44 protein-coding genes and 1 pseudogene (2 of these 45 running past the window's edge) are annotated in these 57671 nt (G+C 72.4%); 23 read left to right on the top strand and 22 right to left on the bottom strand.

The window, feature by feature from the left end:
* Both OO54_RS25625 and OO54_RS25630 read left to right on the top strand, forming a co-directional pair.
* Positions 1-325, top strand: the 3' end of a protein-coding gene (locus OO54_RS25625) for a DUF2470 domain-containing protein (protein ID WP_033206971.1). It extends 380 nt beyond the left edge of the window; 325 of the gene's 705 nt are visible here — the last part of the coding sequence; its start codon lies off the left edge, out of view; its stop codon occupies positions 323-325.
* A 136-nt stretch (positions 326-461) separates the two neighbouring features.
* The gene (locus OO54_RS25630) at positions 462-2732 is read left to right on the top strand and encodes an MMPL family transporter (protein ID WP_033206973.1); all 2271 of its coding nucleotides are present in this window, start codon (positions 462-464) and stop codon (positions 2730-2732) included.
* Positions 2733-2734: 2 nt separating this feature from the next.
* Here OO54_RS25630 and OO54_RS41685 read toward each other — a convergent pair.
* Positions 2735-3456 (bottom strand): annotated as a pseudogene (locus OO54_RS41685) (LLM class flavin-dependent oxidoreductase).
* A gap of 131 nt (positions 3457-3587) precedes the next feature.
* Between OO54_RS41685 and OO54_RS25640 the strand changes: the two are divergent.
* The 3 genes from OO54_RS25640 to OO54_RS25650 are packed head-to-tail and all read left to right on the top strand — an operon-like array spanning position 3588 to position 5844.
* A complete protein-coding gene (locus OO54_RS25640; RefSeq protein ID WP_033206975.1) occupies positions 3588-4088 on the top strand; it encodes an HD domain-containing protein in 501 nt (166 codons plus the stop codon).
* Positions 4089-4138: 50 nt separating this feature from the next.
* Positions 4139-4783 carry an RNA polymerase sigma factor gene (locus OO54_RS25645; protein WP_033206976.1) on the top strand — a complete coding sequence of 215 codons (645 nt, stop codon included), beginning with the start codon at positions 4139-4141 and terminating at the stop codon, positions 4781-4783.
* Positions 4780-5844, top strand: a complete 1065-nt coding sequence (locus OO54_RS25650) for a CU044_5270 family protein (protein ID WP_033206978.1) — start codon at positions 4780-4782, stop codon at positions 5842-5844. The genes OO54_RS25645 and OO54_RS25650 overlap by 4 nt, the downstream gene beginning before the upstream one ends.
* A 4-nt stretch (positions 5845-5848) precedes the next feature.
* Here the strand turns inward: OO54_RS25650 and OO54_RS25655 are convergent, their stop codons facing one another.
* Positions 5849-6778: a glycerophosphodiester phosphodiesterase gene (locus OO54_RS25655; protein ID WP_234439525.1), complete on the bottom strand. Its 930-nt coding sequence runs from the start codon at positions 6776-6778 to the stop codon at positions 5849-5851.
* Between the two features lie 263 nt (positions 6779-7041).
* Here OO54_RS25655 and OO54_RS25660 point away from each other — a divergent pair, with 263 nt between their 5' ends.
* Complete coding sequence (locus OO54_RS25660) at positions 7042-7752, top strand: IclR family transcriptional regulator (RefSeq protein WP_234439526.1); 711 nt, start codon at positions 7042-7044, stop codon at positions 7750-7752.
* Positions 7753-7930: 178 nt separating this feature from the next.
* Positions 7931-8401 carry a hypothetical protein gene (locus OO54_RS25665; protein ID WP_234439527.1) on the top strand — a complete coding sequence of 157 codons (471 nt, stop codon included), beginning with the start codon at positions 7931-7933 and terminating at the stop codon, positions 8399-8401.
* Between the two features lie 66 nt (positions 8402-8467).
* On the opposite strand, the gene OO54_RS25670 is transcribed toward OO54_RS25665, so the two are convergent.
* The 4 genes from OO54_RS25670 to OO54_RS25685 all read right to left on the bottom strand — a co-directional run bounded on the left by OO54_RS25670 (position 8468) and on the right by OO54_RS25685 (position 13345).
* A complete protein-coding gene (locus OO54_RS25670) occupies positions 8468-9910 on the bottom strand; it encodes a GH1 family beta-glucosidase (protein WP_033206984.1) in 1443 nt (480 codons plus the stop codon).
* A 70-nt stretch (positions 9911-9980) separates the two neighbouring features.
* Positions 9981-10892: a carbohydrate ABC transporter permease gene (locus tag OO54_RS25675; RefSeq protein WP_033206986.1), complete on the bottom strand. Its 912-nt coding sequence runs from the start codon at positions 10890-10892 to the stop codon at positions 9981-9983.
* A gap of 4 nt (positions 10893-10896) precedes the next feature.
* Positions 10897-11901, bottom strand: a complete 1005-nt coding sequence (locus OO54_RS25680; protein ID WP_033206988.1) for a carbohydrate ABC transporter permease — start codon at positions 11899-11901, stop codon at positions 10897-10899.
* 91 nt (positions 11902-11992) lie between these two features.
* Positions 11993-13345 carry an ABC transporter substrate-binding protein gene (locus tag OO54_RS25685; protein ID WP_033206990.1) on the bottom strand — a complete coding sequence of 451 codons (1353 nt, stop codon included), beginning with the start codon at positions 13343-13345 and terminating at the stop codon, positions 11993-11995.
* 357 nt (positions 13346-13702) lie between these two features.
* On the opposite strand from OO54_RS25685, the gene OO54_RS25690 reads away from it, so the two are divergent.
* Positions 13703-14734, top strand: a complete 1032-nt coding sequence (locus OO54_RS25690) for a LacI family DNA-binding transcriptional regulator (RefSeq protein ID WP_033206992.1) — start codon at positions 13703-13705, stop codon at positions 14732-14734.
* 117 nt (positions 14735-14851) lie between these two features.
* Here the strand turns inward: OO54_RS25690 and OO54_RS25695 are convergent, their stop codons facing one another.
* Positions 14852-16606 (bottom strand): glycoside hydrolase family 6 protein, encoded by a 1755-nt coding sequence (locus tag OO54_RS25695; RefSeq protein WP_033206994.1) that lies wholly within the window; start codon positions 16604-16606, stop codon positions 14852-14854.
* A 17-nt stretch (positions 16607-16623) separates the two neighbouring features.
* Entirely contained in the window at positions 16624-18162 is a 1539-nt protein-coding gene (locus OO54_RS25700; RefSeq protein WP_209440903.1) for a cellulase family glycosylhydrolase, read from the bottom strand.
* A 274-nt stretch (positions 18163-18436) separates the two neighbouring features.
* Between OO54_RS25700 and OO54_RS25705 the strand changes: the two genes are divergently transcribed.
* Positions 18437-21346 carry a glycoside hydrolase family 48 protein gene (locus OO54_RS25705; protein ID WP_033206997.1) on the top strand — a complete coding sequence of 970 codons (2910 nt, stop codon included), beginning with the start codon at positions 18437-18439 and terminating at the stop codon, positions 21344-21346.
* A 60-nt stretch (positions 21347-21406) separates the two neighbouring features.
* On the opposite strand, the gene OO54_RS25710 is transcribed toward OO54_RS25705, so the two are convergent.
* Complete coding sequence (locus tag OO54_RS25710; RefSeq protein ID WP_033206999.1) at positions 21407-22492, bottom strand: WD40/YVTN/BNR-like repeat-containing protein; 1086 nt, start codon at positions 22490-22492, stop codon at positions 21407-21409.
* A gap of 293 nt (positions 22493-22785) precedes the next feature.
* On the opposite strand from OO54_RS25710, the gene arfA reads away from it, so the two are divergent.
* From arfA to OO54_RS25745, 7 genes are all read left to right on the top strand, one after another.
* On the top strand, positions 22786-24309 hold the full coding sequence (gene arfA, locus OO54_RS25715) for an arabinosylfuranosidase ArfA (protein ID WP_033207001.1): 1524 nt from the start codon (positions 22786-22788) through the stop codon (positions 24307-24309).
* A gap of 160 nt (positions 24310-24469) precedes the next feature.
* The gene (locus OO54_RS25720) at positions 24470-25753 is read left to right on the top strand and encodes an ABC transporter substrate-binding protein (protein WP_106970101.1); all 1284 of its coding nucleotides are present in this window, start codon (positions 24470-24472) and stop codon (positions 25751-25753) included.
* Complete coding sequence (locus OO54_RS25725; RefSeq protein WP_033207004.1) at positions 25753-26763, top strand: carbohydrate ABC transporter permease; 1011 nt, start codon at positions 25753-25755, stop codon at positions 26761-26763. The genes OO54_RS25720 and OO54_RS25725 overlap by 1 nt, the downstream gene beginning before the upstream one ends.
* Entirely contained in the window at positions 26760-27656 is an 897-nt protein-coding gene (locus OO54_RS25730) for a carbohydrate ABC transporter permease (RefSeq protein ID WP_033207006.1), read from the top strand. The genes OO54_RS25725 and OO54_RS25730 overlap by 4 nt, the downstream gene beginning before the upstream one ends.
* Positions 27653-28429 (top strand): serine/threonine-protein kinase, encoded by a 777-nt coding sequence (locus OO54_RS25735; RefSeq protein ID WP_063738327.1) that lies wholly within the window; start codon positions 27653-27655, stop codon positions 28427-28429. Before OO54_RS25730 ends, OO54_RS25735 begins: the two co-directional genes overlap by 4 nt.
* Positions 28430-28835: 406 nt before the next feature.
* The gene (locus OO54_RS25740; RefSeq protein WP_033207008.1) at positions 28836-31568 is read left to right on the top strand and encodes an exo-rhamnogalacturonan lyase family protein; all 2733 of its coding nucleotides are present in this window, start codon (positions 28836-28838) and stop codon (positions 31566-31568) included.
* 35 nt (positions 31569-31603) lie between these two features.
* The gene (locus tag OO54_RS25745; protein WP_033207010.1) at positions 31604-32653 is read left to right on the top strand and encodes a rhamnogalacturonan acetylesterase; all 1050 of its coding nucleotides are present in this window, start codon (positions 31604-31606) and stop codon (positions 32651-32653) included.
* Between the two features lie 13 nt (positions 32654-32666).
* Here OO54_RS25745 and OO54_RS25750 read toward each other — a convergent pair whose 3' ends face one another.
* Complete coding sequence (locus OO54_RS25750; protein ID WP_033207012.1) at positions 32667-35558, bottom strand: glycoside hydrolase family 2 TIM barrel-domain containing protein; 2892 nt, start codon at positions 35556-35558, stop codon at positions 32667-32669.
* Positions 35559-35789: 231 nt separating this feature from the next.
* Between OO54_RS25750 and OO54_RS25755 the strand changes: the two genes are divergently transcribed.
* From OO54_RS25755 to OO54_RS25780, 6 genes are all read left to right on the top strand, one after another.
* Complete coding sequence (locus OO54_RS25755) at positions 35790-36854, top strand: LacI family DNA-binding transcriptional regulator (protein WP_033207013.1); 1065 nt, start codon at positions 35790-35792, stop codon at positions 36852-36854.
* Positions 36835-37374, top strand: a complete 540-nt coding sequence (locus OO54_RS25760) for a SigE family RNA polymerase sigma factor (protein ID WP_033207015.1) — start codon at positions 36835-36837, stop codon at positions 37372-37374. Before OO54_RS25755 ends, OO54_RS25760 begins: the two co-directional genes overlap by 20 nt.
* Positions 37374-38045 (top strand): hypothetical protein, encoded by a 672-nt coding sequence (locus OO54_RS25765; protein ID WP_033207017.1) that lies wholly within the window; start codon positions 37374-37376, stop codon positions 38043-38045. Before OO54_RS25760 ends, OO54_RS25765 begins: the two co-directional genes overlap by 1 nt.
* 150 nt (positions 38046-38195) lie before the next feature.
* Positions 38196-38798 carry a hypothetical protein gene (locus OO54_RS25770; protein ID WP_033207021.1) on the top strand — a complete coding sequence of 201 codons (603 nt, stop codon included), beginning with the start codon at positions 38196-38198 and terminating at the stop codon, positions 38796-38798.
* 95 nt (positions 38799-38893) lie between these two features.
* Positions 38894-40573 carry a rhamnogalacturonan lyase B N-terminal domain-containing protein gene (locus OO54_RS25775; protein WP_033207022.1) on the top strand — a complete coding sequence of 560 codons (1680 nt, stop codon included), beginning with the start codon at positions 38894-38896 and terminating at the stop codon, positions 40571-40573.
* A 101-nt stretch (positions 40574-40674) separates the two neighbouring features.
* Complete coding sequence (locus OO54_RS25780; protein WP_033207024.1) at positions 40675-42249, top strand: carboxylesterase/lipase family protein; 1575 nt, start codon at positions 40675-40677, stop codon at positions 42247-42249.
* A gap of 54 nt (positions 42250-42303) precedes the next feature.
* Here OO54_RS25780 and OO54_RS25785 read toward each other — a convergent pair whose 3' ends face one another.
* The 12 genes from OO54_RS25785 to OO54_RS25840 form a co-directional block, all read right to left on the bottom strand.
* Positions 42304-43443, bottom strand: a complete 1140-nt coding sequence (locus tag OO54_RS25785; RefSeq protein ID WP_033207026.1) for a pectinesterase family protein — start codon at positions 43441-43443, stop codon at positions 42304-42306.
* A gap of 25 nt (positions 43444-43468) precedes the next feature.
* Positions 43469-44764 carry a pectate lyase family protein gene (locus OO54_RS25790; protein ID WP_033207028.1) on the bottom strand — a complete coding sequence of 432 codons (1296 nt, stop codon included), beginning with the start codon at positions 44762-44764 and terminating at the stop codon, positions 43469-43471.
* A 2-nt stretch (positions 44765-44766) separates the two neighbouring features.
* A complete protein-coding gene (locus tag OO54_RS25795; RefSeq protein ID WP_033207029.1) occupies positions 44767-45567 on the bottom strand; it encodes a rhamnogalacturonan acetylesterase in 801 nt (266 codons plus the stop codon).
* Positions 45564-46904 carry an ABC transporter substrate-binding protein gene (locus OO54_RS25800; protein ID WP_033207031.1) on the bottom strand — a complete coding sequence of 447 codons (1341 nt, stop codon included), beginning with the start codon at positions 46902-46904 and terminating at the stop codon, positions 45564-45566. Before OO54_RS25800 ends, OO54_RS25795 begins: the two co-directional genes overlap by 4 nt.
* Before the next feature lie 74 nt (positions 46905-46978).
* Positions 46979-48571, bottom strand: a complete 1593-nt coding sequence (locus tag OO54_RS25805) for a glycoside hydrolase family 43 protein (RefSeq protein WP_234439243.1) — start codon at positions 48569-48571, stop codon at positions 46979-46981.
* A complete protein-coding gene (locus tag OO54_RS25810) occupies positions 48568-49413 on the bottom strand; it encodes a DUF6807 domain-containing protein (RefSeq protein WP_033207033.1) in 846 nt (281 codons plus the stop codon). Before OO54_RS25810 ends, OO54_RS25805 begins: the two co-directional genes overlap by 4 nt.
* Positions 49410-50573, bottom strand: a complete 1164-nt coding sequence (locus tag OO54_RS25815) for a Gfo/Idh/MocA family protein (protein WP_033207091.1) — start codon at positions 50571-50573, stop codon at positions 49410-49412. The genes OO54_RS25810 and OO54_RS25815 overlap by 4 nt, the downstream gene beginning before the upstream one ends.
* A gap of 26 nt (positions 50574-50599) precedes the next feature.
* Complete coding sequence (locus OO54_RS25820) at positions 50600-51523, bottom strand: carbohydrate ABC transporter permease (RefSeq protein ID WP_033207035.1); 924 nt, start codon at positions 51521-51523, stop codon at positions 50600-50602.
* Positions 51520-52458 carry a carbohydrate ABC transporter permease gene (locus OO54_RS25825; protein WP_033207037.1) on the bottom strand — a complete coding sequence of 313 codons (939 nt, stop codon included), beginning with the start codon at positions 52456-52458 and terminating at the stop codon, positions 51520-51522. Before OO54_RS25825 ends, OO54_RS25820 begins: the two co-directional genes overlap by 4 nt.
* 183 nt (positions 52459-52641) lie before the next feature.
* Positions 52642-54531 carry an L-arabinonate dehydratase gene (araD, locus tag OO54_RS25830; RefSeq protein WP_033207039.1) on the bottom strand — a complete coding sequence of 630 codons (1890 nt, stop codon included), beginning with the start codon at positions 54529-54531 and terminating at the stop codon, positions 52642-52644.
* Complete coding sequence (locus OO54_RS25835) at positions 54528-55430, bottom strand: dihydrodipicolinate synthase family protein (RefSeq protein WP_033207041.1); 903 nt, start codon at positions 55428-55430, stop codon at positions 54528-54530. The genes araD and OO54_RS25835 overlap by 4 nt, the downstream gene beginning before the upstream one ends.
* 299 nt (positions 55431-55729) lie before the next feature.
* Complete coding sequence (locus OO54_RS25840; RefSeq protein ID WP_033207042.1) at positions 55730-56359, bottom strand: GntR family transcriptional regulator; 630 nt, start codon at positions 56357-56359, stop codon at positions 55730-55732.
* A gap of 229 nt (positions 56360-56588) precedes the next feature.
* Here OO54_RS25840 and yicI point away from each other — a divergent pair, with 229 nt between their 5' ends.
* Positions 56589-57671, top strand: the 5' end (the start) of a protein-coding gene (yicI, locus tag OO54_RS25845) for an alpha-xylosidase (RefSeq protein ID WP_033207044.1). It continues 1167 nt past the right edge of the window; only the first 1083 of its 2250 coding nucleotides appear in the window; it begins with the start codon at positions 56589-56591; the stop codon falls past the right edge of the window.

A 57671-nucleotide genomic window follows, 5' to 3' on the forward strand; every position in this document is an offset into this window, starting at 1 on the left:
CGACGAACTCCAGGAGACCGAACCCGACCCGATGGCCGGCTGCGAGGCCGCCATGCTGACCCACCTCGTCGACGGCCACGCCGCCCTCGTCCCCCTGCTGCTGCGCCTCGTCCGGCCCCGCCCCGACCGCGACCTCGTCCGCGCCCTGCCCCTCGCCCTCGACCGGTACGGCCTCACCCTGCGCCTCGAACACCGCACCGGCCACCAGGACGTCCGGCTGCCGTTCCCCAGCCCCGTCACCGACATCGACCAGGCCGGCCCCCGCATGCACGCCCTCCTCGCCGCGGCACGCCGCTCCTCCCACACCCACCACCTGCTGACCTGAGCCGCCTGCCGCGGCGCCAGGCCCCGCTCCGGCCGAGATGCCGGAGCGTGGCGGCAGGCGAACAATGGACGGAGTAGCGCGCACGACGTAGGTACCGGATCGGCTCGGGGATCTCCTCTACGAACACGGCCACGCCATGAACGCAGGAAGTCCGGCCACGAGCCGGCCCGCACCGTCCAAAGGTGTCCTCTACCGCCTCGGACACTGGTGCGCCCGTCATTTCCTCGTCGTCATCGCCCTGTGGCTGGCGGCCGTCGCAGGACTCCAGATCACCGACCGGGCCGTCGGCGGCCAGTTCTCCGACAACTTCGCGCTCCCCGGAGTGCAGTCGGCCGAAGGGCTCGACGTCCTCCAGGCACACGACCCGGCCGCCGGCGGATACGGCGCCCAGGTCGTCCTGAACCGGCCGGCGGGCCCGCTCACCGACGAGGCGTCGACCGTCAACTCCGCCGTCGCCGCCCTGGCGAAGCTCCCCGACGTCCTCAGCGCCCAGAACCCGCTGCCGCCGCCGGGCACCACGCCGCCCGCACCCCCGAGCGGGACCCCCAACACCGGCCCGCTCTCCACCGACGGCAAGACCGCCTACATCACCATGCGCTTCAGCGTGACGCCCTCCACCCTCGGGACCGAGTACCTGAACGGCGTCGACGCCGCCGTGCAGCCGCTCAGGGACGCCGGAATCACCGTCGAGTACGGCGGCCCGCTCGGCGAACTCGCCCGCCCCACGGCCGACGACCGCACCAGCGAGGCGATCGGCTTCGCCGTCGCGATCGTCGTCCTCCTCATCGGCTTCGGCAGCGTCATCGGCGCGGTCATGCCCCTGGTCACCGCGCTCCTCGGCGCGATCTGCGGGCTCGCCCTGCTCGGCCTCGCCGCCGCCGCCTTCACCTTCGGCACCGTCTCACCCACCCTGGCCACCATGATCGGCCTGGGCGTCGGCATCGACTACGCGCTGTTCCTCATCACCCGCCACCGCCAGAACCTCATGAACGGCCACGATCCCGCCGACTCCGCCGGCCTCGCCGCCACCACCAGCGGCCGCGCCGTCCTCGTCTCCGGGTGCACCGTCGTCATCGCCCTGTCCGGCCTGTGGGTCTCCGGCGTCACCTTCATCGGCAAACTCGGCCTGGCGGCCGCCTTCACGGTCGTCACCGCGGTCATCGCCGCCCTCACCCTCGTCCCCGCCATGCTCGGACTCGTCGGCAAGCGCATCGACCGCTACCACGTGCGCAAGCCCGTCGCGGAGACCGACGCCGAGCCCGGCACTCCCGCGCACGGCACCTGGCACCGGTACGCGCAGCGCGTGCAGAAGCGCCCCTGGTGGTTCCTCACCGGCGGCGTCATCACCCTCCTGATCCTGGCCTTCCCCCTGCTGTTCATCCAGCTCGGCCACATCGGCGACGGCGCCGACCCCAAGTCGTTCACCGACCGCAGGGCGTACGACCTCATCTCCACGGCCTTCGGACCGGGCGCGAACGGGCCACTGACCGTCGTCGTCGACCAGACGGCCGTGCCGTCCGCCGACCGGGCGGCCCTCGCCTCCAAACTCCAGACGGCGCTGACGGGCGTCCCGGACGCCGCCTCCATCACCCCGCTGCAGACCACCCCGGACGGCGACGTGCTCATCGGCACCGCCTACTCCGTCGCCTCCCCGCAGGACGAGAAGACCACCCAGCTGACCGACCACCTCGTCGACGACGTCCTGCCCCAGGCCGTCGCCGGCACCGACGCGAAGACCTACGTCACCGGCACCACGGCCGCCCAGGTCGACTTCCTCGACATCGTCTCCAGCCGCCTGCCGCTGATCATCGCCGTCGTCGTGGCCCTCGCCTTCCTCGTCATCCTCATCGTCTTCCGCGGCCTTCTGGTCGCGGTCAAGGCGGCCGTGCTCAACGTGCTCTCCATCGCCGCCTCGTACGGCGTGGTCGTCGCCGTCTTCCAATGGGGCTGGGGAGGACCCGCGCTCGGCGTCTCCGGCAAGGTGCCCATCGAGAGCTACGTCCCCATGATGATGTTCGCCATCGTCTTCGGACTCAGCATGGACTACGAGATCTTCCTGCTCTCCCGCGTCCGCGAGGCCTGGCTGCGCACCGGGGACCCCGAGGCCTCGGTGGCCCACGCCCTGGAGATCACCGCCAGGGTCATCACCTGCGCCGCGCTCATCATGGTCAGCGTCTTCGCGGCCTTCATCGTCTCCGACAACATCGTCGTCAAGATGCTCGGCCTCGGCCTCGCGGCCAGCGTCCTCATCGACGCCACCGTGGTCCGCCTCCTCCTCGTCCCCGCCGTCATGACCCTCCTCGGCAAACACGCCTGGTGGATCCCGGGCTGGCTGGACCGGATCCTCCCGCACCTCGACACCGAGGGCGAAGGCGAACCGGAACCGGTCGCGGCCGCGAAGCGCTGAACTCAGCCCCGCGCCAGCTCGCCCAGCAGCTTCCAGGTGCGGCGCCGGTCCTCCTCGCCGTTCAGCTCCGTCGCGGTGAACACCACCTCCGTCGCCCCCGCCTCGCGGTAGCGCCGCACCTCCTCGGCGACGGTCTCCTCGTCACCGATCACGGCGAGTCCGGCGGCCCGCGAGGCACCGGAGAGCTCGATCGCCCGGCGGTACGACGGAATCCCCTCGTACAGCGCGAGCGCCTCGTGCGCCTTCTCCCGTACGGCTTCGGCGTCGGCCGTGACCACGCCCGGGACGAGGGCCACGATCCGGGGCGCGGGCCGGCCGGCCGCGGTGGCCGCGGCGGTCACGGCCGGCACGACGTGCTCGGCGAGCGCACGCGGCCCCGCCAGGAACGGCAGGACGCCGTCGGCCAGTTCACCACTGACCCGCAGTGCCTGCGGCCCCATGGCCGCGCCGTCTGCGCCTGACTGGAGACGAGCAGCGGATGGCGGCCGAAGACCGGGATGGCGGAGGTGCCCACCTGGAGCCCCGGCACCTCGCGCCCCACGATCGCGGCCGGCGAGGGAGAGCCGCAGCCGAAGGTCTGGCCGAACCACCCCGAACGCAGTCCGGCGTCGCGCGCCTCCCGTGCGAGCCGCACCGTGTCGTCGATCGTGCGCTGGACGGTGGTCGAACCGAGCGTTACTCCGAGAGTCGTGCACCCGGCAACCCGCGCACCGCCGAAGGCCATTCCCGCTCCCGTGTGAAAAGTGTGCTGCACGCCCGCCGAGGCAAGGCGCGGCGTCGGGCACGGGTCCGGGCACGGGATCGGGCAAGGGGGGAGGCGCAGGGCCGCCGCCGCACGCCCGCGATGATGGGGGGATGAAGACTCTCGCCGAGGTGGACGCGCTCGCCGACCGGGCGCACGCCGGACAGACCGACAAGATCGGCGTCCCGTACGTCGCGCACGTGAGGGCGGTCGCCGCCGGCCTGGAGGCGTTCGGCCCGCAGCTGGTCATGGCGGGGCTGCTGCACGACGTCGTCGAGGACACCGAGTGGTCGACGGAGCAGCTCCGTGCCGCGGGAATCCCCGACCGGGTCGTCGCCATCGTCGACGCCGTCACCAACCGGCCGGGCACGCCGTACGAGGAGAAGATCCGCCGCATCACGGAGGACCCCGACGCCACGCTCGTGAAGATCGCCGACAACGCCCACAACAGCCGTGCGGACCGGGCGGCATCGCTTCCGCCCGGACAGCGGGATCGGCTCGCCGCCAAGTACCGTGAGGCGCGGCGGGTGTTGTGGGCGGCGGCCGACCCCGAGGACATCGCGACGATCCTCCGCGTCGTCAACCCCGAGCTCCTGGAAGAGATCGCCCCCTGATGTGACCGGCGTCACGGGAACCCGCTCCCGGGGCCGGACAGTCGAGAGACGTGAACACAGACCTGCGCGCACGCATCAGGGACGGAGACCCCTCGGCCTTCGCCGAACTCTTCGACTCCTACTCCCGAAGCGTCTACAACCACGCCTTCCGGCTCACCGGCGACTGGTCGGTCGCCGAGGACGTCATGGCGGCGACCTTCCTGGAGGCCTGGCGGCTCCGGGGGAAGGTGGACCCCGAAGGGGGGTCCGTCCGGCCCTGGCTGCTCGGCGTCGCCACCAACGTCGCCCGCAACCACTGCCGGGGCAACCGCCGCTACCGGGCCGCCGCCGCCGCGTACGCCGCGGCCGGACCGCCCGAGGCCTCGGTGCCCGACCACGCCTCCGAGGTCGCGGGCCGGCTCGACGACCGCCGCCGCATCGCGGCCACCCTGCGCGCGCTCGGGACGCTGCGCCGCACCGAGCGCGAGGTCCTCGTGCTCTGCCTCTGGGAGGGCCTCGCCTACACCGAGGTCGCCGAGGCCCTCGGCGTACCCGTCGGCACCGTCCGCTCCCGGCTCTCCCGCGCCCGCACCAAGCTCCGTACCGGGGCCGAGAAAGAACTCGCCCGCGAAAAACGGGAACCCGCACCCCGCCCCCGACAGACAACAGGTGATCGCGTGAACGCGGTCCGGCCCGCGCAGGAAGGAATCCGATGAACCCCGAACCGAACCAGCCCCGAACGGCGAACCGGCAGGAGAGCGGAGACCTTCCGGCGATCGAGGAGCACGACCTTCCTCCGGGCCGCCACCAGTTCCACAAGGAGCGCCTGATGAACCGGATCCACGAAGACCGCATCGCCACCGCCGCCCGCCCCGCGCGCAACCCGTTCCTGCGGAAGGCGATCCTCCTCCCGGCCGCCACCGCCCTCGCCGGCGCGCTCGCCGTCGGCGCCCTCGTCGTCCTGCCCGGCGGCGCCAACGGCACCGACGACCGCGCCACCGGCCCCGTCCTCACCACCACGATCGGCACCGTGAACGAGCACGGCGCGCCCGGGCTCCTCGACCGGATCTCGCTCGCCGCCGCCGAGGTGGACGCCCCCAAGGGCCGCGCCGGCCAGTACATCTACATCGAGACCCGGGCCGCGGGCACGCACGTGAAGACCGTCGGCGACAAGAGCACCCTGGTCAGTCAGCCGCTGCACACCCGGCAGACCTGGCGGTCCCCGGACGGCCTCAAGGGCTGGCTGATCGAGCCCGGCAACACCGGACCCGAGGGCATCACCCTCGAAGGCCTCGACGAGCAGGGCAACATCCCGGAGCCGCACCTCGGCGCGCCCTCGCACGACTACCTCGCCGCACTCCCCACCGACCCCGACGCACTGCTGCGGAAGATCTACAAGGAGACCGAGGGGCAGGGCAACGGCAAGGACCAGCAGGCCTTCACCACCATCGGCGACCTGCTCGTCGAGAGCTGGCCCTCCCCGGAGCTGACGGCCGCGCTCTACAAGGCCGCCGCGAAGATCCCCGGCGTCGTGACGGTCGACAGCGCCACCGACGCGGCCGGCCGCAAGGGCGTCGCGGTCGCGCGGCTCAGCGAGGTCGGCGGACAGCGCACCGAATGGATCTTCGACAGCAAGACGTACGCCTTCCTCGGAGAGCGCACGGTCCAGGTGAAGGGCGACGCCGGCGAGGGTGGCCTCATCAAGCCCGGGACCGTCGTCCACACCGCCGCCGTCATGACCCGGGCCTTCGTCGACGACGTCAAGGTCACCCCGTAACGGCTCAGTTCGACCGGCCCGAGATCCAACCGCCCAGCTCGGTCGGGCGGTTGGTGATGATCCCGTCCACCCCGAGCGCGTCGAGCTCCTTCCAGCGGGCCGCGCGGTCGACCGTCCAGACGTTCACCGCCACGCCGGCCGAGTGCAGTTCGGAGACGACCTGCGGGCGGGTGGCGAGCGCCGCGTCCGAGACGTTGTACGCGGAGAGGTCCAGCTGCTCGGCCAGCGCGACCGGGTCCGCGTCCAGGGTGACCCGCAGCAGGCCGAGCGGCAGGTCGGGCGCGAGCTCGTGCGCGTGCTCGAGCGACGGGATGTCGAAGCTCTGCACGAAGACCCGGTCGCTCATGTCCTGCTCCCGGATGTCCCGCACGATACGGGCGACCTCGGCACGGGTGTGCGCGCCCTTGATCTCCAGGAGCAGGTTCCCGCCGCGCTCGCGCAGGTCCGCCAGCTGGGCGGCGAGCGTCGGGACGCGGACACCCGCGTACGCGGGCGCGAACCAGGACCCGGCGTCGAGGGCGTCCAGCTGGGCGGCGGTCAGGGCGCGGACCCGGCCCGTGCCGTCGGTCGTCCGGTCGACGGTCGTGTCGTGGAGGATGTACGGCACTCCGTCCTTGCTCGGCTGGACGTCGTTCTCGATCCACTTCGCCCCGCCCCGGCGGGCCACCTCGTCCGAGACCAGGGTGTTCTCGGGAGCGGCGGACGGCGCGCCCCGGTGGGCGATCACGGTCGGCGGCGCCCCCGCCGCGCGGAGCCAGGGGGTCGAGCCGTTCGCGTGGTCCGCCGCCGCCACTGCCGGGCGGGGTGCGGACCGCGAGGGCGGCGCGGCGACCACGAACGCGGTGCCGACGGCGGCCACGCCGAGCACCGCCGTGGCGAGGGCGGCGTTCCTGCGGCGCCGCGACCGGGGGGCGGACGGATGAGCGTCTCTCATGAGCGGACACCCTACGCGGCCGGACATCCCCTCCCGGCGCAGGCCCGCGGGACTCCGCGCGGTGGCGCGCGGCAGGCCCGCCGGAGTCCCGCCGCAGCGCCCGCGACACGACGCGCCGCACGAGCCCTTCGTCGATTCGTCCGGGTCTGCGGCATGGTGGGAGGCGGGCCCGGAGCCGTGCCATCGGGGGACCACGGCTGGGGCGTGAGAGTCGGGGGAGACTCATGGACACCGGTACGGGACGTGGGCCGGAAGGCGGCGCGGTGACCATCGGGACCGGCCGGGAGGCCGGGCGCGGGCAGGCGCCGGAGCGCGGCCGTGGCGTCCTCGAAGGGGCGTTCGCGCTGCTCGACGCGTTGCGCCGGAGCGGCGACGAGGCCGGAGTGACCGAGCTGGCGCTCGCCTGCGGCGTACCGAAGGGCAGCGTGCACCGACTGCTCGACCAGCTCGTCGGGGTCGGCGCCGTCGAGCGCAGGGGCAACCGCTACCGCGTCGGCCCGCAGCTCTACCGCCTCGGCCAGGCCTGGGAGCCGCACCCCGGCCTGGTGCCCGCCGCCCGACTGCCGCTCCAGCGGCTCCGGGGCGTCACGGGCGCCAGCGTGGTCCTCGCCGTGATGCGCGAGGAGATGGCCATCACGGTGAGCTCGGTGCCGGGGGACCTGGAGCCGCTGCTGCCGGTACGGGACGGCATCGCCTTCCGCCTCGACACCGCCGCCGGGAAGGCCCTGCGCGGCCCCCTCCGGGGCGGGGCGGTCCTGGACCGGGAGGACGTGATGGACGGGGTGTGCTGCGCCTCGCTGCCGGTCCGCGCCCCCGACGGGCGCACCGTCGCCGCCCTCGCCGGCATGGTCCCGGCCGGCCGGCGGCTCGACGCGCTCGCCCAGGCCGTCGCCGAGGCCGGCGCCGCCATCACCCGCGCGCTCGCCCGCGGCGGCCAGCGAAGACCGGTTCCGACGACCGCCCTCGTGCTCTGAGCACCCCTCGGGAAGACGGATTCGCGTCCCCGTTCCGTCCAGCGGAACGCGCGTAGAACCGGACCGGGCCGAACGGGCACAGTAAGTGTCGTGCCGGGGGGAAACGGCACACCGGCCCCGCCGAGGACGGCGGACCGGAGCCACGTCACATGAGTGACCCGATGTGTGGGGGGACCACATGCGCAAGAACCGAATCGTCCGACTGGCCGCCACCGCCCTGCTCGGACTCGGCACCGTCGGCGCCTTCGCCGGCACCGCGCACGCCGAGCCGATCGACTACGTGAAGATCGAGCTCTTCGAGCTGCACTGCCAGCAGAACAGCGAGGGCGACCACGACGAGGCCTACCTCAAGATCACCGACGCCAACGGCAACGCCGTCAAGGTCTGGCCCGGCAGCGGCATCAGCTACCAGACGATGGGCTCCGGCTACGTCCGCTCCATGGCCGACGGCAACGGCAACGCGGCCCTCATCCTCGGCAAGGAGCAGGCCCGGACCCTGACCCTCTGGGACAAGGACACCTTCGGCGGCGACGACAAGCTGGGCTCCACGCTCGTCACCGGCAGCGAGGTCGGCGCCGAGACCCAGTGGCGCACCGTCGAGGGCTCCGGCGGCGTCTACGTCATCGGCTACCGGGTCATCGACATCTGATCAGCCGTCACTCCATGAGGAAGGGCCGTACCGGGCGACCGGTACGGCCCTTCCCCCGCAGGGGGATCAGCCGCCGTCGGGCGCGAGCAGCTCACCCGACCGCGCGACCCGCGCGTACCACCGCGCGCTCGACTTCGGCGTGCGCTCCAGCGTGTCGTAGTCGACCCGCACCGCACCGAACCGCTTCGCGTAGCCGTAGGCCCACTCGAAGTTGTCGAGCAGCGACCACAGGAAGTAGCCGCGCACGTCCACCCCGTCGGTCATCGCCCGGTGCACGGCCTCCAGGTGCGCGTGCACGTAGGCGGCCCGCTCCGGGTCGTGGACCGTGCCGTCCTCGCCGACGACGTCCTCGTACGCCGCCCCGTTCTCGCTGATCACCAGCGGGAGTTCGGGGTACGCGGCGGAGACCCGGGTCAGCAGGTCGTACAGGGCGCCGGGGTCGACCGCCCAGCCCATCGCCGTCGGCTCGCCCGGCGCCCGGTGGAAGGCCACCGAGTCCGCGCCCGGCCACGGTGAGTACGCGCTGTTGCCGTGACCGTCGTCCTGTGGCTTCTCCGCGCCCTCCGGGACGTGCGAGACGACCGTCGGCGTGTAGTAGTTGATCGCGAGCAGGTCCAGCGGCTGCTTCGCCGTGGCGGCGTCGCCGTCCCGGACGAAGGACCAGTCCGTCAGCTGCGCGGTGTCGGCGAGCAGGTCCTCCGGGTAGGCGCCCTCCAGCATCGGGCCCAGCCACACGCGGTTGCCGACGGCGTCGATGCGGCGGGCCGCGTCGAGGTCCTTGGCGGAGCCGGTCAGCGGCCGCACCTCGTGCAGGTTGAGCGAGACCGCGATCTGCCGGTCCGCCGGCAGCGAGGCCCGCAGCGCCTGGACCGCGAGGCCGTGACCGAGGTTGAGGTGGTGGGCGGCGCGCAGCGAGGCCACCGCGTCGGTGCGGCCCGGGGCGTGGACCCCGGAGCCGTACCCCAGGAAGGCGCTGCACCAGGGCTCGTTGAGCGTGGTCCACCGCCGGACCCGGTCGCCGAGGGCGTCGGCGACGATCCCGGCGTACTCGGCGAACCGCTCTGCGGTCGCGCGCTCGGGCCAGCCGCCCGCGTCCTCCAACTCCTGCGGCAGGTCCCAGTGGTAGAGCGTCAGGGCCGGCTCGATCCCGGCGCCGAGCAGCTCGTCGACGAGCGCCCGGTAGAAGTCCAGGCCCTTCTGGACGGCCGGCCCCCGCCCGGTCGGCTGTACCCGGGACCAGGAGACGGAGAACCGGTAGGCGTTCAGGCCGAGTTCGGACATGATGCCGACGTCTTCGCGGAACCGGTGGTAGTGGTCCACGGCCACGTCACCGGTGTGGCCCTCGAAGACCTTGCCCGGGGTGTGCGAGAAGGTGTCCCAGATGGACGGGGTACGGCCGTCCGCCGCCGCCGCTCCCTCGATCTGGTACGCGGCGGTGGCCGCGCCCCAGAGGAAGTCGGGCGGGAACGAACGGGTGGCGGTGAGCGGCCGGGTTTCGGACGCGGTCATAGGAGAGCGCTCCCAACGCGGGTACGGGGTGGTTACGTGCGGAAATCGGGTTACGGGCCCGGCGGGGCGGTCAGCTCTTGACGGCGCCCGCCGTGATGCCGCCCACGATGTGCTTGCCCAGGAAGGCGAAGACGAGCAGCAGCGGCACGGTGGATATCAGCGCGCCGGTCAGCACGACGGCGTGGTCCACGGTGTGGTTGCCCGCGCCGAGCCCGGCGAGCGCCACCTGAAGGGTGGGGCTGCCGTCCGGGGTGAGGGCGATGAACGGCCAGAAGAAGTCGTTCCAGGACTGGACGAAGACCAGCATGCCGAGCACCGCCATCGCCGGCCGGGCGATCGGGAACACCACGTGCCAGATGACCCGCAGGCTGTGCGCCCCGTCCATCCGGGCCGCCTCCACCAGCTCCATCGGCAGCGCCTCCACGAGGAACTGGCGCATGAAGAAGACGCCGAAGGCCGCCACCAGCGAGGGCAGGACGACCGACTGGAGCTGGTCGAACCAGCCGAGGTCCGTGATGATCTGGTACAGCGGGATGACGCTGAGCTGCGGCGGGATCGTCATGGTGGCGACCACGAGGGAGAGCAGCATCCCTCGGCCCCGGAACGGCAGCTTGGCGAACGCGAAGCCGGCGAGCGTGGAGAACAGCACGGTGGACAGGGCCACCAGGCTCGCCACGATCGTGGTGTTGATCAGCGCCTCGCCCATGTCGACCTGGTTCCAGGCGAAGCTCAGGTTGTCCAGGAGACGGTTCCCGGGCAGCAGCGGGGCAGGCGCCTCGACGACCCGCTCGCCCGTGTGGGACGCGGCGACCACGTTCCAGTACAGCGGGAAGAGCGAGACGAACGCGGCCACGGCGAGCAGCACGTACGTCAGCGGTCCCGCGTGGTGCTGACGGCCGGCCGACTGGCGGAAGCGGCGCGGCGGCCGGGCCGGGGCCGGAGCCGGGGCCTCGATGGGCGAGGTGTCGAGTGTGCGGGCCATGAGGTCAGCCCCCCAGCTTCTTGCGGTTGGAGCGGGACACGAGCGCCTGGACGCCGCCGATCAGGAGCAGGAGCAGCAGCATGACCCAGGCGATCGCGGAGGCCTGGCCCAGCGCGCCGGTCACCCACCCCTTCTCGTACATCAGCAGGCTCAGCGTCTGGAACTGGTTGCCGCTGCCGCCGCTGATGCCGACGCTGCCGCCGAAGAGCATCGGTTCGCCGAAGAGCTGGGTGGCGCCGATGGTGGAGACGATGATCGTGAAGAGGATCGTCGGCCGGATGGAGGGGATGGTGACGCTGACGAACTGCCGCCAGCGCGACGCGCCGTCCAGCGAGGCCGCCTCGTACAGGTCCTGGGGCACGGCCTGCATGGCGGCCAGGTAGATCAGCGCGTTGTAGCCCGTCCAGCGCCAGGTGACGATCACCGAGATCGCGATCTGCGCCGGCCACTTGGACGACTCCCAGTTCACCGGGTCGACGCCGAACCAGCCCAGGAGGCCGTTGATCATGCCGTAGTCGGTGTTGAACAGCTGGGCGAAGACCAGGGTCGCCGCCGCGATCGAGGTGGCGTACGGGGCGAGGATCGCGACCCGGAAGAAGCCCCGGCCGCGCAGCTTGTAGTTGAGCAGGTGCGCCAGGCCCAGGGCCATGAGCAGCTGCGGAACGGTCGATATCACCCCGATGGTGAAGGTGTTGAGGAGCGCGTTCCAGAAGAACTCGCTGGTCGCGAGGTCGGTGTAGTTCTCCAGGCCCTTCCACGTCGGGTCGCCGCCGAGCTCGACCCGGTTGAGCGAGAGCCAGCCCGTGTAGAGCAGCGGGAAGAGGCCGAAGGCGGCGAAGGTGAGGAAGAAGGGGGCGACGAAGACGTACGGGATCGCCTTGAGGTCCCAGCGGTAGAGCGTGCTGCGCCAGCCGCCCCCGGAGGAACGGTGGCCGCGGGGGCCGGTGGAGGAGGGCGGTGCGGCGGGCGGCGGGGAGCCGTCGTGCCTCGCCCGAACGGAGGTGGCCACGGGGGCGTCCTTCCAGGTCGATGCGTGCGGTGGTGCGGACGGTGCCGGCCCGCCGCCCGGCAGGCGGCGGCGGGCCGGCGGACGGTCCCCGCTACTGGTCGATCTTGTCGTCGACCAGCTTCTTGACGTTCTCCCAGGCCTTGGCCGGGTCGGTGCCGCGCTGCTCGATGTCGAGGATGCCGTTGTCGGTGAGGAAGGTCTTCACCTGGCCGTCGTAGCGGCTGATGACGGCGGGGGTGATGCCGGCCGCCGCGCTGGAGAAGATCTTGCCGACCGGGGTGTCGCCGAAGTACGGCAGCTTGGCGTCCTGGACCGCCGAGGAGGCGAGGGTGTCCTTGGACGAGGGGATGTTGCCGTTGACCGCGAACACCTTGGCGTGCTGCTCGGGGGCGGTCAGCCAGGCCGCGAGCTCGGCGGCCTCCTTGGTGTGCTTGCCGGCCTTGGGCACGGCGAGGAAGGAACCGCCCCAGTTGCCGGCGACGGGCGGCGTGGCGATGTCCCACTTGCCCTGGTTGGCGGGGCCGGCCTGGTCCTTGATGATGCCGGTCATCCAGCTCGGGCAGGCGACGGTGGCGAACTTGGAGTTCTTGAAGGCCGCGTTCCAGGTGCCCTTCTCGTCGAACTGGCGGAGCTTGGCGGTGAGGCCGCCCTGGGCCGCCTTGACGGCGGTGTCCCAGGCCTTCTTCACGCCGGGGCTGTTCTCCCAGTCGAGTTCGCCGCTGGTGTTGGCGTACTGCACCGGGTCGCTGGAGACGACGGCGTTGAAGAGTCCGCTCGCGGAGTCGTGGAAGGCGGTGCCGGCGGGCGCGGCGGCCTTGTACTTCTCACCGGTCTCGATGAACTTGGCCCAGTCGCCGGCCCACAGCTTGGCGACCTCCTCACGGGCGGTGGGCAGCTTGGCCTTGGCGAAGAGGTCCTTGTTGTAGCAGATGGCCATCGGGCCGATGTCGGTGCCGAGCGCGATGACCTTGCCGTCGGAGGTCGTCGCCTGCTTGACCTTCCAGTCGAGGAAGGCGGCGGTGTTCGCGCCGCCCTCCTTGCCCAGGTCGACCCACTTGTTCGCCATGGCGGTGCCGGTGGCCTCGGCGATGTAGCCGACCTCGACGGCCTGGATGTCGGCGACGCCGCTGTTCTGGGCGAGGCGCAGCTTCAGGGTGTCCCAGTACTTCTGACCGTCGGAGACGTTCGACTCCTCGATCTTGATGTTCGGGTGGAGCCGCTCGTACTCGGCGTAGAGCTTCGCGCCGGTCTTGTCGTCGTAGCCGAAGGAACCGAAGGTCCCGATCCGCAGCGTGATCTTCTCGGCGCCCTGGGTGCTCGTGCCGCCCTTGCCGCCGGCGTCCTCGTCACCGCCGCAACCGGTGAGCAGGGTCGTGCCGGTCACGACGACGGCGACCGCCGCGATCGCCGCACGGCGTCCGCGTCTGCTGCTGGAAGTGCGCATTCCACTCTCCTCGTCCAAGGTGGTGCTCGTTGTGCGCCATGAGGCCCGGCCGGCGGATCGCGGCTCGGCGGCTGCCCTGCAGGGCCTGATGCAGGCTGTGTGCGTCCCGGATGGGAGCGCTCCCACGTCGTTGCCGGAAGGTTGCTGCCTGGCGGGTGCGAGTGTCAAGACATGAACGCGGATTCGTTACCGGAAGGTTTTCCGGGGGATTCGCGACGCCCTGCGGCAACGCGGGCGTCATCTCCTGAACGCAGACGCGTGGCGCGCCGGGACGGGCGTGGACTAGTGTGGGAGCGCTCCCATCCTTCCGTGGCCGTGGTGAGCAGCGCGTTGTCCTACGAGGGGAGTTCGGGAGTCGTGAACGGACGGCAGAGCGGCAGACCCACCCTGGAGCAGGTAGCGGCCCGGGCCGGGGTCGGCCGGGGCACGGTCTCCCGGGTCATCAACGGCTCCCCGCGGGTGAGCGAGCAGACCAGGACGGCCGTCGCCAGAGCCGTCGCCGAACTCGGCTACGTACCCAACCAGGCCGCCCGCGCCCTGGCCGGCAGCCGCACGGACGCGATCGCGCTCGTCATCCCCGAGGCGGAGGCCCGCCTCTTCGCCGAGCCGTACTTCCTCGACCTCATCCGGGGCGTCAGCGCCGAACTCGCCGAGGCCGACAAGCAGCTCCTGCTCACCCTGGTCCGCAGCGAGCAGGAGCGGCAGCGGTTCGAGCAGTACCTCGCCGCCCAGCGCGTCGACGGGGTGCTCCTCGCCTCCGTGCACGGCGACGACCCGCTGCCCGAACGGATCCGGGAACTGGGCCTCCCGGTCGTCATGAACGGGCGCCGCTCCGAGGCCGAACCCGTGCCGTACGTGGACTCCGACAACATCGGGGCGGGCCGGGCCGCCGTCGCCCACCTCGTGGCGCGCGGGCGGGACAGGATCGCGACCGTCACCGGACCGCTCGACATGTACGTGGCCCGCGCCCGGCTGGGCGGCTACCGGGCCGGCCTCACCGAGGCCGGCCTACCGCCCGACGAGGAACTGGTCTCCGCGGGCGACTTCACCGAGGCGGGCGGCCGGCGGGCCATGCGGCTGCTGCTCGACCGCCGCCCGGACCTGGACGCGGTCTTCGCCGCCTCCGACGTGATGGCCGCCGGGGCGCTCGGAGTGCTGCGGGAGGCGGGCCGCCGGGTGCCGGAGGACGTGGCCCTCGTCGGCGTCGACGACTCGCCGGTGGCGCGCCTGATGGACCCGCCGCTGACGAGCGTGCGGCAGCCCATCGAGGAGATGGGGCGCACGATGGCGCGGATGCTCATCCAGGAGATCCAGAAGGGTTCGGCCACGCCGGAGGAGCCGCGCAAGCGGGTGCTGCCGACGGAGCTGATCGTGCGTTCCTCCTGCTGACCGCGGGTACGCCGATGCCCCGCGGGACGATCCGTCCCGCGGGGCCTTCGCGCGCGTGCTCCCGCGGCCGGCCGGGATCCTGGGGTCCGGTCGGCCGCGGGGCCCGTGCGGTGGGTGTTACAGCGCCGGGTGGGCGTTCTTCAGGAGCTCCTGGAACTGGGCGGAGAACCACTTGCCGGAGAGCGGGGCGTTCGGCAGCGCGCCCGACATGCTGTTGCCGTTACGGGCGTTGCCCGTGTACGTCGGGTCGCACATCCGGTCGAAACCCTTGCCCTCGTCGTTCGGGATCTCCGAGGAGGCGCCGTCGGACTCGCCCGGGGGCTTCATCCAGACGTAGGCGTCGATGCCCGCGGCGGGGGCCGCCTGGGGCCGCTCGCCGAGGCCCGCGCCGGACTGGTTGCACCAGTTGCCGAGGTGGATGCGGCGATCGTAGCGGCCGCCGTTGACGTAGGTGTCGACGCTGGTCAGCGCTCCCGGAGCGGTGGGCCGGGCGGTGCCGCCCCAGCCGTTGCGGGAGGTGTCGATCAGCATGCCGAGGTTGCTGTCGAAGCCGATCGAGACCAGCTTGGCGCGCATCGCCTGGGCGTACGACAGTTCGTCGGTGTAGCGGTTCCAGTCGACCCACTTCGACTGGCGCACGGAGGTGCCGTTCACGCTGTCGTCGATGGTGAAGTGGTCCTCCTTCAGGGCGCTGTAGTTGGCGGTGTTGACGATGAAGCCGTGCACGTTGGAGACCGTGGAGCCCTCGGCCGTGGCGGCCTGCTTGAACAGCTCGGCGGACGGGCCGAAGTTGTCGTCCCAGCCCAGCCAGCCGTGGTGACCGGCGTCGATGTAGTTGTAGACGTTGCCGATCGCGCCGAGCTTCTTGAGCGCGTAGCCGACGCCGGTGATGTAGTTGCCGTTGGCCTTCATGACGTCGCAGTTGGCGGTGGCCGTCGGACGCCCGGAGACGTTGGTGACGAGGTTGGGCAGCGAGTCGATCTCGACCGTGGTGACGATCCGGAGGCCCGCGTACTTCGCGTCGCCGAGGATCGCGGCGATCGGGTCGATGTACTCGGTCTTGTAGCGGTTGATCTCGGTCGGTCCGAGCTCGCCGTTGGAGGCGAGCGCGGCACAGTCGCGGCCGGGCAGGTTGTAGACGACGAGCTGGACGACGAGCTCGCCGGAGCCCTTCTGCTCCAGGGCCTTGTCGAGGTGGGCGCGCAGGCCCATCGAGGTGCTCGAACCGTTGATGGCGGCGATCCGGTCGAGCCAGACGCCGGTGGGCTGGTTGGAGACCTTGGTGCCGCCCGGCTCGGCCGCGGCCTTCGCGGACCACTCGGGGTTCACGTACACCTTGGCGCCGGCGTACGGGTTGTCGGCCTTGGTCCCGGCCGGCGGCGGCGTGGTGGGAGGCGTGGTCGGGGGCGTGGTGGGCGGGGTGGTCGGGGGTGTCGTCGGCTCGGTGGCGCCGTTGCAGACGACCCCGTTCAGCTTGAAGGTGGCCGGCACGGCGTTGGTGCCGCTGTAGGAGCCGTTGAAGCCGAAGGAGGTGGAGCCGCCGGTGGCCAGCGTCCCGTTGTAGGAGACGTTCTTGGCGGTCACGCCGGCGCCGGACTGGGTGATGGTGGCGTTCCAGCCCTGGGTGACCTGCTGGTTGCCGCCGTAGGTCCACTCGACGGTCCAAGCGGCAACTGGGTCACCGGTGTTGGTGACGGTCACGTTGGCGCCGAAGCCGGTGTTCCACTGGTTGGTGATCTGGTAGTCGACCTTGCAGCCGGGGGTGGCGGCGCCGGCGGTGGTGCCGAACACGGTGGCGGTGGCGCCGGTGGCGGTGATCAGGCCGAGTGCCGCCAGGAGGGCGGTGCGACTGGTGCTTCTGGTGCGGCTCATGCGGGTGGGGGTTCCTTTCAGGGGGTGAGGTCGCGCAGGTGGTCGCGCAGCCCGATGCCGAATGCGGTGGGGGTGCCGTCGTACGAGGTGATCAGCGCGGGACCCGAGTTGCAGTTCCAGGTGTTCCAGGTCCAGCCCAGGTACGAGAGGTCGCGGTCGTCGAACCACTTCATGACGCGGTCGATGAACGCGTGTCCGCAGGTGTTCTCGCCGATCTCGCCCGCGAGGAGGGGAACCTCGGCGGCTACCGGGGCGAGGGTGTTGTTCCAGCACGTCTCGTCGGAACAGGTGTTGAAGTTGTAGACGTGCCAGGCGGCGGCCAGATTGTCCGCCGGGTCAGTGGGGGCGTACGTGAGCCACTGGCTGAGGTCGTTGGAGTACGCGACGCCCGGGACGAGGACGAGGTTCTTCGCTCCCGTGGCGCGGACCGCGTCCACCAGGTCCTGCATGCCGGCGACTTCGTAGCCGATGCCGGGGCAGGTGCCGCCGTCGCGCCAGCAGGTCCAGGCCTGTGCCGCGGTGGAGGTCGCCCGGTCCGGATAGGGCTCGTTGAACAGGTCGAAGACGACCCGCCGGTCGTTCTTGAAGGTGTTCGCCACCGAGGTCCAGAACGCCGGGGTGTACTGGGCGCCGGGCATCGGCTTCTGGCAGGAGGCGTGCACGTCGGCGCAGCCCGACGAGTTGCCGGTGTACTGGCCGTGGGTCCAGTGCAGTTCGACCACGGGGGTCATTCCGTGGGCGAGCACCTTGGCCACCAGGTCCTTGACCGCGTTGACGTAGTTCGCGCCGCGGTACTCGGGCTTGATGTTGTCCAGGCCGAGCCAGCACTCCTCGTTGAGGGGGATGCGGACCGTGTTGGCCTTCCAGTCGGCGATGGCCTTGACCGAGGCGTCGTCGACGGGACCGTCGAAGAAGCCGTAGCCCTGGACGCACATGAACTCGCCGCCGGAGCGGTTGACGCCGAGGAGGCGGCGGACCGCGCCGTTCTGGTCGGTGAACTTGTTCCCGGTCACGCCGAGTTCGGGCGCGCCGGAGGCGGGTGTCGGGGGAGGGGTGGTCGGGGGTGTGGTCGGGTCGGTGGGGGTCGGTGTGGGTGTCGTGGTCGACGGGGTCGGCGTCGGGGTGGGCGTGGGCCCGTCGGTGTTGCAGGGCGTGCCGTTGAGCGTGAACGCGGTGGGAGCCGTGTTGGCGCCCGTCCAGGAGGCGATGAAGCCGCCCGTGACCTTCGCGCCCGTGGCGAGCGCGGCGTTCCAGCTCTCGTTCAGGACCGTGACGGACGCCCCGGACTGGGACCACTTCCCGCCCCAGCCCTGACTGACGACCTGGCCGGCCGGGAAGGCGAAGCCGAGGCTCCAACCGTTCAGCGCGGCGCTGTTGTTGGTGATCGTGACGGCGCCCTGGTAGCCGCCGGACCACTGGCCGACGACCGAGTACTCCACTGTGCAGGCGGGTGCGGCCGCTGCTCCGGAGGCCGTACCCACGACGGCGAAGGCGGTGCTCGCCATCGTGAGCGCCGCTCCTGCGAGCAGCGCGGACAGACGTGGGGGATGTCGCATGAGCGAGTCCTCACAGCGAGGGCACACCCCTGATGGTGTGCCGACTGGATGGAACCGCTCCCACTGGTCGGGCAGACCGTAGCGTCAACTAGCGCCAAACAAAAGAGGGGTTGGGTAAATTTCCGCCTCATCTGCCTTCGACTCTTCACACACCTTGACGCCGTTGCGGCTCAACTGCACAGTGGGAGCGCTCCCACTGGTTCAGGGCTTGTCCCCGCAAGCCCTTCTCGCTCTTCGCACCCCCAACCTCCCGAGCCGCGAGGAGAACCACCGCATGCCACGACCACCCGTACGCCGACCACGCCGGCAGCTGACCGCGCTGGCCGCGGCGCTCTCGCTGCCCCTCGGCCTCACGGCCGTCGGTGCCACCACGGCCCAGGCCGCCGCCGTGCAGTGCAGCGTCGACTACAAGACGAACGACTGGGGTTCCGGCTTCACCGCCGAACTCACCCTCACCAACCGGGCGACCACCGCGCTCAACGGCTGGACCCTCACCTACTCCTACGCCGGTGACCAGAAGGTCACCAACGGATGGAACGGCGTCTGGTCCCAGTCCGGCAGGAACGTGACGGTGACCAACGCCTCCTGGAACGGCACCCTCGCCGCGGGCGCCGCCACCACGACCGGCGCCCAGTTCACCTACAGCGGGACCAACGCCGCCCCGACCGCCTTCGCGGTCAACGGCACCTCCTGCACCGGCGCCCACCAGCCCCCGGTCGCCGTCCTGACCAGCCCCACCGCGGGCGCCGTCTACACCGAGGGCGACGCGGTGCCGCTCGCCGCCACCGCCGCCGCGGCCGACAGCGCCACCGTGAGCAAGGTGGAGTTCTACAGCGACACCACGCTCCTCGGCACCGACACGACCGCGCCCTTCACCCACAGTGCGGCCGGCCTCGCCACCGGTGCCCACTCCCTCTACGCCAAGGCCTACGACAGCCTCGGCGCCTCCGCCGAGTCGGCGCCCGTCGGCATCACCGTCGCCGCGGGACCCGCGCTGGTCGCCTCCCCCGCTCAGCTCGGCGTACGCCAGGGCGCCACCGGCACCTTCGACCTGAAGCTGTCCACCGCCCCGACCGCCGACGTCACGGTGAGCGTCGCCCGCACCTCGGGCAACACCGCTCTCACCGCGACCCCGGCGACCCTCACCTTCACCCCGGCGAACTGGAACACCGCCCAGAAGGTGACCGTCGCCGCCGCGGCCACCGGCACCGGCTCGGCCGTCTTCACCGCGACCGCGCCCGGTCACGCCAAGGCCGAGGTCACCGTCGCCCAGCTGGCCGCGGACTCCACGTACGACGCCCGCTTCCTCGACCTGCACGGGAAGATCACCAACCCGGCCAACGGCTACTTCTCGCCCGAGGGCATCCCGTACCACTCCGTGGAGACCCTGATCGTCGAGGCCCCCGACCACGGGCACGAGACGACCTCGGAGGCGTACAGCTACCTCATCTGGCTCCAGGCCATGTACGGCAAGATCACCGGCGACTGGACCAAGTTCAACGGCGCCTGGGACACCATGGAGAAATTCATGATCCCCACCCACGCCGACCAGCCCACCACCTCCTCCTACAACGCCTCCAAGCCGGCCACGTACGCCCCCGAGTGGGACCTCCCGTCGCAGTACCCGGCGAAGCTGGACTCCGGCGTGACCTCCGGATCCGACCCGATCGCCGCCGAACTCAAGAGCGCCTACGGCACCGACGACATCTACGGCATGCACTGGATCCAGGACGTCGACAACGTCTACGGCTTCGGCAACGAGCCGGGGAAGTGCTCCGCCGGACCGACGGCGACCGGTCCCTCGTACATCAACACCTTCCAGCGCGGCCCGCAGGAGTCCGTCTGGGAGACCGTCACCCACCCCACCTGCGACAAGTTCGCCTACGGCGGCAAGAACGGCTACCTGGACCTCTTCACCGGGGACGCCTCCTACGCCAAGCAGTGGAAGTACACCAACGCCCCCGACGCCGACGCCCGAGCCGTCCAGGCCGCCTACTGGGCCGACCTGTGGGCCAAGCAGCAGGGCAAGGGCGGGCAGGTCAGCGCGACCGTCGGCAAGGCCGCCAAGATGGGCGACTACCTGCGGTACGCGATGTTCGACAAGTACTTCAAGAAGGTCGGCGACTGCGTCGGCCCCACCGTCTGCCCGGCCGGCACCGGCAAGGACAGCGCGCACTACCTGATGTCCTGGTACTACGCCTGGGGCGGCGCCGCCGACACCTCCGCCGGCTGGTCCTGGCGCATCGGCTCCAGCCACGCCCACGGCGGCTACCAGAACCCCCTCGCCGCCTACGCCCTCAGCCGGTACGCCCCGCTCAAGCCCAAGTCGACGACGGGCCAGGCGGACTGGGCGACCAGCCTCGACCGGCAGCTGGAGTTCTACCGCTGGCTCCAGTCGAACGAGGGAGCCATCGCGGGCGGCGCCACCAACAGCTGGCAGGGCCGCTACGCCACCCCGCCGGCCGGCACACCCACCTTCTACGGCATGTTCTACGACGAGAAGCCCGTCTACCACGACCCGGCGTCGAACCAATGGTTCGGCTTCCAGGCCTGGTCGATGGAACGCGTCGCCGAGTACTACCAGCAGACCGGTGACGCCAAGGCGAAGACCGTCCTCGACAAGTGGGTCTCCTGGGCGCTGTCCAAGACCACGATCAACCCCGACGGCACCTACCGCATCCCCTCCACCCTCCAGTGGTCCGGCGCGCCGGACACGTGGAACGCGGCGAGCCCCGGGGCCAACACGGGCCTGCGCGTCACCGTCGCCGACTACACCGACGACGTCGGCGTGGCCGCCGCCTACGCCAAGACCCTCACCTACTACGCGGCCAAGTCCGGCCACGCCGAGGCCAAGCGGGTCGCCAAGGCCCTCCTCGACGGCATGTGGAACCACCACCAGGACCCGCTGGGCATCGCCGTCCCGGAGACACGTGCCGACTACAACCGCTTCGACGACCCGGTCTACGTGCCGACCGGCTGGACCGGTGTCATGCCGAACGGCGACGCCGTGAACTCCTCGTCCACCTTCGCCTCGATCCGCTCGTTCTACGAGGACGACCCGGCCTGGCCCAAGATCGAGGCCTACCTGGCGGGCGGCGCCGCCCCCGTCTTCACCTACCACCGGTTCTGGGCCCAGGCGGACATCGCCCTGGCCATGGGCTCGTACGCGGAGCTGCTCGAATAACGGCCCGCCCCGCGAGAGCGGGCTCCGCGTACGACGAGGGGGCTCGCCGATCAGGCCGGATCAGGCCTGATCGGCGGAGGGGTGGGCGGGGTTGAAGGCGATGGCCGAGACGCCGTCGAAGGCGTTGTGGGTCTTGGTGACCGTTCCCGTCGCCGTGTCGAGGCGGAACAGGTCCGTGCCGTAGCCCATGAAGTACGTGCCGTACTCGAAGTGGAGGACGTTCGGGTCGGTGGGGCTGGGGGCGAGCAGGGTGCTGTTGGTCAGCTTGTGCTCCGCCGTGTCGTCGAGGACCTTCGCGAAGGTGCGGCCCCCGTCGGTCGAGCGGTAGATGTGGCGGCCCTCGCTGCCGGAGCCCGGGACCGACTCGGCGAGGTCGATGCCGATGCCGTAGACGACCTGGGGGTTCGCGGGGGAGACGGCCGTTGCGAACAGGTTCGCGGAGGTGCCGGAGGTCAGCCCGGTGGAGGCGGTCCAGGTCGCGCCGCCGTCGGTGGTCACCGCGCCGCCGCGGACCATGGCGCCGGCGACGGCGTGGTTCGGGTCGGCCGCATCGAAGGTCACCGAGTAGACACCGGTCCCCGCGGGGAACGCCGGGGTGCCGGTGGCGGTCCAGGTGGCGCCCGCGTCGCGGGAGTCGTACAGGCGGCCGTCGTCGCCCGCGAGGCGGACGTGGTTCGGGTCGGCCGGGTCGGTTCCCACGCCCACGATGGAAGCGGCGGGCGAGGTCAGCGGGGTGACGGTGGAGCCGTCGATCCGGGCGAGGTAGCCGCCGTTCGGCTCCCACGCGAAGGCGCGGGTCCCGCCGCCCGCGGTGAGTCTCGCGGACGCGCTGCCCAGTGAGGCGGCGCGGGTCCACGAACAGCCCGCGTCGGTGGAGCGCTGGAGCTCGCTGTTGCGGGTGGCGAGGAGCGTGTCGGGGGCACCGAGCGCGACCAGGCCGTGGGTGTAGCTCACGGGCTTGAGCGTGCCGGTGGTGCCGACGAGGCTCGCTCCGAGGTCCGTGGTGAAGGTGACCGCGCCGTCGCCTACGACGCGGTTGCAGGTCGGGGCCGTCCAGGCGGTGCTCGTGGCCGCGGTGGCGGCGGACGGCTGGACGAGGGCGAGGGCAGCGGCGGCCGTGATGACGGCGGTACCGGCTCGCTTCATGGGTTGCCTCCCTTGTGGGGTGTGGCGCACAAGCGCTTGTCGATCTTGTTTCTATCGACAGGAAGTGATCTTGGTCAGCATGATCATTTGCCAAATTTCTTGACCGGAAAGCTTATTGACGAAGGGTTTCCGTGAAGAGTCGGTGGCTGCGAGAAGAACTTCACGCGGTCCGGGTGTCGTTCCGTCTCCGGTGCTCTCGGTCCATTGACGCCCCGACTCCGCGCTCCTACGTTCTCGTTCGTACATACGACCGTTGGTCGAAATTTCGAACATGTCGAACGAGAGGGAACCGCGTGTCCCACGCCGAACGCACCACCCGCACCGCTCGTTTCACCCTCGATCCCGACTTCACCGTCGGCCCCGTCGATCCGCGTCTCTACGGCTCCTTCGTCGAGCACCTCGGGCGCTGCGTCTACACCGGCATCCACGAGCCCGGCCACCCCGCCGCCGACGAGGACGGACTGCGCACCGACGTCCTGGAGCTCGTCCGCGAACTCGGCGTGACCGCCGTGCGGTACCCCGGCGGCAACTTCGTCTCCGGCTACCGCTGGGAGGACGGCGTGGGCCCGGTCGAACAGCGGCCGCGGCGGCTCGACGTCGCCTGGCGATCCACCGAGACGAACCGCTTCGGCCTGAGCGAGTTCATGGCGTTCCTGCGCAAGCTCGGCCCGCGGGCCGAGCCGATGATGGCGGTCAACCTCGGCACCCGCGGCATCACGGAGGCCATGGACCTCGTCGAGTACGCCAACCACCCCGGCGGCACCGAACTCTCCGACCGCCGGATCGCGCACGGCGACAAGGACCCGTTCGGCATCCGGCTCTGGTGCCTCGGCAACGAGATGGACGGCACCTGGCAGACCGGGCAGAAGACCGCCGAGGAGTACGGCAGGCTGGCGGCCCGGACCGCCCGCGCCCTGCGCCGGATCGACCCGGACCTCGAACTCGTCGCGTGCGGCAGTTCCGCCCGTGACCTGCCGACCTTCGCCGCCTGGGAGGCCACCGTCCTGGCGGAGACGTACGAGGTGGTCGACCACGTCTCGCTGCACGCCTACTACGAGGAGACCGACGGGGACCGCGACTCCTTCCTGGCCTCCGCGGTCCACATGGAGGCGTTCATCGAGGAGGTGATCGCCACCTGTGACCACGTCGGCGCCCGGCTCAAGTCGCCGAAGCGGCTGACCCTCTCCTTCGACGAGTGGAACGTCTGGTACCAGCGCCGGCCCAACCCGCATCCCTTCGAGGACTGGCAGGAGGCCCCGCGCCTCCTGGAGGACGTGTACACGGTCACCGACGCCGTCGTCTTCGGCACCCTGGTGATCGCCCTGCTGCGGCACGCGGACCGGATCGCGGTGGCCTGCCTCGCCCAGCTCGTCAACGTGATCGCGCCGATCATGACCGAGCCCGGCGGCCCCTCCTGGCGCCAGACCACCTTCTTCCCCTTCGCGCAGGCCTCCCGCCACGGCAGGGGGACCGTCCTCGACGTGCGCGTGGCCTCGCCGACGTACCCCACGGAGCGGTACGGGGACGTGTCGCTGCTGCACGCCACGGCCGTACGCGGCGAGGACGGCGGGGTGACGGTGTTCGCGGTCAACCGTGGCCGGAACGCGCCCCTGCCCCTTGAGGTGACCCTGCGGGGCCTCGGTCTCGACCGGGTCGTCGAGCACAGCGCGCTCGCCGACGCGGACCCCGAGGCCCGCAACACCCTGGACGAGCCGGAGCGGGTCGTGCCGCACCCCGTGGCGGGCACGCAGCTGGTGGACGGGGTGCTGCGGGCGGCCCTCGAACCCATGTCGTGGAACGTCATCCGGCTGGCCTGACCGGTCCGTTGTTGAATCCTTTCATCCGGGGTCTCGCGACCATGGCTTCGAAGCGCTTCGAAAGATCCTGTCCGGAGCGTTGACGTGGCTGGCCGACCCCCCTACTTTGTCCCAGCAAGCGCTTTCCTGAAACGTTCTAATAACGCGCGGAGGACGAACTGTGCGTACTCAAGGCACTGTTGACCGTCGGAGCCTGCTGAAGGTCGCCGGCAGCTCCCTTGCGGCCCTCGGCCTGACCGCGGCGGGCTGCGGCACCGGCTCCGGCTCGGGAGACGGCACCGTCACCATCCGGTACACCTGGTGGGGTTCCGACGACCGGGCCAAGCGGATCAACCAGTCGATCGCCCTCTTCGAGAAGAAGTTCCCGAAGATCAAGGTCAAGACGGACTTCCAGCCCTACGCCGACTTCTGGAAGAAGTTCAACACCCAGGCCTCGGGCGGCAACGCACCGGACGTCTTCCAGAACGCCATAGGCTTCCTGCGCAAGTACGACGCGAAGAACGTCCTCCTCGACCTGCGCGAGCAGGCCGAGGCGGGAAACCTCCGCCTCGACGGCTTCCGGGCCGGCCTCGAGAAGTTCGGCGAGGTCGACGGCAAACTCCTCGGCATACCCGTCGGCAGCAACTCGATGGCCCTCGTCGTCGACCAGGCCGTCTTCACCGAGGCCGGCGTCACCCCGAAGCCCGGCTGGACCTGGGACGAGTACCACGCGGCCCTCGCCAGGATCCAGCAGAGCCAGGGAAGGGCCGGCGACGCCGGCCCGTACGGGATCATGTACCTGTACGACCTCTACCTGCGCCAGCAGGGCAAGGCGTTCTTCACCACCTCCGGCCTCGGCTTCACCGAGGCCGACCTCACGGACTGGTGGACCAAGGCCTACGAGCGCGTGCGGTCCGGCGTCTACGCCGACCCGAAGAAGACCATCCAGGCCAAGCCCAAGTCCGCGGTCACCGCCGGACTCGCGGGCTCCGAATTCACCTGGGACAACTTCGCCGTCCGCTACACCGCCGAAGGCAAGAGCACCTACGGCCTGGCCCCCATCCCCACCACGGACGGACGCAAGACCGGCCAGTACCTCGGCTCCCTCATGCTCAGCGCCTCCAAGCGCACCAAACACCCCAAGGAGGTCGCCCAGTTCATCGACTTCATGGTTCACGACCCCGAGGTCGGCAGGATCATGGGCTACGACCGCGGCGTCCCCGCCACCGACGCCCAGTTCCAGGCGTACGTGCCCACGGACGAGGTCGGCAAGCAGATCGCCGCCTACGAGAAGCAGCTCGTCGAATCCCGCGTCCTGGAACCGATCACCCCGCACCCGGCCGGCGCCGACGTGTGCGAGGCCGCGTTCCTGCGGCTCGCCGAGGAGATGTCCCTGGGCAAGCGGCCCGTCGCGGACGCGGTGAAGCAGTACTTCACCGAAGCCAAGACGGCGCTCTCCTCCTGATGGACACCGCCGTGACCCCCGCACCGACCCCCGCGCCGGTCACCCGCCCCGCCGGGGAGGCCGCGCCCGCGGGCTCCCCGCCCGGCGGCGGACACCCGCGCGGCCGCACCCCCACCGGCAGGGCCCGCCGCGAGAACCTCGCCGGCTACCTCTTCATGTCCCCCTGGATCGCCGGCTTCCTCCTGCTCACCGCGGGGCCCATGGTCGCCTCGCTCTACTTCGCCTTCACCGACTACAACCTCTTCGACGCCCCCCGGTGGATCGGCCTCGACAACTTCACCGAGATGTTCGGCGACCCCCGCTGGCGCACCTCCGTCGAAGTCACCGGCTGGTACGTGGTCATCGGCACCCCGCTGAAACTGGCCGCAGCGCTCGGCGTCGCCCTGCTCCTCAACCAGAGCAGGCGCGGCCAGGGCTTCTACCGCGCCGCCTTCTACGCACCCTCGCTCATCGGCGCCAGCGTCTCGATCGCCATCGTCTGGCGCGCGATCTTCTCCGACGGCGCCGCCGTCGACCGCGGGCAACAACTCCTCGGCATGGACGCCGGAGGCTGGATCGGCGACCCCGACCGCATCATCTACGCCCTGGTCGCCCTGACCGTCTGGCAGTTCGGCGCCCCGATGGTCATCTTCCTCGCCGGGCTCAAACAGGTGCCACGCGAGCTGTACGAGGCGGCACAGGTCGACGGGGCGAGCCCATGGCGCCGGTTCTGGCACATCACGCTGCCGATGATCTCCCCGGTGCTCTTCTTCAACGTGCTCCTGGAGACCATCCACTCCTTCCAGATCTTCGGCTCCGCCTACATCATCGGCAGCCAGGGCAACGCTTGCGGGCCGGCCGACGGCACCCTCGTCTACACCTGCTACCTCTACATCCAGGGCTTCGAGAACAGCCGGATGGGTCTGGCCTCGGCGATGGCCTGGATGCTGCTGCTCGCCGTCGGCCTGGTCACGGCGGTCCTTTTCTGGTCCCAGCGCCGCTGGGTCCACTACGAGGAGGGGGCCCGATGAGCCTCGCCACACGGACCGCCCCCGGCACCCGACCGGACACCGCCACACGGAACAGGAGGCCGCGCACAGCGGGTTCGATCACCTGGCACCTCGGCGCCCTCGTCGTCCTCGCCGTCCTCCTCTACCCCGTGGTGTGGGTGATCGGCGGCTCCTTCAAACCCAACGACGAGATCGTCGGCAGCCTGAACCTCCTCCCCGCCGACCCCGTCACCGAGAACTACCGGCGGCTCGCCGACGGCATCGCCGACATCCCCATCTCCACCTTCTTCGGCAACTCCCTCTTCCTCGCCGTCGGTTCCGTGATCGGCGTGGTCCTCTCCAGCTCGCTGGCCGCCTACGCCTTCGCCAAGATCGGCTTCGCCGGACGCGGACTCCTCTTCACCCTCATGATCGGCACCCTGCTCCTGCCCTACCACGTGCTGCTCATCCCGCAGTACGTGCTCTTCCAGAAGCTCGAACTCATCAACACGTACACGCCGTTGCTGCTCGGCAAATACCTCGCCACGGACGCCTTCTTCGTCTTCCTGATGCTCCAGTTCATGCGCGGACTGCCGAAGGAACTGGACGAGGCGGCCCGCCTCGACGGCTGCGGGCACCTGCGGACCTACTGGTCGATCGTGCTGCCCCTGTGCAGACCCGCGCTCATCACCAGCGCGATCTTCACGTTCATCAACGCCTGGAACGACTTCATGGGCCCGCTGATCTACCTCAACGAACCCGAGAAGTACACGGTCTCGCTCGGCCTGAAGATGTTCGTCGACCAGGACGGCGTCGCCAACTACGGCGGCATGATCGCGATGTCCCTGGTGGCCCTGCTGCCCGTCATCGCCTTCTTCCTCGCCTTCCAGCGCTACCTCATCGACGGCATGGCCACCTCGGGCCTCAAAGGATGAGCGCGCGTCCGCGGGGCCGCTTCCTCGCCCGATTCGAAGTCTTCGCCGAATGCCTCCTCACCGGGGTGTGGATCGCCGTCGCCGCGCTGCCACTGGTGACGCTGCCCGCGGCGCTCGCCGCCGGCGCGACGCACCTGCGGCGCTCGACCGGCGACCAGCAGGCAGGCCTGCGGTTCTTCGCCGCCGACCTCCGAGCCGCCCTACGGGACGGAGGCTGGTCGACAGGCCTCGGCTACGCCGCCGCGCTGGCCCTGGTCGGCGCCGACCTCGCCCTCGTACGCGCGCTGCCCGTGCCCGGCGGGCGGCCGACCGCCGCCCTCGCCGCTCTCGCGGCGCTCTGGCTGACCGTCACCCTCCTCCGCGCCGCCACCGCCTGGCGTCCCGGCCTCCGCTGGCGCTCCCTCCTCGGCCCCGCCGCCCGCCGCGCACTCCGCGACCCGGCCGGCTCCCTCCTCGTCATCTGCGGCCTCGCGGTGACCGCCGCGTCGGCCTCGCTCTCCGCCCCGCTGGCGCCACCCGCCCTCGGCATCCTCCTCGCCTCCACCCTGGCAGCCGAACACCGCCTGACGGCTCCGCCGGTGGCCCCCGCCCCGCCCGTTGCGGGCAATCGTTCCGCCGGGGCGCAGCCCGCCTCCCACGCCGCCGCCCACCGCGCCCCGGGCCTGCGCCCCGGGCCTGCGCCCCCGCCTCGTTGTGGGCATTCGTTCCGCTGGGGCGGAACGGGTGGGCACGACGGACGGCGCCCCTTGCCGGGCCCAGGCTTCCGCGCCTGAACCCGCACCCGAAGTGCACCGAGCTAGGGGTGCGGGTCCAGGCAGCAGGGGGCGGAGGCGCCGCCGAGGGCGCCGTCCCGTGTGCCCACCCGTCCCGCCCCAGCGGGACGATTGCCCACACGGTGGGTGGGCGGGAGCGCCGTCCCGTGTGCCCACGCGGTGGGTGGGGCGGGTGCCGTTCCGTGTGCCCACGCGGTGGGTGGGGCGGGTGCCGTCCCGTGGGCTCACGCGGTGGGTGGGCCGGGCGCCGCCCGGGTCCGCGGTCCCGTCCCGTCCCGTCCAGCAAGGCGAAGGCCCACGGGGTGCCGTTCCGTGCCCACCCGTCCCGTCACAGCGGGCTCTGAACATCGCCCGTACCTCCCGCTTCCGTAGGCGCGCCGTCGGCGTGCCCCTGAAAGGAGTTCTCGTGTCCGCTCTTCCTCGTCGTTCTCTTCTCAAGGCCGCCGTCGTGGCGGGGGCCGCCGCGCAGTTCAGCTGGGTGCTGGGGCGTGGGGATGCCCGGGCCGGTGTGCCTGCCGAGGTGGCGTCGGCCGATCGGCCCGCGACGGTCGCGTGGCTGGAGCCCGGAGGGCTGGGCGCGGCTGCGGGGTCGACGTTCGGTGTCGCGTGGCCCAAGGGCGTGCATCCCGGTGATCAGACGTTCGCGTTGACGACGGCTGACGGCGCCGCCGTGCCCGTACAGACGTGGACCACCGCGCGGTGGCCCGACGGGTCTCTGAAGTGGACGGCGCACGCCGTCGGGCCGGGGGTGGCGGGGGTCGAGCGGTTCAGTCTCGCTCCCGGGACTCCGGCGGCCGCCACCGAGAGCGTGTCCGTCGTGGAGTCGGGGCGCCGGATCACCGTCGACACGGGCACTGTGAGGGCTGTGGTGTGGAAGGACGGGGGGAAGCTGGTCGAGTCCGTTGCGCGGGACGGCGTGAAGATCGCCACCGACGGGCGGCTCGTGCTGCTTCGGCAGGGCGACCTGGACGATGGGGACCAGGGCAACGCGAAGTGGGAGCGGTTCGACGGGGAGATCTCCGGAGCCACTGTCGAACAGAGCGGTCCTGTGCGGGCCGTGGTCCGCATCGACGGTAAGCACCGCAAGGGCAGTAGGAGTTGGCTGCCGTTCTCGGTGCGTCTCTATTTCTACGCCGGCTCCGACTCCTTCCGTATGGTCCACACGATCACCTATGACGGCGACCACACCAAGGATTTCATTCGCGGTCTCGGCGTCCGCTTCACCGTCCCGATGCGTGACGCCGCCTACGACCGGCACGTCCGGATCGCCGGTGAGGGCGCGGGCTTCCTCACGGAGGCGGTCCAGGGCGTGACGGGACTGCGCCGTGACCCGGGCGCCGCCGTCCGCACCGCCCAGGTCAAGGGTGAGAAGCTGCCGGACCCGGCGACCTGGGACCAGCGTGTCACGACCCGCATGCAGTACGTCCCGACCTGGGGCGACTACACCCTCGCCCAGCTCTCGGCAGACGGCTTCACGCTGCGCAAGCGCACCAAGCCGGGCCACGGTTGGATCCCGGCCGGCGGTGGCCGGCGCGCGAGCGGCTTCGGATACGTGGGTGGGGTGACCGGGGGACTGTCCTTCGGTCTGCGGGACTTCTGGCAGAAGCATCCGGCACAGCTCGACATCCGGGGGGCCGCGGGCGACGAGGCCGAGGTGACTCTGTGGCTCTGGTCGCCGGAGGCGCAGCCCATGGACCTGCGGTTCTACCACGACGGCATGGGTCAGGACACGTACGCCGAGCAGCTCGAAGGTCTCAACATCACGTACGAGGACCACGAGCCGGGCTTCGGTACCCCGTACGGCATCGCCCGCACCAGTGAGCTGATGTTCTGGGCCAACGCCGCCACCCCCGCCGCGGCGACCCTCGTCGCCCAGGCCGAGGCCGTCCGTACCCCGCCGCAGCTCGCCGCCAGTCCCGAAGACCTCGTCCGTGCCCGGGTGTTCGGCGGACTGTTCTCGCCGGTCGACCGCTCCACGCCTGCCAGGGCGAGGATCGAGGACCACCTCGATTTCCTCTTCACCTATTACAAGGACCAGGCGGAGCAGCGTCGTTGGTACGGCTTCTGGGACTACGGCGACATCATGCACACCTATGACGAGGACCGGCACCAGTGGCGGTACGACGTCGGGGGCTATGCCTGGGACAACTCGGAGCTCTCGCCCGACCTGTGGCTCTGGTACGCGTACCTGCGCTCCGGCCGCGCCGACGTCTTCCGTTTCGCGGAGGCCATGACGCGCCACACCGGCGAGGTCGACGTCTATCACCTCGGCCGGTGGGCGGGCCTCGGGACCCGGCACGGTGTCCAGCACTTCGCCGACAGCGCCAAGCAGCAGCGCATCTCGACCGCCGTCTACCGGCGCCCGTACTACTTCCTCACCGCCGACGAGCGCGTCGGCGACCTCATGCACGAGCAGGTCGACTCCGACGAGACGTTCCTCGTCCTCGACCCCATCCGCAAGATCCGCACCGAGCCCTACACCCCCGACCGCCACGCGCTGTCCGTCGGCTTCGGCACCGACTGGAGCGGACTGGCCGCGGCCTGGCTCACCGAATGGGAGCGCGGCGGCCCCAAGGCGGCGAAGGCGGAGGCGCGGCTGCGGTCCACGATGGAGACGATCGCCGCCCAGCCCAACGGTTTCGTCCAGGGCACCGGGCTCTACGACCTCGACACCGGCCGCTTCGCGATCGCCGAGCAGCCCGTCGTCGGCGTCTCGCACCTGTCCGCCATGTTCGGCCTGGTCGAGATGTGCGCCGAGCTCATCGACCTGGTCGACATGCCCGCGTTCGAGAGCGCGTGGCTCGACTACTGCCGCTACTTCAACGCGAGCAAGACCGAGCAGGCCGCACGCTACAGCCAGAACTTCGGCACCCTCCTGCTCTTCCAGGGCCACTCGCGCCAGGACGCCTACGCCGCGGCCCAGCTGAACGACGCCAAGCTCGCCCAGCGGGCCTGGGCCAAGTTCGACAAGAGCGACGGGTACACGGCGGCCATGGTCTGGGACAAGACGCCCGTCCAGGGCTCCGCCGCCCTCGAACCCGGCTACGAGCACCTGTGGATCAGCACCAACACCACGGCGCTGTTCGGCCTCGCCGCCATCCAGAACCTGGCCCTCGTCGGCGACCACCTTCCCAAGTGACCCCACCGACTCCCGCGATGACAGAGAGGCGCACGATGAGGAAGACCGCACTCCTCGCCGCGACGGCGACCCTGCTCGGGACGCTCGCCGCGGCACCGGCCGCGCACGCCGACGGGCCCTTCGGCCAGGGCCTCGACCACTGCGCACCCACCGACGCCGGCACGCTCGCCTGCCACTTCGACGTGGCGCCCGGCACGTACGACGTCACCGTCACCCTCGGCGGGGAGACCGCCGGGTCGACCGCCGTCGGCGGCGAGACCCGGCGCGCCCTGCTCGCCGAGACCGCCACCGCGGCGGGGCGGACCGCCCGCCGGTCGTTCACCGTCGACGTCCGGGAGCCGGAGGGCGAGCCCACCGGGCCCGCCGGCACCCCCGGCCTCGACCTGGTCCTCGGCGGCGCGGCCCCGCGCGTCACCGCGCTGCGGGTCACCCCCGCACCGGCCGCCCGGCGCCTGTTCCTCGTCGGCGACTCGACCGTCTGCGACCAGCCGGGGGACCCGTACACCGGCTGGGGCCAGCAGTTGCCCGTCCACCTGAAGCGGGGCGTCGCCGTCGCCAACCACGCCGACTCCGGCGAGAGCACCGTCACGTTCCTGGCGAACCCGGCGCTCTTCGACACGGTCGAGGCGGCGATCCGGCCCGGCGACCCCGTCCTGATCCAGCTCGCCCACAACGACAAGCAGACGGACGCGGCCACCTACCGGGCCAACCTCACCGCCCTCGTCGAGCGGGTACGGGCCGCGGGCGGCGAACCCGTCCTCGTCACCCCGATCGTCCGCCGCTGGTTCAACGCCGACGGCACCCTGGACAACGGCACCGCCCTGCTGGTCAACGGCCTCGGCGTGAACCACCCCGCCGAGATCCGCGCCCTCGCGGGCTCGCTCGGGACCCCGCTGATCGACCTCACCGCCCTCACGAAGGCGCGCGTCGAACAGCTGGGCCCCGAGGCCTCCAAGGCGCTCTACCTGACCGCCGAGAAGCGGGACAACACCCACACCTCGGTGCGCGGCGCCACGGAGTACGCGGCCCTCGTCGCCGGCGAGCTGCGGGCCCGGGGCATCCTCCCGGAGCCGCTGCCGCGTTGACCCGCCTGGCGCGTCACCTCACGGGCGAGAGGACGAGGACGAAGGACGCCGGGGCGGCGTCGAGGCGGTGGGCGGGCAGGACGCCGGGGCCGCAGGACTGGGAGCCGATGCCGTGCTGGGCGTGGTCCAGGTGCAGCCAGAGGACGTCGCCCGCGACCAGGTCCCCGTCGTGGGCGGCGGCGTCCAGCTGCTCGGTGGTCCAGCGGCGGGCGGTGAACGCGAACGGCGGCTCGCCCGCCACCCGTACGCCTCCGCCGGCGGAGGTCAGCTCCAGTCGTCGGGTGTCGATCCGGGCGCCGTTCTCCTGCGGACGCAGGTACGGGGTCCGGAGCTCGTCGACCGTGGCCTCCCAGCGGCCGAGCCGGGCGGCGGCGCGGGTGTCGGGGTAGGCCTCGCCCGGCCCGGCGCCGTACCAGACGGCGCGGTCGAGCGCGGCCGGCAGGCCGAGCCGGACGCCGAGCCGGGGGAGCGGCACCCGCCACGTGCCCTCCGGTGCGACGTCCACCCGGAGGCGCAGCGCAGAGCCGTCCGAGGTCCAGCGGTACGTGGTGCGGAGCCCGACGTCCCAGGAGGCGGGGGCCACCCGGGTTCGTACGGTCAACCCGTCGTCCTCCAGGGCGACTTCGTCGAGGCGGTGACGCATCCGGTGCAGTCCGAGCTCGCGCCAGACCGGTCCGTGGCGCTCGTCGGGCTGCCAGGGCGCGCCCTCGTCGTTGTCCGTCGGCGCCCGCCAGACGTCGAGGCGCAGGCCCGTGACGGGGACGGGCCCCACGGCGACCGGCTCTCCGGTGCGGGCGTCGAAGACGCCGGGGCCGAGAGTGATCAGGCCGGAGGCGCGGGCGGGCCGTACGCGGCGCGCCTCGCGCGGTGCGGGGGCGGCCGGGGTGACCGGGATCTGCCCCCAGGCGACCTCGTGCCCGGCGGGCGCCCAGAGGGTGTCGTGTGCGAGCGACGCCCGTACGGTCCAGAGGGTCTCCGCGCCCTCGGGGTGCGGCGGCGGGGCGGGAAGCGGCACCCGGGCGCTGTCGCCGGCGGCGAGCGGCGGGAGGTCGAGGGGGCCGGTGGCGAGGGTCTCGCCGTCGGCCAGGAAGGACCAGGTGAGGGCGAGATGGGCGAGGTCGGCGACGTCGTGGCCGTTGGTCACCCGGACCGCGTCCGGGCCCGCGGGGGCGATCCGTACGGGCTCGATCACCTTCTTGTACTCCAGGAGCCCCGGCGACGGCGTCCGGTCGGGGAACAGCAGCCCGTCGCAGACGAAGTTCCCGTCGTGGACCTCCTCCCCGAAGTCGCCGCCGTATCCGTACCCGTGGACCGGGTGGACGAGGCCGTGGTCGATCCACTCCCAGACGAAGCCGCCCTGGCAGCGCTCGTACGTCTCGAAGAGCCGCTGGTACTCGGAGAGTCCACCCGGCCCGTTGCCCATGGCATGGGCGTACTCGCAGAGGATGAAGGGGAGTTCGCGCCGGGCTTCCGGACCGGAGTCGGCCCGCCGGCCGATCTCCTCGACCTCGGCGTGCGGCGGGTACATCCGCGAGTAGGCGTCGGTGTCGGCGCAGGAGCGGTCGCCCTCGTAGTGCACGAGCCGGGACGGGTCGCGGTCGCGGATCCACTCCGCCATCGCGGTGAGCCCCGCGCCCGTGCCGCACTCGTTGCCGAGCGACCACATGACGACCGACGGGTGGTTCTTGTCCCGTTCGACGAGACGGGCCGCCCGGTCGAGCAGGGCCGGGGTCCAGCGCGCGTCGTCGACGGGGTTGCCCCGCCAGGCCAGGTCCTGGAAGCCGTGGGTCTCCAGGTCGCCCTCGTCGATCACCCACAGCCCGTACGTGTCGCAGAGGTCGAGGAAGGCCGGGTGCGGCGGGTAGTGGGAGGTGCGGACGGCGTTGACGTTGTGGCGCTTCATCAGCTCCACGTCCCGCCGCATGGTCGCGGGGTCGAGGCTCCGGCCGCGCTCCGGGTGGAACTCGTGCCGGTTGACGCCCCGGAAGAGGATCCGGCGCCCGTTGACCCTGATCACGCCGTCCTCGACGGCGACCGTCCGGAAGCCGACCCGCAGCGGGATCCGTTCGCCGGCCGTGGCCAGCTCGCCGTCGTACAGCCGGGGCACCTCGGCGCTCCACGGCTCGACGGGGACCGTGGCCGTCTCCCCGGTGGCGAGGTCGAGGCCGAGGCCGGGGACGGTGACCCTGCCGGGCACGTCGCAGTCCACCCGGAGGGTGCCGGCGCCGGTGGCGTGGTCGTACGCGGCGTGGACGAAGAAGTCCCCGGGGGCGCCGTCCGGCCGGTGCAGCAGGGTCACGTCACGGAAGACGCCCGGCAGCCACCACTGGTCCTGGTCCTCCAGGTAGGAGCCGGAGGACCACTGGTGCACGCGGAGCGCGAGGACGTTGTCCCGGGCCTTCAGGACGGGCCCGACGGCGAACTCGTGGGCCAGCCGGGAACCCTTGAACTCGCCGAGCTCCGTGCCGTTCAGCCACACCCGGGCGCACGAATCGACCCCGTCGAACCGCAGGACGGCCCCGCCGGCCGCCGGCCAGTCGTCCGGGAGGTCCAACCGGCGCAGGTGGTCGCCCGTCGGGTTCTCGGTGGGGACGCGCGGCGGATCGACGGGGAAGGGGTAGCGCACGTTCGTGTAGGCGGGGCGGCCGTGCTCCTCGCCCTGGAGCACCCAGTGGCCCGGCACCGCGACCGTCCCCCAGGCGCTCGCGTCGAAGTCCGGGGCGGCGAAGGACGCGTCCTCGGCGTCGGCGGTGGGGGAGAGGCGGAACGCCCAGTCGCCGTTCAGGGACAGGGCGGCCGCGTCGGAACCGGCGTACCAGGCACGGGGCGGGAGCGTGCCGCGACCGGGGGAGACGTCCTCGTACCAGGGCGGCGACGCGGGCGTGCGAAGGGGCGGGGCGGACATGGTCCTCCTGTCGGAGAGCGGGAGGGGAAGAGGAGGGCAACGATGCAGAAAGCGCTTGCCGGCCGATGTCCATCCCACCGCGCGCCCCGCCGCCGCACAACCCCGCCGGGCCACCCGGCCCTTGGACTCTTCGCGACCCGCCTGGACAGCTCGTCGAGCCGCCGCTTAGGGTCGGGAGCCGAATCGTCGGGCGGTCGCCCGGAACACCGGGAACCGTCCAGGAGCGCGCACGTGGTCACCCTCGCCGATGTCGCCCGCCACGCCGGGGTCTCGGCCAGCACCGTCAGCTACGTGCTCAGCGGCAAACGCTCCATATCCGGCCCCACCCGCGAGCGCATCCAGCACAGCATCGACACCCTCGGCTACCGGCCGCACGCCGGCGCCCGCGCGCTCGCCAGCAGCCGCACCGACATCCTCGCCCTGATGATGCCGCTGCGCACCGGGCTCTACGTACCCGTGATGATGGAGATCGCGATGGCCGTCACCACCACGGCCCGCACCCACGGCTACGACGTCCTGCTGCTCACCGGCGAAGAAGGCCCCGAGGCCGTCCGCCGCGTCGAGGGAAGCGCCGTCGCCGACGCCATGATCGTCATGGACGTCGGCCTCGACGACCCGCGGATCCCCTGCCTCCAGGCCGCCCAACGGCCCGCCGTCCTCATCGGCCTGCCCGCCGAGACCGCCGAGGCGGCCGACAGCACCGGACTCGACTGCGTCGACCTCGACTTCGAGGCCGCCGGCGCCCGCTGCGTCGACCACCTCGCCGCCCTCGGCCACACCCGCGTCGCCGTCCTCGGCGAACCGCCCGCCGTCTACGAGCGCGGCACGGGCTTCGCCGCCCGCACCCTCACCGGACTGCGCGCCGCCGCGGCCGCCCACGGCGTCGGCCTGCTCCACCGGCCCGTCGACGGCACCTACGCGGCCGTCGCCGCCGCCGTCACCCGCGTCTTCGAGGAACGCCCCGGCACCACCGCCCTCGTCGTCCAGAACGAGGCCGCCGTCGAACCCCTGCTCGCCCTCCTGCGCCACCAGGGCCGCGCCGTCCCCGAGGACGTCTCCGTCGTCGCGATCTGCCCCGACCAGGTGGCCGTGCACGCCTCCGTGCCCCTCACCGCCGTCTCCGTACCCGCCCAGGAGATGGGGCGACGGGCCGTCGAGCGCCTCGTCGAACGCCTCGCCGGACAGGCCCCGCGCGGCACCGAACTCATCGCGCCCCGGCTGACCGCCCGCGCCAGCACCGGCCCCGCCGCACCCGCCCTCCCCACCGAGGACCGTCATGGGCGCGACGGACGCTGACACCGACGACAGCGCGACGGAGTTCCGCGCCTTCTTCGAGCGTCACTACGCCGAACTCGCCCGTCTCGCCCACCTGCTGACCGGCGAGACCGACGCCGCCGACGACCTCGCCGCCGACGCCATGCTCGCGCTGTGGCACCGCTGGGACCGGGTCCGCGCCGCCGACCACCCCGCCGCCTACGCCCGTGGCGTCGTCGCCAACCTCGTCCGCACCCGCATCCGCGGCACCGTACGCGAACGCCGCCGCATCGCCGCCTTCTGGGACCGGCGCCCCGAGCACACCGAGGACCCCGACGTGCCCGCCGTCGTCGACGTGCGGACGGCCCTGCGCGCCCTGCCCTTCCGCAAGCGCGCCTGCGTCGTCCTCCGGCACGCCTTCGACCTCTCCGAACGCGACACCGCCCTCGCCCTCGGCGTCTCGGTCGGTACGGTCAAGAGCCAGACCGCCAAGGGCATGGCCGAACTCCAGCGGCTGCTCGGCCCCCGGGCCGCCACCGAACTCACCGCGGGGAGGCAGTGATGGACGAGACCCGGCTCCGCCGCGAGCTCAAGGAGGCGGCGCTCGCGCACCGGCCCGACCGCGCCCGCATCCTCGCCCGGGTGGAACGCGGCCTCGCCGAGCCCGCCCCCACGTCCCGGCGCCTGCCCGCCCCCGGCGGCCGGCCCCGCCGCCGCTGGACCGTGACGATCGCCGTCGCCACGGCCGTCGCCGGTGTCGTCGGCATCGGAGGCCTCGCCGCGACCACGCTCGGCGACCGGCCCGCCGGGCCCGCCACCACCCTGCCCGCCCCCGGACCGACCGCCCGCGCCACCGGCACCATCGACCCCGGCAGCAACCGCTGGTGGGCGCAGAGCGACCTCGCCCTCACGACCGGGACGCCCGTCTCCGGCCTCACCGTCGAACTGCGCGTCGCCCGCACCCCCGGCGTCGCGACCACCGGCCACTGGCAGACCCGCCCCGCCGACGACTTCACCGTGACCGTCACCGAGGACACCACCGCCCTCGTCTACCGCTGGACGCTCAAGCCCGGCCGCTCCCTGCCGCCCGGCCCCCACGTCTTCGCCGCCCAGTACAACCACGCCGAAGGCGTACGCGACGCCTCCGCCGACGCCTACACCGCCCTCCTCACCTCCCCCGGCGGCGGCCGCACCACCCTCACCGGCGCCTTCGGCCCGACGCCCGCGGGCTGACCCGCCGCGGTCCCGCGCCCGGGGGCGTACCGCCGTCTCCGCCGCACGGGGGAGCGGGTTCGGCCCCCGGCGTGATCCCCCGGCGCCCGCCGCGCGCGATCGTCGAGACCGAGCGGGCCGCGCGGCGGCCCACCGGACCGAGGACCGCGCATGCAGCAGCGACTCCGCCGTACCCAAGCGCCTTCCACCGGCGGCCCCGGCCGCCTCCGCGCCCTCTGGCGGGCGGCGCACGAACCCGTCCCCGGGGTCTCGCGACGCGTCCGCCTCCTCGCGTACGCCGTGCCGTTGACCGTCCTCCCGGCCGGCCTCTGGCGCCTCCCGGCGGCCTTCGACTCCGGGATCGGCCCCGGCGAGCGGGCGTACGTCGTCTTCCTCTCCCTCTTCTCCGAAGCCGTCGCCTTCACCGCGATCGGGCTCGTCGCACGCTGGGGCGAGGTCGTCCCGGAGTGGGTCCCCGGCCTGCGCGGCCGTCGCATCCCCCCGGCGGCCGTCCTCGTCCCCGCCGCCCTCGGCGCCACGGCGCTCACGCTCCTGTGGACCGTCCTGGCCCTGGCCACCGAGGTCATGGGCACCACCATCAGGGGTGACGCCCTGCCCGCCGACTTCCCGAGCAGGAGCGGCGGCTGGCAGGCCGCGTCCTACTACGTCTGCTACGCCCCGCTCGTCCTGTGGGGCCCGTTCCTGGCGGTGCTGACCGTCGCGTACGGCCGCCGCCGCCTCCGGGCCGGCGACGCCTCCGGGGCGACCCCCTGAAACGTCTCGAAACCCGGCAACCCTTCCCCGCCCGGCGGCGACCAAGGGGCAATCGGGAGCCGCCCCGTACCGCCCGTACCGAAGGAGCCATGCGGATGAGCTCGTACGACATGACCGAGAACGCCCCGCGTCGACGGACCCTGCTCGGGGCCGCCGTGGCGGGGACGGCCCTGGCCGCGGCCGGGGGGATCGTGCCGGTGGCCGCTTCGGCGGCCGCGTTCGGGTGGAGTGACGACGGCACGCAGTACGTTCTCGACACCGGGGCGGGGCTGGTGTTCAAGGTCTCCAAGTCGACGGGGGACATCACGTCGCTCGTGTACAAGGGGAAGGAGTACGAGGGGTACGGGGGCAAGCACTCGCACGTGGAGTCGGGACTCGGGGCCTCCACCGTGACCCTGGCGCAGAGCGGCTCGACCGTGCTCGTGACCGTCGCGCACGGGACGCTGCGGCACTACATCGCGGCGCGCGCCGGACTGAACAACGTCTACCTGTGGACGGACAAGGCCGACACGTCCTTCACCGCCACCCGCTTCATCGCCCGTCTGAAGCCCGGGATCTTCCCGAACGAGGGGCCCGACTCCTGGGTGGAGGGCGCCGACAGCGTCATCGAGGCCGGCGACGTGTGGCGGCGGGCGGACGGGCAGACCCGCTCCAAGCACTACTCCGGGGTGCGGGTCATGGACTACACCCACGTCGGCCACACCACCGGGTCGGTGGGCCTCTGGATGGTCCGCTCCAACCACGAGAAGGCGTCCGGAGGCCCGTTCTACCGATCCCTGCTCCGGCACTCGAACGAGCTGGGCGTCGGCCTGTACGAGATCCTCCACTACGACCAGTCCCAGACGGAGCCGATGCGCTTCGGCCTCCAGGGGCCGTATCTGCTCGCGTTCACCGACGGCGGCGCGCCCGACCCGGCGCTTCACGCGGCCGTCCACGACACCTCCTGGGTGGACGGCCTCGGCATCCCCGGCTGGGTCGGCGCGGCCGGACGCGGCAGGGTCGCCGGCGTCGGCCTCGCCGGCATGGACGCCGACCGTCCCTACACGGTCGGCTTCGCCAACGCCGACGCCCAGTACTGGACCCGCGCGACCGCCGGCACCGGCGCCTTCTCCTGCCGCGGGATGCTCCCCGGTACGTACACCCTGACCGTGTACAAGGGCGAACTCGCCGTCCACACCGGCACGGTGACGGTCACCGCCGGCACCGCCACCGCCCTCCACACGATCACCCTGGCGAACGACCCCGCGACCGCCCCCGCGATCTGGCGGATCGGCGACTGGGACGGCACGCCCGGCGCGTTCAAGAACGCCGTCCTCATGACGTACGCCCACCCCGCCGACGTCCGGGCGGCGTCCTGGACCGGGAACGTCGTCGTCGACGGCAGTGACGTGTCCGGGTCGTTCCCCTGCTACCTGTGGAAGGACGTCAACGACGGCGTCCTCGTCCACTTCCGGCTCACCGCCGCCCAGGCCGCCGCCGCGCACACCCTCCGGATCGGCGTCACCACGGCCTTCCTCAACGGACGCCCGCAGGTCACCGTCAACGACTGGGTCTCCGCGATCCCCTCGCCGCCCACCCAGCCCTCGACGCGCTCCCTGACCAACGGCTCCTACCGGGGCAACAACCACACCTTCACCCACGTCGTCCCGGCGAGCGCCTGGAAGACCGATCCGACGCAGTACAACGTCCTCAGGCTGAACGTCGTCAGCGGCTCCTCCGGCACCGGGTTCCTCAGCCCCGGCACCGCGATCGACTGTGTCGACCTGCTGCTCTGACACGGCCGCGACGCCTGCCCCCGGCATTGACACCGGCGGCGCGTGAATCGTCGTGATCTTGGTGTTGGTGCCGGTCAGGGGCGCGGTGGGAAGCTGCGGCCATGGACATCTTCAAGACGACGAGCGGTGCGGTACGAGGCTTCCGGGCGTCCTCCGGCGTCGTCGCCGCGCTCGGAATCCCCTACGCCGCACCGCCGTTCGGCGCCGACCGGTTCCGGGAGCCGCGCCCGGCGGCGGCGTGGGACGGAGTGCGGGACTGCACGGCCTTCGGCCCCGTCGCCCCGCAGTCGGCGGAACTGCCGGGCTCGCCCGTGTGGTCGCCAGGCGACGAGGACATCCTCACCGTCAACGTCTGGACCCCGGCCCCGGACGGCGGTTCCCTGCCCGTCCTCGTCTGGATCCACGGCGGCGCCTACACCTTCGGCTCATCGGCGCAGCCCGACTTCGACGGCGAGGCCCTCGCCCGCGCCGGCCTGGTCGTCGTCACCGTCAACTACCGTCTCGGCTTCGAGGGGTTCGGGCACGTACCCGACGCCGCGGACGGCGAACACCCGGACAACCGCGGCCTGCTCGACCAGGTCGCGGCCCTGCGCTGGGTCCGGTCCGACATCGCCGCGTTCGGCGGCGACCCCGACAACGTCACCGTCGCCGGCCAGTCCTCCGGAGCCGCGTCCGTCGCCTGCCTGATGGTGATGGACCGCGCCCGCGGCCTGTTCCGCCGGGCCATCGCCCACAGCCCCGCGAGTCCCTGCCACACGCGGGAGATCGCGGCCGCGACGACCCGCGAGGTCGCCGCCGCCGCGGGCCGCCCCGCCACGGCGGCGGGGCTCCGCTCGACGAGCCCGGAGGCCCTGGTCGCCGCCTCCGACCGCGTGGTCGACGACTACCGGCGCGACCCCGCATCGGGCTCCCGCCACTACGACCCCTCGCTGTACGCCCCCGTCCTCGACGGCGGCGTCCTGCCCACCGACCCCCTCGCCGCGCTGGCCGCCGGAGTCGCCCGGGACGTGGACCTGCTGGTCTGCCACACCACCGAGGAGTACCGGCTGCTCGACGCGGTCGGCAGCAGCGCGAAGGTCACCACCGAAGAGCAACTGGCGCTGTTCGCAAGGGACTTCGGACTGCCCGACGATCTGGTCGCCGGCTACCGGGCCGAACGCCCCGACGCGCCGGTGCTCGACGTCTACCTCGCCGTCTTCGGCGACCTCCTGTTCGGGGCGTACGCCGACCGGCTCGCCGAGCGGCAGGCCCGGGGCGGCGGCCGGACGTACCTGTCGCGCTTCGACCGGCGGCGCACCGGCCCGGACGGGCCCGTGCGCGCCTGGCACTGCGCGGACGTCCCCTTCGCCTTCGGCAACGTCGACGAGGACTGCGTGGCGTTCCTCATCGGCGGCGCCCCCACCCCCGCCGACCACGAGCTGTCCCGCCGCATGGTGCGCGCCTGGGCCGGCTTCGCCGCGACCGGTGACCCGGGCTGGCCGCCGTTCGACGAGTCCACCGGGACCGCCGAGGTGTGGCGGACCCACGAGCACGAGGGCGACGGCTTCGGGGCCGACGACGCCGGGGCGGCCGGCCTCGCCGCCGACGACGGCTCGCGGGACGCCCCCGTGGCCGACGCCCGGGCCGCCGTCCGCGCTCTCTGGGCGCCGGTGCACTTCCCGCTCCTGCGCCCGTGAACGCGGAGACCACCCGAGCCCCCGACCGGGGCCCGGGTGGTGCGTCCGGCGGCGTCAGACGCAGGGCCGCCGGGGAGCCCAGTCACCCAGATACGTCCCCCGGGTCGCGGACGCGGCGGCGGCCTCGTCGAGCTGGGGGCGGCTCTCCGGGGTCGTGACCTCGGCGCCCGGCCCGGTGTTGCGGTACTCGGCGAACCGCTGCGCCTGCCACGGATGGGCGTCGCGCATGTTCGCGTACGGGGCCGCGGCGTCGATCCCGGGGCCGAGGACGCTGTCCCGGACGACGAGCGACGGCCAGGCGGTGGGGTCCGAACCGGGCACCCAGGGCCGGGCCAGCTTGTAGTAGCCGTCCGGTGCCCCGCTGGTGACCCGGCAGCGGTCGGCGAGGAAGCCGTACGGGTGGGACCGGGCCGTGGACGGGGCGAAGACGAAGCCGTGCGGCGCCGCCGCCAGGTCGGTGCGGAGCAGCGTACGGAAGTGGCAGTGCTCGAAGACGGCCCGGGCCCGGCCGAAGACGAAGTCGACGTCTCCTTCCACGAAGCAGTGGGCGTAGTACTGGCGGGCGACGGCCGCCAGGGACGTCGAGTCGGCGTACAGGGTGTCCTGGTGGCCGAGGAACCGGCAGTGGAAGAAGGCCGACCGGTCGCCCTGCACCTTGAGCGCGACGGCCTGGGTGCCGGGGTTGCCGGGGAGGTCGGTGCGGAGGAAGTCGTTGGCGAAGGTGACCCCCTGGGCGGTGAAGCCGTCCGCCTGGACGGTGGTGGTCGCGGAGCCGGTGGTGCCGTACGTGCCGCCCTCCGGCCGGGGCGTGCCCGCCGCGTTGGCGTACACCACGACGACGTCCCGGGGATCCCCCGTCGCGCCGATCCAGGTCATGTCGGTACGGGCCGGGCTCACCGCGACGGTCTCGCGGTAGGTGCCCGCGGCGAGCACCAGGGTCCAACCGGGGCCGGACGCCGCGGTGACCGCCGCCCGGACGGTGGCGTGGTCGCCGAGGCCGCCGGGATGCACGTACAGCGTCCGCTCGGTGAGCCGGGCCGCCGGAGACCCGAACCGCCCGAAGGGCCCGGCGGGGCCGGGCGGCGCGGCGGCCGCGGTCCCGCCCGGCAGGGCCAGGGCGAGCGCGGCGCCGACGCCGGCGGTGAGCAGGGAGCGGCGGCCGAGGGCCCCCGCTCCGGTGGGGTGCGCGGGCATGCGGATCCTCCTGGGATGCCGGGGGTCAGCGGAGCCGGCCGGCGCCGGCCCGGTGGTCGACGAGGGCGGGGACGGCCCGCGGGTGGTCGACCCGGGTGCGCAGGACCGGGGTCCAGCCCGCGTCGGCGCGCAGCACCTCGGCCGGGTACTGCTCGTTGTGGACGGCGAGCAGGTCGACCGGGGCGCCGTTGACGTAGTTGCCGGCGACGGTGACCGGCGCGTCCTTCCACTTCTTCAGGATCTTCCCGGCGGGGACGTCCGCCGCGAGCGTGAACGCGTTCTTCTCCGCGAACAGCTGGGACTCCTGGCCGATGCCGAGGCTGTACACGTAGGGGCCGCTCGGCACCACGAAGTGGTTGTTGTACGCGTCGACCCGGCCGAAGCGGACCCGCGGCGCGCGCTCCACGACGTTCTCGAAGAGGTTGTGGTGGAGGGTGACCCGCAGTCTGCCCCGGTCGGTGGAGCCGGCGCTGTCGCTGTTGCCGATCATCAGGGTCTTGTCGTGATCGGTGAACACGTTCCAGGACGCGGTGACGAGGTCCGCGCCCCGCACGACGTCCAGTTCGCCGTCGTGCTGCTGGTAGACCTCCCCGTAGTAGGAGGGCAGCGAAGCGTCCGGGTGCGCCCCGTCGGTGAAGGTGTTGTGGTCGATCCACACGTGGGTGGAGCCGTACACGACCAGGCTGTCGTACTCGGAGTTCCACGCCCCGGTCGCGCCGTCCGTCGGGTCCCACTGCGGGAAGCAGTCGAGGGGGCTCTCCAGGGTGAGGTTGCGGACGATGACGTTGTCCACGCCCTGCACCTGGAGGCTGCCGCCGGTGATGCCCGCGTTCCGGCCGATGCCGACGACCGTGGTGTTGGCGGGCACCTTCACCTTGACGGCCTGCCCCTGGGCGGTGGCGGAGGCGGCCCGCAGCACCTCCTGGGGGCCGCTGACCTCGTTCTCGTACCCCCAGACGGCGGGGTCGTAGTCGGCGAGGTAGCGGGCGAAGTCGTAGCCGGGGGCCTCGAAGGCGGCGCAGCCGGCGGCGGTCGCGTTCAGCGTGCCGGCCACCTTGACGATGCGGGGCTCGGTGCCGGGCACCGCGAGCGCGGTCCGGAACTCCTCCCAGGTGGTGACGGTGAAGACCCGGGAGGCGTCGGCGGCGGCCCCGCCGGTGGTGCCGGTGCCTTCGGACGCCCAGCCGTCCCCGGCCGGGAGGACGGCACGGGCCGGGTCGGCGCCCGGCCGGTGACCGGCCTGGGCACCTGCGGCGGGCGCGGTGACGGTCAGGGCGAGGGCGGCCGCGGCCACCGCTCCCAGTCGCTTGCGTCGGTTCACTGTCAGCTCTCCTCGGAAACGGGCCAGGTGATCCGGTCGGTGGGTATCGCGTCGTCCAGGCGGCGCGTCTCACACGGCGCGAGGACGTGGGTGCGCAGGAGCTCGGCGGCGACCAGACGGGCCACCTCGATCGCACCCGGCGGGTTGAAGTGCGTGTTGTCCTGCTCGGTCGCGGTCCAGTTGAAGTACGTCTTCGTGACCTCGGGCCCGAGCTGCTGCCACAGGGCCAGGGACAGCGCCTCGATGTCGAGGAGGGGTACGTCCGACGCGGCGGCCGCCTCCCGCATCGCCGCCGGATACGCGCCGTGCGTGCGCAGGGCCGTCCCGTCGGCGGCGAACTTCCGCCGTTCCACGGAGGTGGCGAGCACCGGAAGGGCGCCCCGGGACCGCGCGCCCTCCACGAACACGCGCAGGTTGTCCTGGTAGGTCGTCCACGGCTCGGTGTAGCGGGTGGGGTCGGCGGCCTTCCCGTCGTTGTGGCCGAACTGGATCAGGAGCAGGTCGCCGGGGCACGCCGCCGCCAGGATCGGTTCGAGCCGCCCCTCGTCGAGGAAGCTCTTGGTGCTGCGTCCGTTCACCGCGTGGTTGGCGACCTCGATCCCCCGCTGCAGGAAGAACGGCAGGGCCATGCCCCAGCCGGTCTCGGGCGCCGCGTCGGCGTACTTCTGCGCGGCCGTCGAGTCGCCGGCGATGAACAGCGTCCTCGTACGGGGCCGCCCCAGCGCCTGCGCCGCCGGAGCCCCGGCCAGGGCGAGCGCGAGACCCGCCCCGGCCGTGACGACCGCGCGGCGGCCGACGCTCACTTGTTCTGCTGCTTCCACTCGGCCTGGGCGGCGTTCAGCTGCTCGGCGAGGTGGTCGAGGAACTCCTTGGCGGTGGACTTGCCGAGGAGGACCTTCTGGAAGGCGGGTTCGTTGTCGGCCTTGGAGATGGTGTTCCAGTCCGGCAGGTAGTACGGCAGCTCCACGATGGTGGCCTTGCCGCTGAAGAGGACCTCGGCGCCGAGCTTCGTCGGCTCGGCCTTCTGCAGCCAGGGATCGGCGGCGGCCTCGGTGTTGGCGGGGATGGCGCCGGCCGACTCGTTCCACTTGCTGTTGGACTCGTGCGAGGCGGCGAACTCGATGAACTTCCAGGCCGCGGCCTTGTTCTTGCTCGACGAGAAGAGCCCGAGACCGTCGACCGGGTTGGAGACCTGCACCCGGGTGCCGTCGTCGAGGGTCGGGTTGGGGATGCCCCGGAACTTCTCCGTCCCGAGCGCCTTCACGTGGTCCTTGTACGAGCCCAGGTTGTGGTTCAGCATGCCGATCTGGCCGCTGTCCCACTGGGCGACCATCTTCGTGAAGTCGTTGTTGACGTCGGCGGCCGGGGTGGTCCTCTTGAACAGGCCGGCGTACTTCTCCAGGGCGGCGACGTTCTTCGGGTCGTTGACGGTGGTCTTGTCGCCGTTCCAGAAGGACGTGATGCCGCTCTGGCCGTACACGGCGTCAAGGGCCTGGGCGATGGAGCCGGCGCCGCCGCGGATCGTGTAGCCGAAGCGGTTCTTGTCGGCCGCCGTCAGCTTCTCGGCCGCCGCGTAGAACTTCGACCAGGTGGAGGGCTCTTCGAGGCCGGCCGCCTCGAACAGGTCGGTGCGGTAGTACAGCACGCCGTTGCTGGCGGAGGTGGGGACGGTGAACAGCTTGTCCTGGCCGCCGGCCGACTTGACGCTCGCGACCATGCCGGCGTTCAGCTTCCCCTTGAGGGAGCTGCCGTCGATGCGGGCGTCGAGCGGCTCCAGGGCGTTCTGCGCGGCGATCCCGGCGAGCATCGCCGCGCCGACGCCGCCGACGTCCGGCAGACCGCCGCCCTGGATGGCGGTGTCGTACTTCGACTGGACCTCCTTGGACGCGACCCCGACGTACTCGACGTCGATGTCGGGGTTCGCCTTCTCGAAGTCCGCGATGATCTCCTTCCAGACCTCGGTGCGGACACCGCCGTTGTTGTCCCAGAAGGTGATCTTTCCCTTGCCCGAACCCTCGGTGCCCTTGTCGCCGCCCGTGCCGCTGCCGTCGTCACCGCAGGCGGTGGCGGTCAGTGCGAGGACGCCGGACAGGGCGAGGGCGAGGGCGGCTCTGCGCCGTCCGCCGTGGAAGATGGTCATCGTCGGCTCTCTTCTCTCGGGGTGTTGCGGGGATGGGGATGTGGGGGAGCTCAGGGGGCCCTCGGTGAGGGCGCTCAGGCGGTGACGCGGAAGGCGGAGAACACGGCCGTCCCGGCCTGCCCCGCGCCCACCGGGGCGCCCGCGAACAGGCCGAGGAGCGCGCCGACCCAGCGCCAGGGCGTGGCCGCGAACTCCGGCCCGACCCGGACCGGTTCCGCGGCGCCGTCGGAGGCGTACGAGAAACGGCAGCGCGCGTCCGCGGTGACCTCGATCCGCAGCCGGACCCGGTCCCCGTCGAGGGGCAGGGAGCGGGCCGCGTCCCGTTCGGCGCCGGCGTCGGCCGGGGCGAAGCGGTGGACGAGGCGGGCGGTGCCGTCCGGGGCGCGTTCGAGGCCGATCCAGGCGTACGCGTCGCCCAGGACGACGAGCCCGGCGCGGGCGCCCGGCGCCCGGCCGTCGAGCCGCAGCCCGACCTCGACGACCCGGGCCCCGGCCGGCAGCCGCTGGGTGAGGACGTGCGGCACGCTCCGCAGGTCGTCCAGGCGCTCCGTACGGACGCAGCCGAGGCGCAGGCCGTCACCGGCGTGCTGGGTGGCCCAGCCCTCCTCCGGGTTGGCGGTCCACTGCCACTGACGGCCGAACCGCCCGCCGGGGAAGGTGTCGTCCACCGCCGGACGCGCGGCCGGCTGCTCCGGCAGGTCCGGCTTGCGGTGTACTCGGACCGGGGCGCCGCCGTCGCCGAGCACCGGCCAGCCGTCCCCGTCCCAGCGCATCGGCTGGAGGTGGACGAGCCTGCCGTGCGCGCCCGACTGCTGGAAGTGCAGGAACCAGTCCTCGCCGTGCTGGGTGCGGACCCAGCCGCCCTGGTGAGGCCCGTTCACGTCGGTGTCGCCCTGCGCCAGGACGATCCGCTCCTCGTACGGCCCGAAGAAGGACCGAGACCGGAGCGCGCCCTGCCAGCCGGTGGCCACGCCCCCGGCCGGGGCCAGGATCCAGAACCAGCCGTCGTGCCGGTACAGCTTGGGTCCTTCGAGGGTGAACCAGCCGGGAATCCCGTCGGCGTCGACGAGGACGCCGCCCTCGTCGAGGACCTTCGTGCCGTCCGGGCTCATCCGGTGCCCCACGAGCCGGTTGTTGACCCCGGCGCGGGACTTGGCCAGGGCGTGCACGAGGTACGCCTCGCCCGAGGCGTCGTCCCACAGCGGGCAGGCGTCGATCAGACCCCGGCCGGCCTTCACCAGGTGCGGCGCCGTCCACGGGCCGCGCACGGTGGGGGAGTTGACCTGGTAGATCCCGTGGTCGGGGTCGCCCCAGAAGATCCAGAACCGTCCACCGTGGTGGCGCAGCGACGGCGCCCACACCCCGCAGTCGTGTCGGGGCACGGTGAACGCGGCGGCCGGTTCGAGCCGTTCGAGCGCGTGGCCGACGAGCGTCCAGTTCACCAGGTCCCGCGAGTGCAGCAGGGGCAGCCCCGGGGCGCGGCCGAAGCTCGACGCCGTCAGGTAGTAGTCCTCGCCGACGCGCAGCACGTCCGGGTCCGACCAGTCCGCGGCCAGGACCGGGTTCCGGTACGTGCCGTCTCCCAGGTCGCCGGTGACGGGCCCCGGGGCCGTGGCCGCCCCGGTCCCGGGGCCACCGTCCTGACGGCCCGCGCCCGCCCCGGTCATGAAGCCACCGCCTTGCGGACGAGGGCGGCGGCCGCGGGCCGGTCGAGACGGCCGTCGGCGACGACGGTCACCACCCGCCGTACCGAGGTCTCCCCGGCCGGCACCGCGAGGCGCCCGGAGTGGGCGAGCGAGGAGCCGACGCCGGGGTACTCCGCGGCGCGGACGAACCAGGGGTCGCTGCGGGTCTGCGCGGTCGCCCCGGCGAACACCAGGGTCCAGCCGTCGCCCGCGAGGGCCACCCAGTCGGCCGGAACGCCGTGCACGGCCTCCTCGCCCTCCGCGTCCGGGCCGAACGCCGACGGCGCCGCCGCCTCCTTGGGCGCGCGCCAGAAGAAGCCGCCGTAGGCGGCGCCGGGGCGGCCGTTCGTGGCGGGGCTGCCGATCGAGAGGTCGCGCCCCGACGTGTTCGTGAGGGAGAAGGTGAGGTCGAGGGCCCAGGCGGAGTCGGTGAGGGCGGTGACCGCCACGGTGCGGTGCTCGCGGAGCAGCCGCTCGCCGCCGACCGTCCAGCCGAGCTCCTCGACGAAGCCGTCCGGGTCGCACAGCTTGAACCCGTCGTGCCGCTGGACGCCGTGGTTGTCGAGCTCCACGGAACCGCGGCCCCGGACGAAGGTGCGTCCGCCCCAGAAGTTGTGGCCGGCGACGTCGGCCACGGCGATCCCCGCGCCCAGGTGGTGCGGGTGGTCCTCGGGCAGGGTCTCGGTCACCACCCGGCCGGCGAGGGTGGTGACGGGGTGGAGGTAGGGCCGGGGGGAGTGGTCGGCCGCGAGGTCGGGCCGGGTGGTGTAGCGGGCGACGGTGCGGCCCGCGCAGCGGAGCACGGTGGGCCGTTCGGGGCTCATCGGACCTCCGCCCGCCGCGACGGTGCCCAGGCGGCGCCGAGTTCGGAGAAGAGCCGCAGCCCGTCGGCGGCGGCGTCGACCAGCGCGTCGACGCCGCCGACGACCCGGCGCGGCGCGCTCTCGCCGGGCTCGGCGTGCCAGTGCGCGGCGGGTACGGCCAGCGGATCGGGGGCCGTACGGACCGCCTCGACGACCCGCATGAACGCGCCGGTCGCCGCCGGCGGCACCCACAACGGCTCGCCGTCCGTGACGTGCGCGACGAGGTTCTCCAGGAGGTCGGTGCGGCCGTACTCGGTCTCCTCGGGGCCGTGTCCGGCGCGCTGGAGCAGGACCCGGTCCTGCCGGTACCAGAAGGTGATCCGGCCCTGGGCGCCGTGGACGATCACGTACGGCTCCGAGGACTTCTCGGCGCAGAGCGTCGCGGCGACCGTGACCTGGGTGCCGGCCGAGGTCACCACCCGTACCGCGGAGGTGTCGTCGGACTCGATCGCGTGGGCGTGGAACAGCTCGGTCTCGATGTGCTCGACGTCCTCGGCACGCGTGGAGCCGGAGAGCGCGAGCGCCGTGGCGACGGCGTGGGCGAGGGGGTTGGTGAGTGCCCCGTCGACGACGTCGACGCCGCCCAGCCGCCGGTGTCCGGCCCAGGGGGCGCGCCGGAAGTAGGCCTCGTCGCGGACCCAGGCGCCGGCCGCGCCGACCCCGAGGAGTTCGCCGATGACGCCGTCCTCGACCATGCGGCGGATCGCCGGCACGGCGTGCGAGCCGAGCGACTGGAAGCCGATCTGGCAGGCCACGCCGGCCGCCTCGACGCCGTCGGCCATCCTGCGGAACTCCGCGTACGACGGGGCCGGCGGCTTCTCCAGGAGGATGTGCGCCCCGTGCCGGGCGGCGGCGAGGGTCATGTCGGCGTGGGTCTGGATGGGGGTGGAGAGCACGGCGATCCGGGCGCCGGTGGAGGCGAGGAGCGCCTCGAAGTCGGCGGACTGCTCCGGGTCCCCGATGCCGTCCAGTTCGGCCGCGTCCAGCGGGCGCAGTTCGCAGATCCCGGCGAGCCGGACGAGCCCGCGCTCTTCGAGGCGGCGGATGTTGAGGAGGTGGCTGCGGCCGTGGCCGCGGGCGCCCGCGAGGACGACCGGCAGCGGGGTGCGTGCGGTGTTCATGTCTTCCTTGTCCGTGTGGGTGCCGTTCATCCCTTCACCGCCCCGGCGCTGAAGCCGGTGACCAGCCACTTCTGGATGAAGGCGAAGACGACGACGACGGGGACCGCGGCGATGACCCCGCCCGCGGCGAGCGCGCCGAGGTCGACGCTGTCGGCGCCCATCAGAGTGTTGAGTCCGACCGGGATGGTCTGCTTGTCCTGGCTGCTGAGGAACATCAGGGCGAAGAGGAAGTGGTTCCAGGCGTGGACGAAGGCGAACGAGCCGACGGCGACCAGGCCGGGACGGAGCAGCGGCAGGACGACGATCCGGAAGGCGTGGAACCGGTTGCAGCCGTCGACCCAGGCCGCCTCCTCCAGGGAGTACGGCACGTTCCTGATGAAGCCGCTGATGAGGATCATCGACAGCGGGAGCTGGAAGACGGTCTCGGCGATGATGACGCTGCCGAGCGAGTTGATCATCCGCAGTTCGGCGAAGATCTGGAAGAGCGGTACGAGGAGCAGCGCGCCCGGCACGAACTGGGAGCAGAGCAGGGCCAGCATGAAGCCCTTCTTGATCCGGAAGTCGAAGCGGGCGAGCGCGTAGCCGCCGGCGAGGGCGACGACCGTCGTCATCACCAGGACCGCGACGCCGATGAGCAGGCTGTTCTGGAAGAAGACGCCGAAGCTGCGCTCGTTCCAGACCTTCTCGAAGTGCGCGCTGGTCATCGGCCAGGGCACGAGCGAGGTGGAGCCGGCGGGCCGCAGCGCGAACAGCAGGATCCAGTAGAAGGGGACGAGGGTGAAGAGGAGGTAGATCCCCAGCGGCAGGTAGATCTGCCAGCGGGGCACCTCGTCCCAGGCCCGGCGCCTGCCGCGGGCGGGTGCGGGCGGGGTCGTGCCGGGCGGCGGGGCGTCCTGCGGGGCGGTCGTGGGGGCGGCCGGGGCCGCGCTGAGGGTGGACTCGGCTGTCACTTGCCGTCGCCTCCGAACTTGCTCAGGCGCAGATAGACCATCGAGCAGAAGAGAAGGATCACGAACGCCACCGTGGTGAGGGCGGAGGCGTATCCGAAGTTGTGGGCGTCGACGCTGGTGTGCGCGATGTACAGCGGGAGGGTCGTCGTCTCGCCCGCGGGCCCGCCGCCCGTCAGCGTGTACAGCAGGTCGACGTTGTTGAACTCCCAGACCGCCCGCAGCAGCGTCGACAGGACGATCGCGTCCCGGATGTGGGGGAGCGTGATGTGGACGAACTGGCGGATGCGGCCCGCCCCGTCGACCTCGGCCGCCTCGTACAGGTCCTTCGGTACGGACTGGAGGTCGGCCAGGATGAGGATGGCGAAGAACGGCACCCCGCGCCAGAGGTCGGCGACGATGGCCGCGGGGAACACGGTCGCCGTGTCGGAGAGCCAGGACGTGCCGTACGAGCCCAGGCCCAGGTCCGCCAGATAACGGCTGATGCCGGTCTGGGAGTTGTAGAGCAGCACCCAGATCGCCGAGGTGAGCACGCCCGAGACCGCCCAGGGCGAGAAGACCAGGGCCCGGCCCAGGGCGCGGCCGACGAAGGTCTGGTTCACGATGAGGGCGAGCGCGAGCCCGAACAGCAGCTGGAGCGTCACCTCGACCACGACCCACTTGAGGCTGAAGCTCAGCGTGCCCCAGAAGTGCGGGTCGTCGGTGAAGATCCGCGTGAAGTTGTCGAGGCCCGCGAACCCGTTCCGCCAGGGCTTCGTGGGGTTGTAGTGCTGGAGGCTGTAGTAGAAGACGCTGAGCACCGGGTAGGCGATGAAGCCCAGCATCAGCAGTCCGGCGGGGGCGATCAGCAGGTACGGCAGTCGGCGGGGGGTCGCTCCCGTGCGACGGCGCGCCCGTGCCGGGACGGCTCGGGGCGGTGGGGTCACAGCTGAGGCCATGACGGCGGCTCCGTTCTCGGTGAAGCGCTTCGCGAACGACGTTCGAGATTTCGGACAGGCGGGGCGGGGCGGGTTCTCGGACGGTGGTACGGGGCGGTGCGGGGCGGGGGTCAGCCCGCGTACGGATCGGGGGTGGTGCGGGGCCGGGTTCGGCCCGCGTACGGATCGGGTGCGGGGCGGGGGTCAGCCCGCGTACGGATCGGGGGTGGTTCCGGACCTGGCCAGGAACGTGAAATCGCAGCCGGTGTCGGCCTGGGAGATCTGCTCCATGTACAGCGCGCCGTAGCCGCGCTCGTACCGGGCCGGCGGTGATGTCCACACGGCCCGACGGCCGGTCAGCTCCTCGTCCGTGACGTGCAGGTGGAGGGAGCGTGCCGCGACGTCGAGGGTGATCGTATCGCCCGTACGGACGAGGGCAAGAGGTCCGCCGACATGGGACTCGGGCGCCACGTGCAGCACACAGGCCCCGTAACTCGTCCCGCTCATCCGGGCGTCGGAGATCCGGACCATGTCCCGCACGCCCTGCTCCAGGAGGTACCGGGGGATGGGCAGCATCCCGTACTCGGGCATGCCCGGGCCGCCCTTTGGCCCCGCGCCGCGCAGCACGAGCACATGGTCGGCGGTGATGCCGAGCGACGGGTCGTCGATGGTCCGCTGCATCGTCCGGTAGTCGTCGAACACGACCGCCGGGCCGGTGTGCTTCAGCAGCCGCGGCTCGGCCGCGATGTGTTTGATGACGGCGCCGTCCGGGCAGAGGTTGCCGCGCAGCACCGCGACCCCGCCCTCGGCGGCCAGCGGCCTCGCCCGGTCCCGGATCACCTCGTCGTCGTGCACGAGGGCGCCGGCGAGCTGCTCGCGCAGGCTCGTGTGCGAGACGGTCGGCCGGTCCAGGTGCAGCACGTCGGTGAGCCGGGAAAGGAACCCCGTCATGCCGCCCGCGAAGTGGAAGTCCTCCATCAGGTACCGTCCGCCGGGCCGCAGGTTCGCGAGCACCGGCACGGTCCTGGCGATCCGGTCGAAGTCGTCGAGCGTCAGCGTCACCCCGGAGCGCCCGGCCATGGCGATCAGATGGATGACCGCGTTGGTCGAGCCGCCGAGCGCCAGGACCGCGGCGACCGCGTCCTCGTACGCCTCCCGGGTCAGCACCTGCGACAGCCGCAGGTCACGCCGTACGAGCTCGACGATCCGCAGGCCCGACGCGGCGGCCATCCGGTCGTGCCCGGAGTCGACGGCCGGCACCGACGAGGCGCCGGGCACCGTCACGCCCAGGGTCTCGGCGGCGGCGGTGAGCGTGGACGCCGTGCCCATCGTCATGCAGTGACCGGGGGAGCGGGCGAGCCCGCTCTCCAGCTCGGCCATCTCGCAGTCGCCGATCAGCCCCGCCCGCTTCTCGTCCCAGTACTTCCACATGTCCGTGCCGGAGCCGAGCGTCTCGCCCCGCCAGTGGCCCGGCAGCATCGGACCGGCCGGCACGAACACGGTCGGCAGGTCCACCGAGGCGGCGCCCATGAGCAGCGCCGGCGTCGTCTTGTCGCAGCCGCCCATCAGGACGGCCCCGTCCACCGGGTACGAGCGCAGCAACTCCTCCGTCTCCATGGCCAGGAGGTTGCGGTACAGCATCGGCGTCGGCTTCTGGAAGGTCTCCGACAGGGTGGACACCGGGAACTCCAGCGGGAAGCCGCCGGCCTGCCACACCCCCCGCTTCACGGCCTGGGCCCGGTCGCGCAGATGGACGTGGCAGGGGTTGATGTCGGACCAGGTGTTCAGGATCGCGATCACCGGCTTGCCGAGGTGCTCCTCGGGCAGGTACCCGAGTTGCCGGGTCCGCGCGCGATGGCTGAACGAGCGCAGCCCGTCCGTGCCGTACCACTGGTGACTGCGGAACTCCTCGGGCTTCCGGCCCGCGCCGCCGGGCCCGTCGCCCGCGTCGGTGGGCGCGGGGCCCGCGTCGGTGGGCGGGGGGCTCGTCTCGTCGCGTCCGGGGCTCGTGCCGGCGGGCTCGTGGCTCGTCTCGTCGGGCACGTGGCTCGTCTCGTCGGGTTCGGGGCTGGTGCCGGCGGGCTCGTGGCTCATATCGGCCACCCGCCGGCGATGGCCGCGACCTCGGCCCGTGCCGCGTCGGGCAGTTCGCGGCTTGGCGGCCGGATGGCGCGGCGGCACAGGCCGAGGGAGGCGAGGGCCTCCTTGACGACGGTCACGTTGTCGGCACTGCCGTTCGCCGCCCGCAGCTCCTCGAAGCGGCGGATCCGCTCCCACACCTTCATCGCGGTCGGGTAGTCGCCGGCCCGCAGCGCGTGCAGCATCTCCAGGGAGAGCGCGGGGGAGACGTTGACCAGGCCGGAGGTGAAGCCGGTGGCGCCGCTCGCGAAGTACGCGGGAGCGTACGGCTCGGCGAGACCCGCCACCCACACGAACCGGTCGAGGCCCGCGTCCCGGGCGAAGCCGGCGAACCGGGCCGCGTCCGGCACCGCGTACTTCACCCCGACGACGTTGGGGCAGGCGGCGCCGAGCTCCGCCAGCCGGGCCCCGCTCAGGAGCGGGTTGCGGATGTAGGGGACGACACCGAGCTCCGGGACCGCCTCGGCGATGGCCCGGTGGTAGTCGACCCAGCCGCTCTCGGAGACGTACGGGTGGACGGGCTGGTGGACCATCACCATGTCGGCGCCGGTGGCGTGGGCGTGCCGGGCGGCCTCGACCGCGGTCGGCACGTCGTGGCCGACGCCGACCAGGATCACGGCGCGGCCGCCCGCCTCCTCGACGGTCGCCTCGGTGACGGCTCGACGCTCCTCGGGGGCGAGGGCGTAGAACTCGCCGGTGTTGCCGTTCGGGGTGAGGGTGCGCACCCCGCCGTCGAGCAGCCGCCGCAGCAGGGCGCGGTGGGCGGCGGTGTCGACCGAGCCGTCCTCGGCGAAGGGGGTGACCGGGATCGCCACGACATCGGCGAGGGCGGCCCTCAGTGTCTCGAATTCCATGGTGCCTCGCAGTTCACTCACGGGCCGGGTGCTCACGGCGTGGGCGCCCGCCCGCTGTTCAGGGGGGAGGTGGCTGGGCGGCGCGGTCGCGTCGGCGCCGGACTTCGGCGGCTGGTCGCGGTCGTCGGTCGCGGTGGTCGCGCTTCGGGGGTCGGTTGCGGTGGTCGTTCGCGGTGGTCGCGCTTCGGGGGCCGGCCGCGGTGGCCGGTGGCCGGTGCAGTGGCGGTGCCGGTGGCCGGTTGGCCGTGGCCGTTTCGCGGTGGCCGGGCCGCGGGCCCCGCGCGGCCGGCAGGCGCCCGCTATGGGAAGGCGCGTTCGACGAACGAGGCGATGTGGTCGTGCACGGCGCGGCCGGCCCCTTCGACGTCGCCCGCGACGGCGAGTCGCAGGATCTCCTCGTGCTCCGAGGCCTCGCGTTCCCAGGAGGGGACGGCGGCCCAGGCGACCGTGGAGACCAGGGCGGCCTGGTCGCGGACCTCGTCGAGCATCCGGCCGAGGAGCGGGTTGCCGCAGGGCAGGTACAAGGACCGGTGGAACTCCCGGTTGGCCAGGGAGCGTTCCGCCGGATCCTCGGCTCCGGCGGCCCGGCGCAGCGCCTCGTGGGCCGCGTCGAGGGGGGCGCCCGAGGCGACGGCGCGGCGGACCGCCTCGGGCTCCAGGAGCAGCCGTACGTCGTAGACGGCGCGGGCCATGTCCGCGTCGACCATGCGGACCGTGACGCCCTTGTACTGGCTCATCACCACGAGCCCGCTGCCCGCGAGGGTCTTGAGCGCCTCGCGGACCGGGGTCTTCGACACCCCGAACCGCGCGGCGAGTTCGGTCTCCACGAGCGCCTGGCCGGGTCTGAGCCCTCCGGTGAGGATGTCGTGCTTGATCGCTTCCAGGACGTACTGGGTGCGGGAGGGGATGGGGCTGGGGGCGAAGGCCATGGAGCACTCTCAGATCTCGTGTATCGCGTCTCATATATGACGTACGAAGTGCAACGGGCATGAAGTTAGGGGGGCGTTCGTGTTTCGTCAATGCTTCGCACACGGTTCGTGAAAGCGTTTTCTGTCGAGGGAGGTCCAGGGGTCGGCGGGGCTGGTTCACCGTTTTGTTTTCTGGGATAACTATTGGGGGCTCCGTGGAGCCCCTCCGACCCCGTCCCCAAGGACCAGCATGAAGTTCACCGACGGCTTCTGGCTGATGCGCGAGGGTGTCCACGCCTCGTACGCCACCGAAGTCCGCGACCTGCGCACCGAAGTCGACCGCTTCACCGCCCACGCCTCCGTCAAGCGGGTCCTGACCCGCGGCGACACCCTGAACTCGGCCCTCCTGACCGTGGAGTGCCGCGCCCACGCCGAGGGTGTCATCGGGGTCCGCGTCACCCACCACGCCGGAAAGACCCGCCGCGGACCGGACTTCGCCCTCGCGGACGGCGGACCGGCCGCCGGCGCGGTGCGCGAGGACGGACCCGTCGTCGAACTCGCCTCCGGGCCGCTGCGCCTGCGCCTCGACCGCTCGGCGCCCTGGACGCTGCACTTCACGGACGCCGACGGGCGGCCCCTCACCGAGGCCGGCCGCAAGGGCACCGCGTTCGTCACCACCCCCGACGGCGCCCACCACATGGCCGTCCAGCTCGCGCTCGGCGTCGGCGAGCAGATCTACGGCCTCGGCGAACGCTTCACGCCCTTCGTGAAGAACGGCCAGAGCGTCGACATCTGGCAGGCCGACGGCGGCACCAGCAGCGAACAGGCCTACAAGAACATCCCCTTCTACCTCTCCTCCCGCGGCTACGGCGTCTTCGTCGACCACCCGGGACGCGTCTCCTTCGAGGTCGGGTCCGAGGCCGTCGGCCAGGTCCAGTTCAGCGTCGAGGACCAGACCCTGGAGTACCTCGTCGTCGCCGGCCCCACCCCCAAGGAGGTCCTCGCCCGCTACACCGCGCTGACCGGCCGCCCCGCCCTGCCGCCGCCCTGGTCCTTCGGCCTGTGGCTGACGACGTCGTTCACCACCCGGTACGACGAGGCGACCGTCACCTCCTTCGTCGACGGCATGGCCGAGCGCGACATCCCGCTCTCCGTCTTCCACTTCGACTGCTTCTGGATGCGCGAGTACCAGTGGTCGGACTTCCGCTGGGACCCCGGGACCTTCCCCGACCCGGCCGGCATGATCGCCCGCCTCAAGGAACGCGGCCTGCGCGTCGGCCTCTGGATCAACCCCTACATCGCCCAGAAGTCCGAGCTCTTCGCGGAGGGCGCC

This window comes from Streptomyces wedmorensis (genome assembly GCF_000716445.1).
Taxonomy (GTDB): Bacteria; Actinomycetota; Actinomycetes; order Streptomycetales; family Streptomycetaceae; genus Streptomyces; species Streptomyces wedmorensis.

What these genes read in the sequence shown, in the direction of transcription:
- OO54_RS25630 (WP_033206973.1), top strand. Translation starts at nt 462, where the DNA reads ATGAACGCAGGAAGTCCGGCCACGAGCCGGCCCGCACCGTCCAAAGGT.
- OO54_RS25640 (WP_033206975.1), top strand. Translation starts at nt 3,588, where the DNA reads ATGAAGACTCTCGCCGAGGTGGACGCGCTCGCCGACCGGGCGCACGCC.
- OO54_RS25650 (WP_033206978.1), top strand. Translation starts at nt 4,780, where the DNA reads ATGAACCCCGAACCGAACCAGCCCCGAACGGCGAACCGGCAGGAGAGC.
- OO54_RS25655 (WP_234439525.1), bottom strand. Translation starts at nt 6,778, where the DNA reads ATGAGAGACGCTCATCCGTCCGCCCCCCGGTCGCGGCGCCGCAGGAAC.
- OO54_RS25665 (WP_234439527.1), top strand. Translation starts at nt 7,931, where the DNA reads ATGCGCAAGAACCGAATCGTCCGACTGGCCGCCACCGCCCTGCTCGGA.
- OO54_RS25670 (WP_033206984.1), bottom strand. Translation starts at nt 9,910, where the DNA reads ATGACCGCGTCCGAAACCCGGCCGCTCACCGCCACCCGTTCGTTCCCG.
- OO54_RS25675 (WP_033206986.1), bottom strand. Translation starts at nt 10,892, where the DNA reads ATGGCCCGCACACTCGACACCTCGCCCATCGAGGCCCCGGCTCCGGCC.
- OO54_RS25685 (WP_033206990.1), bottom strand. Translation starts at nt 13,345, where the DNA reads ATGCGCACTTCCAGCAGCAGACGCGGACGCCGTGCGGCGATCGCGGCG.
- OO54_RS25695 (WP_033206994.1), bottom strand. Translation starts at nt 16,606, where the DNA reads ATGAGCCGCACCAGAAGCACCAGTCGCACCGCCCTCCTGGCGGCACTC.
- OO54_RS25700 (WP_209440903.1), bottom strand. Translation starts at nt 18,162, where the DNA reads ATGCGACATCCCCCACGTCTGTCCGCGCTGCTCGCAGGAGCGGCGCTC.
- OO54_RS25705 (WP_033206997.1), top strand. Translation starts at nt 18,437, where the DNA reads ATGCCACGACCACCCGTACGCCGACCACGCCGGCAGCTGACCGCGCTG.
- OO54_RS25710 (WP_033206999.1), bottom strand. Translation starts at nt 22,492, where the DNA reads ATGAAGCGAGCCGGTACCGCCGTCATCACGGCCGCCGCTGCCCTCGCC.
- OO54_RS25725 (WP_033207004.1), top strand. Translation starts at nt 25,753, where the DNA reads ATGGACACCGCCGTGACCCCCGCACCGACCCCCGCGCCGGTCACCCGC.
- OO54_RS25730 (WP_033207006.1), top strand. Translation starts at nt 26,760, where the DNA reads ATGAGCCTCGCCACACGGACCGCCCCCGGCACCCGACCGGACACCGCC.
- OO54_RS25735 (WP_063738327.1), top strand. Translation starts at nt 27,653, where the DNA reads ATGAGCGCGCGTCCGCGGGGCCGCTTCCTCGCCCGATTCGAAGTCTTC.
- OO54_RS25745 (WP_033207010.1), top strand. Translation starts at nt 31,604, where the DNA reads ATGAGGAAGACCGCACTCCTCGCCGCGACGGCGACCCTGCTCGGGACG.
- OO54_RS25750 (WP_033207012.1), bottom strand. Translation starts at nt 35,558, where the DNA reads ATGTCCGCCCCGCCCCTTCGCACGCCCGCGTCGCCGCCCTGGTACGAG.
- OO54_RS25760 (WP_033207015.1), top strand. Translation starts at nt 36,835, where the DNA reads ATGGGCGCGACGGACGCTGACACCGACGACAGCGCGACGGAGTTCCGC.
- OO54_RS25765 (WP_033207017.1), top strand. Translation starts at nt 37,374, where the DNA reads ATGGACGAGACCCGGCTCCGCCGCGAGCTCAAGGAGGCGGCGCTCGCG.
- OO54_RS25770 (WP_033207021.1), top strand. Translation starts at nt 38,196, where the DNA reads ATGCAGCAGCGACTCCGCCGTACCCAAGCGCCTTCCACCGGCGGCCCC.
- OO54_RS25775 (WP_033207022.1), top strand. Translation starts at nt 38,894, where the DNA reads ATGAGCTCGTACGACATGACCGAGAACGCCCCGCGTCGACGGACCCTG.
- OO54_RS25780 (WP_033207024.1), top strand. Translation starts at nt 40,675, where the DNA reads ATGGACATCTTCAAGACGACGAGCGGTGCGGTACGAGGCTTCCGGGCG.
- OO54_RS25785 (WP_033207026.1), bottom strand. Translation starts at nt 43,443, where the DNA reads ATGCCCGCGCACCCCACCGGAGCGGGGGCCCTCGGCCGCCGCTCCCTG.
- OO54_RS25800 (WP_033207031.1), bottom strand. Translation starts at nt 46,904, where the DNA reads ATGACCATCTTCCACGGCGGACGGCGCAGAGCCGCCCTCGCCCTCGCC.
- OO54_RS25805 (WP_234439243.1), bottom strand. Translation starts at nt 48,571, where the DNA reads ATGACCGGGGCGGGCGCGGGCCGTCAGGACGGTGGCCCCGGGACCGGG.
- OO54_RS25810 (WP_033207033.1), bottom strand. Translation starts at nt 49,413, where the DNA reads ATGAGCCCCGAACGGCCCACCGTGCTCCGCTGCGCGGGCCGCACCGTC.
- OO54_RS25815 (WP_033207091.1), bottom strand. Translation starts at nt 50,573, where the DNA reads ATGAACACCGCACGCACCCCGCTGCCGGTCGTCCTCGCGGGCGCCCGC.
- OO54_RS25825 (WP_033207037.1), bottom strand. Translation starts at nt 52,458, where the DNA reads ATGGCCTCAGCTGTGACCCCACCGCCCCGAGCCGTCCCGGCACGGGCG.
- araD (WP_033207039.1), bottom strand. Translation starts at nt 54,531, where the DNA reads ATGAGCCACGAGCCCGCCGGCACCAGCCCCGAACCCGACGAGACGAGC.
- OO54_RS25835 (WP_033207041.1), bottom strand. Translation starts at nt 55,430, where the DNA reads ATGGAATTCGAGACACTGAGGGCCGCCCTCGCCGATGTCGTGGCGATC.
- OO54_RS25840 (WP_033207042.1), bottom strand. Translation starts at nt 56,359, where the DNA reads ATGGCCTTCGCCCCCAGCCCCATCCCCTCCCGCACCCAGTACGTCCTG.